We start from the raw sequence: 57671 nt of genomic DNA, 5'->3' as shown, positions 1-57671 counted from the left end.
GACTTCATCCAGAGGCTCGTTGACCAGGCACCCCCGCTCTCTGAGGAGCGTTACCAGCGCATCGCCGTGACTCTCCGAGGGGGCCGGCCGCGGGGGTAGCGCTACTTCTCACCCGTCCCGGGCTCAGAGTCCTACGAACTCAGTGCAGCCAGCACCCGGGGAACATCAAATCGGGTGAGGATACCCTGGAGCTGACCGGACTCCTTGCCGTTGGTGGTAACGAGCAGCGCTGCCGGAGCATCGCTTGCGCTCAGGCGGTTGCACGCCTTTCGGGCGAGTGTGTTCGGCGACGTCGTCTCTGCTCGGTCCTGCTGCTCGGCGTACGCCCGCACCTCGGCAACCGTGCCGCCCTCCTCGACGAGGAACCCATCCTCCTTGTACATCGCACCCAGCCAGCGCGCCAGCGCGTTGGTGGTGAGCAGCCACTCGACTCGGCCAGACTCGTTCACGACCGGTAGCTGCGAGAGTGACTCCTGGACAATGATCAGCGAGGCCTCCCGCAGTGTGGTTTCCTCCCGCACAGTGCGGAGCGCCTTCACCATGAACTGGCTGACCTTGGGTGGATTCTCGATGCGCAGCGCCAGCGCTTCCATCCGCTCGACAGCGTCGGCGCGAGGCGTGGCGATCGGCTTCCCATCCCTGCGGTCCCCGTGAGCGATCGCGTTGCGAAGTTCTACGTAGGCCTTGAGCTCGGCGATGTATGGCTTCACGAGAGGGTGGTCGCCGTCCCTTCGTAGAGCCTCACCGAGGCCCGTGTAGGACTTCTTCGTTCTGCGCTCCAGCGCGCGCTTGGCGTCCTCGCAGGCGTTGAGGAACCGGTCCGTCAACTCGTCGTCACTCATCATGCAACCGTATGGCTTTCGCCTCCACCACGCTGTGCGAAGAGACGTCGCGGGATCAACTCCCCACGCTGACGATCTGCTGGGCCGCGCTGCATCCGCCGTGTCAGACACCCGTTGCACGATTCCGATGTGACATGGATGGACGTGCCGCGTTGGGACCATGGCCACCAGCGCATCCTGAACGCTCACGCGGTCCCGGCTCGCAGGTGCTGGACGGAGGCACCCTGGCCACCGGGCCCGGTTCCGGTCGTAGCCCGGATCATCTGGGAGGTTGACGGGATCGAGCTCACGAAGACCTGTGCTCTCGCGTGGACCCGGCGCTTCGTGCTCGTGAGGATCGACTCGCAGCGATGGCCCTACAACGCCGCCTGGCTCGGGCCAGATGACGTCTCCCGAGGCGCACCTCCGGCCGTTCCTGCCGGCGCAGGTGGGGAGCTCTTCTGAGTGATTGACCAGCCAGCGCCCATCGACTCCTCCGGGGGAGTGGATATGAGAGGTAGACCACCGTGTCACTAGTCGGATTGGTTGGGACTGCTGCACGAGTCGTTGACATCTGATCTGGCGTGCCCGGTCTCAAGGCCTGTTGTACGGTCGCGACTATGACTTCGAATCCAGTCCGACGGGCTGCGACGGCCGTAGCAATCGCCATGCTCGTGGTGGCACCTCTGTCCGCGTGCTCCGAATCCGCGCCGCCAGTGATGCCAGACGTCGTCGGCCAGCCTCTGGACATCGGCGCTTCGGAGATCGAGGCGAGCGGCTTCACGGATGACGTCGAAGTCGAGGGAGGCGGAGTCTTCGGAGTCGTCGACGAATCCAACTGGACCATCTGCGAACAGACACCTTCGGCCGGCGATCCAATCGCGGGGACACCCGTCCTCACAGTCGACCGAGAGTGCACGTCCACCGGCTCTGACACGGCGGATGAGGCAGAAGACACAGCCAGCCCGGCAGCTACCGCTGAGGAGTCCGAGACCTCAGAGCCTCTCCCGGAGTACGCGGGACCAGATTACGAAATCGTGATCGTCGACGATAATGTCGGTCCAGCCGACTTGAGTCAGTTCTGGATTCTCGTCGAAGGCTTCGACGGCACAGACTCTGCCTCGCGAGACTCGATCAAGCAGGTCATCTCCGACGTTGCCACCAGCGCCGGCACCGCGGAGGTCTTGGTCGAGGTTGTCACGGATCGTCAGATCGCCGAGGCTGAAGCCATCTCGACATGGGAAGACTTCGTTGCCGAGCACGGAGAGGACTACGCCATCAACACGATCCCGCAACTCGAGGTCGAGGGCTGGGTGGCCTCATACAGCGGCGGGATCGACCACGATGCCGGAGAAGCGTCAGACGCTCCTGATGCGTACCAGATCGCGTGGTGGCCAGCCGGACAGGCGGAGATCGAGACGTGGAGGCCCGACGTCCCTGCCGGCAACTGACGCGTGCGTGGCCTGCCGCACTGTCGCCATGCCCCCGCCCCATCCTGCGCGAGCACACCCACGACGGGCGCGTCGTTGGTGACCCGCTCCCGCTTGCCCTCGTTCAGCGTCGCGGTCACGATCGCGGCGTGATCGGTCGTGCGCGGCCTGCCCGATCGCGGCTCATCAGCCAGCCCGGCCAGCCCTTTGGACTGATAGCGGCCCCGCCACAACAGCACCGTCGGGACCGATGGCCGAGGCGTCTAGTTCGCTGTTCATGGCCGAGTGCATCCGCAACCCGGTCATGCGCTCGACGGGCGGCTGGAAGTCCGTCGCGGACGTGGAGCTCGCCGTTATCGAGTGCGCTGACTGGTTCAACCACCGGCGCCTGCACGGCGAGATCGGGCTCGTCCCACCAGCCGAGCTCGAAGACACGTCCTGGCAGCACCACCATGCTCCAGACAACCCGGCCCAACTCACAGCCGGAGCCAGGTAGCCGAGCCTCCACCGAACCCGGGCGACTCAGATCCACGCTCAGGAGGCCGAGGCTGCTGCGATGCTGAGCAACAGCGAAGGCCTCGGCGAGGCCTTCGCTACCTACCAGGACGCCAAGAAGGCGCTGCAGTCCAGCCTGGACGCCGGCGCTGCGCTGATGGACAGCGACCTTCGCGAGTACCTCTCCTATGGCAGGTCGATAGTGGGTCGCTGTTGGAGACGCGTCCCGCGCTGTGCGCAATGCCAACAGCGGCGAGGACTTCCAGGCGCTGGACGTCGCCGTGCTCACTGAAGCAGCTGCTGCCATGGGCGAGGTCACCACTCCCGCCAAGGACAAGGTCAAGGCTCTGACCGAAGCCAGCGAGAAGGCCAAGCAGAAGGCAGAGGCGAAGATGGCCGCTGAAGCGGCGGCTGCCGCTCAGGCTGCGCGTGAAGCCACTGCTACTGAACAGGCTGCTGCACAGCGATCCTCGAGTTCTGGCTCTTCGAGCCCCGGTTCATCCCGCTCGAGCGCCTCTGGGCCCTCTGGTGGCTCCTCCTCTTCAGGTAGCTCCCGTTATGGAGGCTCATCGTCCCTCCGGTGGATCCAGTTCTAGTTCCGGCGGATCGTCCAGCTCCGGAGGCAGCGGCAGCCTCTGGGGCGCCGTACCGGCCCCGCCCGCCTCAGAGACCCCGGTCAGTTGCACCGTGCGCAACGGAGTCATGGTCTGCGAGCAGGGCCGACCTAACCAAGACCCCAGCACAACCTGCAAGAACAACCCGTCGCCCCTCGGCATCAGCCACAGGGGTGGCGGGCTTCTCTGTCTCGCCTGACCGCCCGAAGGTTTCCGACGGAACGTAGATTCACTGCGCCCCAGGCCCTAGCGGTTCTAGCGCTTTCCGCATTGCCCTAGCAAATGAGACTATCCGTCGCTTAGCTTGGTGAGCGCGCCGGGATCACAAGGATCCCGACATCAAGCACAGAAAGATAACTCGACCCGATGAAACCCGCAGACGTCCACAAGCTCCGCGAACTCACCCTCCGTCTCGATCTCGCCTACATCCACCACCACGAACGCACCAAGGATCAGGGCGAGGTGGACTACAAGTCCGCGGAAGCGTCAGTTCGCCTGGAGTTCGGCAACCTCGAGTACCGCAAGCGTCACCCCGCGAAGAACAAGCAAGGACCTGTCATCGAACAGGTCGTCATCTACTCTTCGATCTTCGCAGCAGAGCGCGTGCGCTACTTCGACTCCCTCGATGACGCACTGGAGACCCTTCAGCGTTGGCTCGACCACGAGCGGAGTGCCAGGGCATAGCCCCCTGCCACAAGACCTCTCACGCTATCGGCCCGGATGAGAGGGTCTCTCGCTACCCTGGTAGCACGCGGGGATCACCAGGACCGTGAGGAGAGACCCTCTCCGCCGAAGCGAGGCGGCCGCCAGCTCCAGATCAGTAGGTAGGCACAACACAGACGCAGTTATCCGCGCTTCGGATCCACACCGAACCCGAAGGCCCCGTTGTGCCGACCGAAACCGCAACTCCGACCAGCACCACCGCCCCGCCGAGCCGCGAGCCACTTGGTGAGATCCCCGATTTCATCCAGAAGCTCGTCGAGCAGGCGCCCCCGCTCTCACAGGAGCGCTACCAGCGCATCGCCGTGATCCTGCAAGGCGGCCGGCCGCGGGGGTAGGTGCTCGTCCACGACATACACCCACATGGCGGTCCAAGTGTTCCGCTAACGCCCACGCGTCCGTGAAACTCTCGTGCCGGCCTGTTCAAAGAGTGCGAACTTGTCAACGAGCCGAGGGTTCACGTGCTCTTTGACAATCCAGGCAGCGGCGGCTGTCGGCGTTACTGCCTCAAATATCCCCAAAGGGAGTTGCCTCCTAGTAGATCTAAGCACCGAGACGTCTCCATGACCCAGCGCTACGACAACCTCGACCCCGAGATCTCGGATCGCGACGCACGCGTCCCGCAACTCGCGCTTCCGCTTCGTGCCAACCAGCCTCTTGTAGCCGTCTATTGTGGGCTCGATTCCACCGCCTCGGTGCACGAGCAGCACATCGATCCCGTCAAGTTCGTCTGGCTCCTCAGCGATTTGCTCTAGAGCGCGGAGGAAGGTCTTCGTTGGATCTTCCAAGTCGGATTTATCAACCGGCTCGAGCGGATCTAGGCAGACCTGCGACCCGGCGCGATCCAGCACGGCACGTACATCGTCGCGGGTTACACCCGTTCTTGTGGTGAGCTCGCCAACGCGAAGAGGGTGCTCCTCGGTGTCGACCTCGCCCCAGTAGCCCGGATCAATTCCTGAGGCGGAGTCTGCGTGTCCATCCTTGAGATCCGGAGAAAACACGCTGAGCCTGCTGACAATATAGTTCAATTCGTGGCCGCCTCCCTCAGCCCACCGCTCAGTCGTCGGAGTCGTCCAGTACGCGTAGGTAGGGACACTCTTCTGCTGACCGTAGTCGAGACCGAGTCGATATCTTATCCGACGCAGTAGGACGTTGACCTCTCCGGGCCGTTCAGCAAGATACTCGACGTTTTTGCCGCCACGTTTTGTTACCTTCTCAATCACAGCCTCAGTGTAGTACTTATGGAGTCGGGAGCCTCCCCCTCCGGCCGAGTAATTAGACCCAGCCCCGATCCATGAGTGAGCATCGCCAAGCAGGGCAAGTTCGATTTGTACCGCGCCGCCCCATTGCCCCAAGGTTTGCGAGATTGCAGTTTTGACCGCGCCCTCCTCCGCACTAATTGCGTCATAGTCCCCGCTGGTGTATGCGAGTAGGTGGACTCGCACGCCCTGGGTGTAGGACTCTCGCTCACACTCAGGCGCCTTGTCGAGACCAACCACTTCGCAGCAGCGCAACGCACGTCCAGCCTGCCTCCTCGAGGCCTCTGTGCCAGCCGCTAGCGCTTCGGCGGCTTGAAACACGGCCCATCCAACTGACGTCTGCACCCCTGTCATTGGACAGATTCTGCCGCCAGGAGGCGTCGCCAGCGAGACGATCCGTCGGCGTGTCGGACCGGCGGTCGCGTGCCACCCACTACGCGGTCATAGACGCGACGTCCGCCACCGGCCTGCGAGGCTTAGTTGGCGTGCTAACGCAGCCCGCCAACTGTCATTTTGGTATCTAGACTGGTGTGGGGAGTGGATATGAAGGGCGGACAAGCGTGGCGCTAGTCGGATTGGTACGGGTCAGCACGAGCGCGCAGGAGGCACGCCGCCAGCACGATGCCCTTGACCCGATCTGCATCAGAGTCTTCGAGGAGAAGGTCAGCGGCGGCCTGACCGTGGACGCCCGGCCGGGCCTCCAGGAGGCTCTGGACTACATCCGCCCGGGCGACATGCTCACCGTGCAGGAGGTCGACCGCCTTGGGCGCAACCTCCTGGAGGGACTGATCGTCCTCAACGACCTGTTCGGCCGCGGTGTCTCGGTCAAGGTACTAGACGGTATCGCCGCTGGAGAGCACACCGAACGGTCCCTGATCCTGGACATCGCCCTCGCCCTTGCCGAGGATCGCCGCCGCGACATCTCTCGCAAGACGCGGGACGGGCTCGCCGCGGCCCGGGCGCGCGGGATCGTCGGTGGCCGGCCCAGTGTCGTGGACGCCGACAAGCGCCGGGTTCTCTTCGCCCGCCGCGACGAGGGTGAGTCGATCCGCAAGATCGCGGATGCGCTAGGCATCTCGGTTGGGACTGTGCACAAGGAGCTGCGGCAGCGGGAAGCCACGGTCGGTGCAGCCAACTAGATGTAGATTCGTTCCGAAGGCATTTCCGCACGCTCTCCGGAGGGATAGGGATCCGATGATGCTGAAGCATGAATGCCCGGAGTGCACGCGCATGGTTCCGGTATCTACATACGGCAATTGGTACAGCCACCAACGGGGGGACGCGCCCGAGCAGCTCTGCCCGAACTCGGCGCAGCACGCGGACGGCCGGCAGACGGACCCCGATCGCGTGCGGATCGCACGAGACGACCTTCTCGTTGAGGTCAGCCCGAGCCGGTGGGAAGGCCGCGGCGGTATCACGCACGCGATCCGAGGCGATGAGGAGTCAGTCTCAGTCAAGTCGATCTCAGGCGGACTGCCTGGCTCTCGCCGCTGATGTGCACCTGTTGGCGACCGGGCCAACGCGGGCTGTCGAGTTGGGCATCTCTGTTCGACGCGCGGGGCATCCGCACTGAGCGTCACGCCTCGAGTGCGCTATGGCGGATCAACGCAGAGGAGGGTGTAGCAGAGGTCTTGCCACCCGCGATCAACCCCGACACCCAAACCACCCTCGACGCATTGCACCGCGCCGCAAGGCACTAACCCTGATGACCCGACTCAGGTTGCACGATCTCGGGCTTGTTGAGTCGGGCGTGCAGAGTAGGTTGCACGATCGACCGGAGGCCAGCCGGTCAGTCGGCGCGGGAGGTTCTTGGTACGGCCAGGTCCAGGACTCGGTGCAGCCGTTCGTCGGCCGGGTCCTCCAGCGGGGGCAACAGTAACGTGGTCATCCCGACCTCGACGGCGGCGCCATCCCAAGCTCCTCGGTCCCCGACCATCAGCACCTCCGACGCGGGTAGGCCTAGTCCATCGAGGGCGGCTCGGAAGATCTCGGGTACCGGCTTGACGAACCCCAGCTCGAACGAGAGTGCCCAAGTCTGGATAAGGTCCGCCCAAGTCCGGCCGTCAGGCAGGACATGGCTCGCGAACACCGGCCTGAGGTCGACGTGGATGTCGCTCACCACCCCGACGCGCACGCCGGCGGTGTCGAGCGCCAGCAGCAGTCCCTCGACGTCCTGGGCAAACGCGTTGCGGGATGCATCCGACTCAACGGCATAGAGGGCTGCCGCCAGTCGGTCGTCCAGCCCTGCTGCCGCGAACCAGTCCATGTACGCCGCTCGGTGCTCGACGACGTCGGTGTCGATCTGCGAAGACGCGACGCGTGTGCTGTCCACGCTCTTCAACGCAGCCAGGATGTGCTCGACATCAGCATCGTTCACGTCCCGGTCCAACTGATCCAGCGCCGCCGCCACGAGCCAACGGAACGTCGGTGCGACGACCAGCGTCCCTCGCCAATCCAGCAGCACGCCCGAGAAGCCGGATTCGGTCGAAGACTTCGTGGACCCGGTCACAACACGACACTATCGCGGCTCAATGCAGACGAGGATGTGGCAGAGGCCTGAAGCCACTTGCCTCAAGGAGCGAGCGGGCGATGTAGTTGGTGAGGTTGGGGAAGCCCATGGCGAAACCGCGCCGGGCTGCTACACCCTCAACTGCGGTGAGCCGCTATCGCGCCCTCAGGCGCAACTCCCGAGCAACGCTACTCCGACTCACCCTCGCCAAACAGCACTTGCGAATGGAGCCGCTCAAGTTCGTCTTCGATCTCCCAGAACTCTCGCGCGAGCGCTTCTAGATCTGACTTCATAAAGGGCTTCATGTCCATCTCTGGAGCCTTCGTCCGGTACCTTCTCTTCAGAGAAACGAAGTCGGACGGTTTGCCATCACTGCGGCTGCTGACGAAGGATCCATTGACCCAAACACCGTGAACCACAAAGTGTCGAAGCTTCAAGGCGCTTGCGAAGCGGTCAGCGAGCTCGGCAGGGACTGAATCGCGGAGTGCAGTGACTAGCCGCGAACTGCTGTCGTCGTAACCGACCGCTCGCCTGTCCGGGTCGCCCGAGCGTGACTGAAGCAGCGTCCCGGCGGCGTCCTCCGCCCGGGCCGCCGCAATGACGACCTCTCCGATCAGTTGCGGGAGTTGCTCACTAACCCTATTCCGGGCGGCCTGGCGTTCGAAGGCTTCGGGGTCGTCGGAGAGAAGGTCTTGGAGTCCTTCCGCGAGAGCGCACGCCTCCGCCAGTCGGTCGGCCGTCACGCCGGGGTCTGGATCCTGTGAAGCGACAAGGCCCAAGATTTGGCGGAAGAGGTCTGGTTCGTTCGTCTCGTCCATGAGCATCATCATGCCGCCCCCAAGATCAGCGTCGGGGGCGGTTAGGGATACCCACGGCACGTGGCCCGGCTCCGACGAAATGGGTGGATCTCGGGCTGTGCACCCTCTGACTGGTCTGGACCGCCAGCTAGGCAACGCTTCAGGATGCCCCTGGCAGCTCGAGCGGTGTGCCACAAGGACTAGCCCACGGGGTTGCTCAGACTGGTCGGCACACCCGCGAAGGCCGCGCTAGCCCGTTCCTCAAGGAGGTGACGGCCCAAGCTCGGCACGAGCGGCTCGAGATGGTGAGCGATCGTCGGCACTGCCTCGCCCGCGGTCGAGCGGAGTGCCTAGAAGCACCCACCTCGTGGCACGCCATCTTGTCCGTGCATCGCCAGGTCCGGCGCATGTCACACCTCCACGCCTTCGTGTCCAGGGGTCTCGGGTCGACTCGAGTCTAGGTAGGGAAACGAACGCCGAGGCGCAGGCACGATCCACCTGTGGATAGCCGCTACCACTCTCGGAGAGACAGATGCGAGGCCGCACCATGACTGGCACACAGTGTCTCGTCTGCAGGGCGCTCGAGTGTCCCGCACCACAGCCGACGCCCGACAGCCGATCAACCACCGCACACCTGCCTGGTAGGACGTGGAACCAGGGAGGCGGTCCTCACACAGGGTTCGCCACTGTCCGCTGCTGCCACTCACTAGCGCCGCCGGCCCGACCGAGAGTGGGCATAGCTCTGGCCACCGTGGGGTGGGGGGTCGCGCGCGTTTGGCGAGGTGTACACGGTCACGTCAACGGGTGGAGTTGACCGTGTCTTTGGGCGGCTTAGTCGCCGCCGGGTGTTCTTCTGGAGAAATGAATGCCTGGGAGGCTGGCGGCCTTCGGCCTTGGCGTAGGACGTCAGAAGACGTTTCTTCTTCTTGCCACGGGTATGAGGGTATCACACACAACCAAATCGACCGTAGCGCTGCGTAGCGTCCAGCGGCGAAGTGCCGTCGTGGTCCGGCAATGGCTCTGGGGCGCTACGCGCCCGGGCGGCAGGGCCGCCCCGGGTGGTCCGGTGAGAGGCCCTGGAGCGCTGCGCGACCCGATAACCACGCGAGTTGGAATACAGCGACCTGGGGCGCTACGCGCCCGGGCGGCAGGGCCGCCCCGGGTGGTCCTGTGAGAAGACCTGGGGCGCGCAGCGCCCTACTCCAAGGCAAAGCACTCAATGCACACCTACAAGGAAGAGAGACACACCATGGCCAAGAACCCCAACCACGTCCGGATCGAAGAGCTCGAGAGTAGGGGCTGGACCCGCGAACTCGCTCGCTACTACCTGCCTCGTGCCGGGGGTGGTTGGTACGACTTGGCAGCCGCGCTGGAGGTGGAGAAGACGCCGCAGTGGCAAGAGGACAAGGCCTACACGGGTGCGGGCAACTCGTTCACGTTCATGAAGTCCGACCTGAAGGAGCGTGGCTGGTCGCCGGCGATGATCCGCGATCTCCTGGGTGACCCTGACCTGGTGGTGGACCACAACCAGGCAGGTACGCGGGTGGCACACCTCTTCCGGGCCGTCCGGGTGGAGGCGGCGGAGGCAACGCCCGAGTTCAAGGAGCGCATCGCCAAGGCCGGGGCCCGCGCCAAGCGTGGCAAGGCTGCCGCCGAGGACCGTTCGCAGGAGGTGCATGCAGCGGTACAAGAGCGAGCCGCTCGTCTTCGGGTGGACCCGCCGAGCGATTTGGCCACGCTCCGAGAGCTGGCACTCGCGCACCAGGAGGACCTCTACCTGGTCCGCGGCGAGTTCGGGCGCGACGTCGCTGGCGCTGACGCGGAGACGGTGGATCGCTGGTGCGGGAACTACCTACGCCACGTCTGCTCGAACTACGACGCTCTCCTTGCAGAGGTGAGCTCTGCGTTCCGAGGTGTGCCCGGCGTGAACGACGTCTACGCCAACGTGGTTCGCCCGAGGGTTGATGAGCTCGTCGAGAGCGCGATGCGGGAGTTGCGCGCGACCCACTCGCAGTAAGTCAGCAACCAGAGTGTGGCCGAAGGGTCGTCGACCCTTCGGCCACACCCGCGCCATTGAGTGGGTGATTGGCACGGGGCGCTGCGCGCCCGGGCGGCAAGGCCGCCCCGGGGAAGTCGGCGAGAAGGACTACCTCCGGCCGCTACGCGCCCGGACAAACCGGCGAGGTGTAATCCGGCGATATGGGCGCTGCGCGCCCACCGGCGGCGAAGCCGCCGCGGGTAAATCGGCGAGAAGGACTACCGGGCGCTACGCGCCCGGACAACTCGGCGAGCTGTGATACGGCGATATGGGCGCTTCGCGCCCGGGCGGCAAGGCCGCCCCGGGGCACGGGGTGAAGGGCACACGGGGCGCTGCGCGCCCCAATAACAAGGCGAGCTGTAATTCAGCGACCTGGGGCGCTGCGCGCCCCCGGCGGCAGGGCCGCCGCGGGAGAGCCGGCGAGAAGGGCCTTGCCCGGCGCTGCGCGCCCGGGCTGGTCCACCGGACTACCCGAAAGGCGCCCCATGCGCACGCCCGCACGCCATTCACATGCCTCCCGCTGGGGCATAGCGACGGCCTTCGCCCTCGCGCTCGCCATCGCCACACCCGCCACCGCTCAGGCAGCGCTGCTCGCCCCTGACGTCCCCATCCCGGCGTCCACTGTCCTGGTGGGCGGTGGTGAGCTCCCGTGGCAGGCCGCGACGGTGGAGGTCACCAGCGCTGAGGAGGTGCGCGCCGCCCGGGCCGCAGAGATCGAGGCCGCCCGTCAGGCGCAGGTGGCTTCACGCGCCGAGGCCCTGCGAGGCGAGGGGGCTCGGGTCTCCGAGGCCGGTACGACGGTTTCGCCCGTGGACCCGGGGTCGTACCGGATCAGCAGCACGTACGGCCCGCGTACGCCCCCCTGTTCGGGGTGCTCCTCCTTCCACAACGGCTTGGACTTCGCAGCCCCGCTGGGCACGCCGATCCGTGCCGTGCAGGCCGGCGTCGTCGAGCACGTCGGGTACGGCGACTGGGGCACCCACTCCGGCGGAATCGTCGTCCTCCGGCACGCCGATGGCACCGCCACCTCCTACAACCACATGTCCAGCGCGGGCATCTACGTGAGCTCCGGCCAGCAGGTCCAGGTCGGTGAGGTGATCGCCGGCGTCGGCAACGAGGGCTACTCCACCGGCCCTCACTTGCACTTCTCCGTGTACCTGCCCGACGGCTCCACGACAGAACCGCTCAGCTGGCTCGCCGCACGCGGCGTCACACCCTGACCAACAAGAACCCCACAACAACCAGATAGGACCCCCGATCATGAACCGTCGAACCTCTCGTCGCCTCGCCGTCGCAGGCGCCCTCGCCGCCGTGTTTGCCACCGGCACGATCGCTACCGAGGCGATCGAAGCCCATCACGCGCGCGCGGAGCAGCGCACCGTGGAGTACATCCAGCAGGCCCACGCCGACCAGGAACGCCGCGTGCGGGTCCACCGCGTGACCGCGGCCCGCTACACCGCGATGGCGGACGCACACCACGCGCGCGTAGATGGCGCGGCAACCTCGCGGTTGACCGCGCTCGGAGACGCACACAGTCGCCAAGCGGTCTGGGAGTCGCTGCAGGAGCTGCAGGGTGTCCTGGACGATGCCATCGCATTCGAGCCGACCGAGGACGTCTCGACAAAGGACCTCGACGCCGTCATCAGCCACGCCGCCGCGTTGATCGAGGGCGGCTCGGGTGAGACCACGGTCGAGGAGATCGAGCGGGTGGCTGACGCCGTTGCCGGCGCACATGACATGGTGCTGGCCGAGCAGGACCGCGCTCGCCAGGCGCGAGAGGCCCGCGAGGCCGAGGAGGCTCGGCAAGCCGAGGCAGCGCGTCAGGCTGAGGCGAAGGCTGAGGCAGCACGTCAGGCTGAGGCAGCACGCCAGGCTGAGGCAGCACGCCAGGCTGAGGCGAAGGCTGAGGAGGCCCGTCGGGCTCGGGAGACTGAGACCACCCCGTCGCAGCAGTCCACGCAGCAGCCCACCTCGTCGCAGTCCGCCAAGTCCAAGTCGGCACCTGAGCCTGAGCCCGAGCCTGCACTGCAGATCGATCACGTCGAGAGGATCGTCGCCTCTGGCTGGCAAGAGGAGCTGGATTGGTGCCTGGACGGCTCCGTGGACCAGACGGCGGGATACGGAAAGCCGGTCATCACCCGTCACTGGACCTGCGCAGAGGGCTGGCGGTTCCCGCGCACTCCCGGCGCCATTGTCCGCATTGAAGGCGGCCAATACGACGGCGTCTACAAGGTGCTCGGAGTAGTGGCCTGGATGAACTGGTACACCGACGGTATCAGCGTTCTGCCGGACGGTTATGACCTCATGTACCAGACCTGCATTAACGGTAACTCCCGCACGATGGGATTCACGGGTCTGGAGCGGATCTCATGACCCGGCAGATCCTGTCCACGGGCGAGCTGCGGTCCCTCCTGCGGCGTCGCGACGTGACGCTGGCGACGATCGCGCTCGCCTCCGGCGTGCCCCAGGAGCGGCTTCGCGCCTGCCTCGCCGGCCACGCGCTCTCTGGCCGGCAGGCTCGCGCGGTGCGCGGCACTCTGCGGGCCTGACGGGCCTGCCTCTACACGATCCAACCCCGAGCCCCGTGACCAGGGGCTGCCCCAAGCCGGGATGGGCTCCGGCACTCACACCCTCACAAGAAATAGGAACACAAAGATGACGACTGCCCCTCGCGTTTCCAAGCGCGCACTCATTCACGAATTGCGAGCGCGTACCGGGCTGAGCGCCAGAGAAAGCGCGCAAGCCTACGAAGCGTTCACGGCGATTATCGGAGACCACCTGCGATCGGGCACGGTCGTCTCGATGACCGGCTTTGGCGCGTTCCGTCTCAAGCCTCACCGCGGACACCCGGCCCAGTTCGGGGCAAGCGACGGACGGGTTCCGGACTACAACGTCGTCACATTCAAGGCCTCCGACACCTTCCGCCGGACGCTCCCCAGGTCCGGGTAGCGATCACAGCAACAACCCCGGCGCCTCAACGGCGCCGGGGTCGTTGTTTTCGATGACGGTCAGGTGTCGCGTTCAACGAACCTCGGGCAGGCGCCCCCGCCCACGATGGACGAGGCCACGGCGGCATCCACGTAGTCCCACGCATAGACCTCGCCGTCGGGCCCGCCGAGCGTCCATCCGGGTGACGCACCCGCCAGCACGGCACGCGCCTGTGTGACCCGCTCCAGATCACGCTCGATCTCTGCCAAGCAGTTCAGAAGCGCCACGTGGCCGCCGAGCGCTCGGTCCAGTTCCCAGTGGGCGATCTCGTGGATCACGACTGCCTCGGCCAGGTCTGGGTCGGTGGCTGGGTCGGTGGCAGTGGTCGTGAGCTCAATGACGGGCTCGTCGTGGAGCTGGCAGCCCCACACCTGCCCGGCGATCGCGGCGTTCGTCCCGCACGAGGTCTGCTCGTCGGGCGCTACCCACTCCACCGTGACCTCGCCGCCGGTGCGCACTCGCACAAGAGCCTCCAGCGCCGCAGCACGCTCGCCACCCGAGGCGACCTCCCCCGGAGCAGGGACAGTCCACCGCGGGGCGGGGTCGGACAGGCTGGACGCCGGTGCACAGCCGGCGGCGGCGATCGCGAGGACGACCGCCACCGCAGCCCGGATTCCGGCGATCACTGCGAGTCCTCACCGATGACGGCGTCACCAATGGTCAGCGTGCCATCGCGGCCGATCGACCCGGAGGGCGTCCACTCGATCATGACCTCTGCCTCGAAGGTGGTCTGCACCGGGTCATCGCCGTAACCCACACGATCTCCAGCGGCATCGGTCGTGCCGAACGAGGTGACGGTGGTGGTCATCGCGAGCGTCCACGGGGTCGTTGCCTCGAACGCGCCGTCAGCATCGACCTCGAGGTCGCCGCTGGTCAGCGCCGAGGAGAGGACCTCGACCGGCACCGTGGCCGTGCCGGCGTTCGCAGACTCCAGCCCCGCGCAGAAGGCCTCGTCGGCGAACGTACTGCTCGATCCGTTGCCGCGCGAGGAGCCCTTCGCGCCGTTGGACGAGGCAGCGGTCACCACGATCCCGCCGTTGTCCAGGGTGGTGTTCCCCAGCGTGAATACCTCATCCTCGAAGGCCGACGCTGCTGTGCCCCAGCCACCGGACGGCGCCAGGATCCCGCAGGACTCCTCGCGATCGGACGTGGTGAAGGTGACCATCTGGTCGTACTTCGCGCTGGCCAGTTCGTCGAGCTGGCGGTGCACCTCGGCGCGACCGGCCTCGGTGAGCTCGGCCTCGGCCAGTTCGATGGTGTGGGTGCCGCCGGGCTGCAGGACCGCCGTCGTGGGCTCCGGAGTCCCGGGGGCAGCCCAGAGGTCATCCTGACCGGCCGGGTCCACCTGCACGGAGTAGGTGCCGGGCAGCACGAGCAGCGGCTCGGCGCTCGAGAGCGTGGCTGGAGCATCGCCGATCGAGGCTGTGCGGACCACCGCCTCGGCCTCGGCATCAGCCTCCTCGTCCTCGCTGTCACCGCCCCACCACGAGGACTCCTCGGTCTCCTCCGGCTCCTCGACCGGGACCTCCAGGGCGATGGCAGCCGGCGCGATGGCCGGCACTGTGTGCTCGGCGCCGTAGGCCGCGGCCTGGTCCTCGGGCAGAGGCAGCTGACGGTAGGCGTGCTGCATCACGCCACTCTCGTCGCGGCCGTAGGCAACTCCGATAGCCACGGTCTGACTCTCGCCGTCGAGGGCGAAGGTCACCGGCACGAGTCCGGCCACGACCGTATCGACCTCCTCGAGGGCGGCATCCTCCTCAGACTCCAGACCCGACCAGGAGGAGTCCGACCAGTCCACGCCGGTCCAGTCGGTGCTCTCCGACTCGTCCTGCTCGTCCGCGTCGGAGTCAGAGTCCGTCTCCTGCGGCGCAGCGTCGGGGTCGGGAACCACGAGGCCCTCGTCGAGTTCCTCGAAGTCGCCGATCTCGACGATCTCGATGTGGGTAGCAGCAGCCGATGCCGCGATGCCGTCCGCGCCGAGGATCGGGCTGTACGGGTTGAGTTCGTGCGCGAGCTCGGCATCCCCGGCAGCCACGGCGTTGACGTAGGCGGTCACTGCGGCGACAGCCTCCTGTGAGGAGGACGTGGTGCAGGCGGTGAGCCCGGAGGCAGCCAGCGAAGCGACGGCGGGCAGGGCGAGGATGCGAATCTTGGCCGTGTTCACGAGACCTTCTTGGTGGTGGTGACGTCGGCGACGTCGTGGGTGGGGGTAGGTGTGGGCTTGGTGAGAGAGCGGCCGAGAGCGGCGAACACCGGGGCACCGGCGATCCAGGTGATGACGGCCACCACCACGGCGGCGATGGACACCGGCGTGGCGAACACGGCGGGGATCGCGAGCTGGATGAGGACCCGGCCGATGAGGGTGAGGGCAGTGCGCCCAACACCCACGACCGCGACCCGCACCATGGTCGGCACCCGGCGCCAGGCGGAGGCCGTGCTGGGCTGGTCGCCGGGACGGACTACCTGGCGCAGCGCGTCAGCCAGCTGCCCGGCGAATCGGGTGCCGGTGTACTCCTGGCGCGAGCGAGACCACGCGAGGTAGCCGTTGACCGGCAGCAGCACCACGCCCAGGGCGAGCGTCGAGCGCCACAGCGGGGCCATCGGCACCGAGGCGAACAGGAGCCCGGCCACGATGGCCGAGCCGATCGCCACGACGAACCCGACGGCAAGGGCGACAACGCCCCGCTTGAACCCGGCGCGGCCGAGGATGCTGCCGCCCGGGTAGGCAGCGAGGGTATCCACCAGCGGCTGGAAGCGCTGGCTGGCTGCGGTGGGTGGGCCGATCCGCTGGCCACGCAGTCCGGCGGCGATGAGCTGGCCGGCGGTCACCGCCAGCAGGGTTGAGACGAAGGTCAACGCATCGCTGGCTCGCAGCCACAGGCCCGTGAGGACCACAGTGGCGGCCACCAGCACGGCCAGCAGCACGCGCGCGACCATGGTGGAGAGGTCGAGGTTAAGAGGCTTCATAGGTCGAACTCCTGAACGATGTCGGTGTCAGAGGTGAACGGGTCGTCGTCGCCGAACGGGTCCGCGCTGGCGTCCACGAACGCCGCGGGTGGGTCGTCGTCGGGGTCGGGCTCCGCTGTGGCCATCGCCACGGCGAGTGCGACGGGAGCGGCAGCGGCAGTCGGCGCAACTGCATCAGTGACTGGCGCGCCGGGATCCAGGCGCACCTTCTGGCGGTCTGGGGTCTGCCGGAAGGTGCCGTCGCGCTTGGTCTCAGGTCGCCGCACCGCACCGGCCGGGACACCGCGCCACCCGGCCGCCCAGATGTAGTAGCCAAGCATCAGCAGGCCGATGGAGACCTGGTCGGCCGCGTACACCACCGCGATCCGACCGAAGTCGGGGTCGATGATCATGTAGCGCGGCCACACGTCGAACGCGATGAGCGCTTCGCGGTCCAGCAGCATCACCGCGGCGGTCAGACCAGCAGCGCCGAGCACGATCCACGGCCAAGCCCACAGCCGACCGACGCGCGGAGCCATGGCCCACAGCGCGCGATACAGCAGCGCAGCAGTGGCGAGCGCGCCGCCCAGCAGCAGCCCCACGAGCGCGTAGCCGGCGGGCACGAGCACCGCACGTGCCAGGCGATCGCCAGGGCCTTCATCGCTGGTCATCAGCCGTCGGTGAAGGGTCGGCGTGGCGTCGTCGTGCAGCGAGGACTCGCCCACGCCTGCGCCACCTCGGGCGAGCCGTCGTGCTCGCCGCGAGAGCAGCTCGGCCCGGCGCCGGCGCGTGGTGCCCGGCCTGGAGTGCGCGAGCAGCCAAGCCGCCCGCTCACCCTCCCAGCGCCCGCGGGGCATCACTCGCCTCCCGAGGCCGCGGTAGCGATGCAGGCATCGAGTTGCTCGGTGGTCACCGAGCCGCCGTGCTGCCCGATACAGGCGTGGGCGAGCTCGGTGAAGTCGGAGCCCGCCTCACTGGCCCCCCAGCCACCACCGATCACCACGCCGATGAAGACGAGCACGCCGACCACCACGATCACGCTCGCGCTGTAGAAAATCACGCGTCCCATCAAGAACCTCCTTCACGAGTAGATGCCGTGTTGCGATACCGATACGATACCATCGGAGGGCATCGCATACACCACATCTGGAGGAGATCGTGAGCAGAGCACTACCAGCACGGCAGGTCGTACCCCTGACGGAGGGCGAGCGGACTGCGCTGCAATTGCTGGCCTCGGAGGCCGGCATGTCGACCGGCATCACCGCACGGGCGCTGCTGACCTACGGTCTGAACCACAGCAGCCGCGTCGCAGTTCGGCAGCAAATGGAAATGGAACGAGTTGCTACCACTACCCGCATTCGCGAGGGTGCCCGCATTGCGGCGCGTAGTCGGTGGGGCACCGTGGACGAGGGTGAGGCGTGATGAGGCTGAGGAATACACCGCGCCCGGCGCCGAGGCAGGCACTGACCTCTCCGTACGTCGGGATCCTGCTCGAGGACCAGGACCCGAACGACTTCGGCATCAACTCCGGAAGGCGCGCTGGTGAGCTCGCACTCGGCGGACCTCACACCCTGCTGGTGGGCGGTACCGGCCAGGGCAAAGGCCGGCGCGTACTGATGCAGAACATCTTGATGTGGGGCGGCAACCCGGTCGTGGCGATGTCCACTTCGGGCGACCTGGCTGAAGGGACCATCCGTAAGCGAGCAGCCCGCGGGCCCGTCTACCTGCTGGACCTCTCCGGTGAGGTGCGCGAGGAGGAGCTTCAGGGAATCGGGGTCACTCGCGTCATCTCCGACCCATGCGCCCTCGTGACCAACGACGACGAGGCCAAGATGATGGCCGACCTCCTCCTGGCAACCGGCGATGGCGGTGGGGACGGCGACTCGATCTGGAAGCAACTCGCATCACGGCCGCTCGCGGCGTTGCTGCGCGCCGGCGGCGTTCTACCCCACGCTGAGACCGGTGAGGACGTGTGGGGTGGCGGCATTAACTGGGTGCTGCGCGCGCTGGACCGCGTGACCGCGATGGAGGGCGAGGAGGACGACCTCAGCGCCCCGAGCTGGGACTCCGCCTACCTGCGAGCGTACGGACTGCTGGACTGCCGGCATGCAGGTTCGCTGCGTGCAGCACAGGGGATGGACCCGCGGCAGCGGGACTCGGTCGCCATCAACATCAGGTCCGCACTCGACCCCTGGACGCTCTCCACGGTGGCCGGCGACGGATTTGTCGCACCGTTTCTTCCAGCCATGCTCGAGCAGCCGGGAGCAACGCTCTACGTCGTCTCGCCGATGGACGGGTCAGCGGCCGGAGCAGCGACCGCGGTCATCGAGCAAGCGATTCAGCACTGGCGGCAACGCATCGGGCAGCTGCCCACGTTGGGCCTGTTCCTGGACGAGGTAGCTAACTGCGCGCCGCTGCCGAAGCTCGCCTCCCACATCGCCGTGCTCAGGAAGTACAGGGTGAGGCTGGTGGCCGCCGTGCAGACGGTGATCCAGCTCAAACGAGTGTGGGGCGAGGTCGGCATGGAGGAGATGACACGCACGTTCCCCTCGGTTCTACTCCTGCCTGCCACTCCCGACCGAGAGGCCCTCGACCTCGCAGCGTGGGCCGCCGGTGAGAGCGAGCGGAGCACCTCCAGCATCGATGCACAGGGCCGAGTAAGCCGCTCCAGCGAGAAGAACGAACGCTTCGGCTCGGCCGAGCTCTTGCCCACCAGGAAGGGCACGGCGCGGCTGCTGATCTCCGGCGGACCGGGCGTGATGGTCTCCCTGCCCGACATCGCCGAGACCGACCTGCAGGACTGACCGCAACCCCCACAAGGAAAGAGGAAGAACATGGCACTGAACCGTAAGAAGAGCGCCGAGCTCGAGGCCCTGCTCGCACAGCAGGCAGAGATGGCTCGGCAGATCCGCGAAGCCGAGCGAGCCCAGGCGGCCAAGGAGGCGGAGGCCGCCCGCCTGGCCAGCAAGACCGGAACCGCATTCGTGGGACTCGCCCTGGACGTGGCCGAGGCGCTGGGCATCCAGGAGGAGTACCCCCGCAAGCGGCGGAGCCGGGACGGATCGCTCACGGAGGTCTCCGCTGACCCCGGCCAGGAGCTGCGACTCGAGCGGCTGCGCGAGGTCCTCGAGCAGATCATTGAGGCTGCAGACCCCGACCTGCTGGCGCGGCTCAGGGCTGCGGACGAGGAGGGTCGAGCCGCCCGACGCCAGGAGCGGGAGGCGGCCAGGGTCGCTGCGACCGGTGCGGAGGACGAGGACGAGGACGAGGAGGTGACAGACACCGAGGGGGGCGACGACCAGGACGCCCAGGACGAGCGCGACCACGGCGACCGTGAACCCGTCGGGGCTGGGATGCCCTGGACGTAGTCACCCACCCCGCCACCACCCGAGGCCCCGGTCACCACAGTGTGGCCGGGGCCGACTCATGCCCGGCGGCTATCAGGAATGAGCAGTGACGTGGTATCAACCCAAGAACCAAATGTGACGACGCGGAGGGAGGCTGTCAAGGTGGTCGTAGCGACGAGGTCGGCATGGATCTAGCGGCGAGGGCGGCATGGGCGTGGACACCGACGACGAGGGGCGGAACAGCGGCGGAGTCTAGGCTGTAGAAGAAGGAGAACGCACGTAATCTACGGCCCTAGCGGGCCGTAGAACCCAACCTGGCGACCTGTATACACCTCCGCCTCTCACCTGTAGACGAGGCGCACCCCACCCCCTAGGTAAGCCTCCAGCCGCTGCCGAACTGATACCATTGGGGTATGTCGAAAGGTGGATTTGTCGCATTCAGAGGCAGTGCTGCCGTCGCCGAGCGGTACCTCGCTGGGCGCCCTGGTCAGGACGCATCCGCGCCAGCCGCCTACCTCGCAGCAGACAGGCCTTTCCAGCACGGCGTCGTCACCGACCACGGCGTACAGACAAGTCACATCGATCGCGAGCAGTTCCGCTCCTGGGCCGAGCACATAGACCCCGAGACCGGCGAGACCCGCGGCAGCTTCCGGCAGAGGGTCACCCGCAGCGTCGGTAAGGACGGCAAGCTCGTCGAGAAGGTCGGCGGAACGCCGCTCTACCAGGAGACGTTGATCTCGGCGAGCAAGTCCCTGTCGCTGGCGGCAGCAGCCGATGACCGGATTGCTGAGGCGCTCGAGGGCGCGATGGCACGCGCGGCGGTGCGGATGGCCGAGGCCTACCGTGAGCATGCCGTCACCAGAGTCGGGCCGCGCGGCAAGCAGGAGCAGGTCAAGTTCGACCAGATCGAGTTCACCTCCGTCCAGCACCACACCTCTCGGACAGGAGACCCGCACGCCCACCGTCACGTGCAGTTTCTGACCACCGGCCTGGTGACCCTGCCCGATGGCACCCAGGCATGGCGAGCACCGGACGGAAGCGTGCTCTACCGGCTGGCGGAGCGCCTGCACGCCGCGGCGGATCTCGCGATCGCTACCGACGTAGAGCTGCGCGAGGCGATCGCCGAGGCCGGGTACACCTGGGTGCCGGGCGAGGGTGGCGGAGGAGTCAAGGAGTTCGAGACGCTCTCCGATGAGTTCTCGCAGCGGCGTGACCAGGTGGCAGCCCGCAGGGAGTCGCTGGAGGCTCAGTGGCGAGCCGAGCACCCCGGCCGGGAACCGAGCGCGCGGCAGGTGCAGCAGTGGGATCACGTCGGCTGGCAGGCCACGCGCCCGGACAAGCATGAACTCGCCGCCGAGGCACAGTTCGACCAGGACGCGCGGCTCGCCGCCGTCGTGCCGACGAACACAAGCAGGGCGGTCCACAGCGTCGGCCACGACGACGTGGATGCCCGGCAGATCGCCGAGGACGCACTCACCAGCCTCGCGCAGCAGCACTCAGCATGGTCCCGGGCGGACCTCATGGCCGCGTTGGACCGCCAACTGGCACTGAGGCCGGTGATGGGTGACGCCTCCGCACTGCAGGCAGCAGCGCTGCAGGCGGCGGAGGTCGAGCTGGTGAGCTTCTACGACGACGGCGTGACCCTCGAGGGCGCCCGCCACTACACCTCCCGCGCCGTGCTGGCGACCGACGCGGCGATCACGCGCAGCCTGCGGCGCCGCGCACAGGCAGGTGGCGTCGATGGCGAGGTCGAGGTCGACCGAGGCGGCTTCAGCCTGTCTGACGGACAGGCAGCAGCCGCCCGCGCTGTCGCAGGCACACATCAGCTCGTGGTCATTGAGGGCGCGGCGGGTACCGGTAAGACCACGATGCTGTCGGCCGCCAACGAGGCCATCCAGGCCGAGGGCAGGCGCCTTGTTGCAGTGTCGCCGACCAAGCGCGGCGCCCTGGAGATGGCGTCCGAGATCGGCGCCGAGGGCTCCTCCGTGCACGGACTCCTGGTGCGTGCCGGCGCGAGGTTCGACGACCAGGGCCGCTGGAGCCTGCCTGACCTGTGGCGCCACCAGCCCGACCACCTGCGCATGGACGCGCGGACCACGCTGGTCGTGGACGAGGTCGGCATGCTCGACATGAACACGGCCCAGGCACTGCACCAGTACTGCGACGACACCGGTGTGCAGCTCGTGCTGATGGGCGATCGTCGCCAGCTCGCCGCTGTGGGCCGCGGCGGATACCTGGCCAAGGCCGTGCACCGGGCCACCACAGCCCACGACCTTCGAGACGTGCGCCGGTTTCGCACCGCGGATGGTGCGAGCGACGAAGAGTACGCCTCCGCATCCCTCGCGCTGCGCGAGCGGGAGGACGCAGAGGGCTTCTTCGAGCTGCTCACTGAGCGCGGCCAGGTGCGGGTCGGAGAGCCCGACGAGGTGATCGACCGGGTGGCCGAGACGGTGGCGCTGGAGCTGCAGGCAGACCAGTCCTCGATCGCCATCACGGCGACGAACGCCACCGCAGCCCGCATCAACCGGGCGGTGTACGACAGCCTTGCCGCCGACGGCGTCCTGGACACCAGGGTCACAGCGACCGGCCGCGATGGAGATCCGATCGCCGTTGGAGCGCGTGTGGCGACCCGCCAGAACGATGCCGACCTGCAGGTCGCGAACCGGCAGGTCTGGACTGTTAAGCGCGTGAACCGCGATGGCCGAGTGATCGTGGCGGACGCCGAGACCGGACACCACGCCACACTCGAGGCCGACTACGTCCGCGAGCACCTGCAGCTCGCCTACGCTGTCACGGCCCATGGAGCGCAAGGCATGACCGTGGACACCGCGCACACGCTGGTCTCGGACCAGATGAACGCCGCAGGCACCTACGTGGGACTCACCCGCGGACGAAGTGCAAACGTGCTCCACGCCGTCGGCCTGGACGAGGACGACGCCCGTGCACAGTTCGTGGCGGCGATGGGACGCGAGGGATCCGACCACGGCCTGGACGCCGCGCGTGCCGATGCGTGCGATCGCCTCCAGAGCCTGGCGCCGACACCCGTCGAGCAGCACCGCCGCCCGGTGATCGAGGAGGCTCCGCCGGTGAGCGAGCCGGCCACCCCCGCACCGTTCCGATCCCGGCTGCGTGACCTGGAGGCCAGCACGCCAGCAGCGCAGCAGCGTCTTGCCGGGCTCGCGGCGGTCGAGGAGAGGTGGCACGGAGCCATGCCCCAGACGCCTGAGCAGCGCCGCCAGTTCGAGCAGCAGTTCGCCGCGGTGGGGGTTGACCGGCGGCTGCTGGATGCACCGGGCGTGGCCGATGCCATGAGCCAGGACGTGCGCAGCCGACTTGAGGCGCGCGCCGCCCAGACCGAGGCCGGCACCGCGACGCAGGAGCGAGGTCGGGCGCTGGTGGCGCGGCTCGAAGAACTGCGCGAGCGGCAGCGCACTACCGACCGTTACGGAGCCCTGGGCACCAAGGGTCAGATCGCCGAGGTGCAGGCCCGTCTGAGCGTGGAGAAGGAGCACCTCGAGGCGCTCAAGGCCGACCGCGCTTCCGGAGAGTACGTCGACAGGGAGCCTGAGCGGCAGCGGAGGCTCGCAGAGTCGCTGCCCACAACCCAGCGCACGAGCGACGAGCGGCAGCGTCGCCTCACCCAGGCCGTCCAGATGATGCGCGAGAGCCCGGCGCAGGAGACCTCGGAGGCCAGCCAGGAGGTGCACCAGATGGAGATGTAGTCAGCAGATCAACCACGACAGGCCGATTCAGGACCGACCGCACGACCAACAGGAGCTCTTCATGACAGACCAGCCAACAGCCAAGACCATCGACCAGGAGCGGACCCACCGTATCCGCCACTTGCTCGCCACCGACGGGCCCGACGCGGTTGCCCACCGGTACGGGCAGCATGAGCTCGCGAGCGCGGAGTACCGGGCCGCAGCGCGCGCCCTGCGGCTGCAGCGGGCGCGAGCGGAGCGCATGCGCGCCGAGCAGCAGGAGGCCGCCGAGGCGGAGCAGCGGGAGGGCGCCACCCAGGAGGCACAGGAAACGGAGCAACAGGAGGCGGAGCAGCAGCAGCAGGACGAGGCCCAGCAGGCGGAGGAGCAGCAGCAGCAGGACGAGGCCCAGGAGGCCGAGCTGCAGGAGGAAGACGCCCAGGAAGCGGAGGCCCACGAGGCTGAGGAGGTCGAGACCACCGCCGCCGTCCAGGAAGCTACCGCCACCGACGAAGCTGAGGACGCTGAGACCGCGGTGGCGCACGAGGCCGCCCTGAACCCAGCCACCCAGGAACCAGCTTCGGAGCCCACCGCGCAGGCGACCCGCCTGGCTGCGGCCCGTGGTCACCTCGAGCGGGACCGGCAGCAGCGCGAGGCCGCCGAGTCGAGCGAGCAGGCCGGCATGGAAGTGTGACCTGCTAGGTCAATTCCACGAGGGGCACGGGCAGCAATGCCCGTGCCCCTTTCGTTCTTGGTAGCGTCCACCACGTGGCGGACATCCCCGAGGGCCTCGTACCGATTGAATGCAAGGTGCTCGATGCGGCGTACCGGACATCAGGACTGACGGTCCAGGCCATCGCCGAGGCGTCAGGGCTGCCGGCACCCACCGTGCGAACAGCGCTAGCGGGGTACCGCTACCGCAACGGAGAGCCACGCCGCGTCGTGCCCCCGGACCCGACGGTCGCGCGGCTGGCCAGCGTCCTGGGCGTGAGCGCAGAGACCCTCACCGGCCTCGGCCGGGAACAGGCAGCCGCGCTCATGGACGAAGAGCACCACCGAGCGGCCACGCCAAGGGCCGCCGAGGCACAGGCAGCCATAGAGGGCCGCCGGCGACTCGCTGAGCAGGTGCTCGCCGTGTTCTCCACAGACGAGCTGAGGGCCGAGGTGCAGCGGCGGGAGCGGGAGCAGCGCGGCTAGCCGCCCTCACGTGGACCGGACAAACCCCGGCTACCCAGATCAGCGCGCTGCGCGCGCAAGACAGTTCTCAGTGCCGGAGTTCATGAGCAAGGCGCTGCACGAGGGGTGCACGGAGAGCAGCCGGAGAGCGGGAGAGCAGCCGGAGAGCACGATTGCAGCCACTGCTCTCCGCCTAAAACCCCCGCTGACCTGCATGAATACCCACTACGGAGAGCAGGAGAGCAGGAATGGGAGGTCCCTACGCGAGAAGAACGCACACCCGCCGCGTGCGCTGCGTGCGCATGTGCACGTGTGCGACCGCACCCGCGATCTTGCTCTCCTGCTCTCCGTAACCCTGGAGAACACGAGCTGACCTGCGATAACACACGGAGAGCAAGCGGAGAGCAAGGGCCGCCAGCGGAGAGCAAGAGCTCCTGGCGGAGAGCAAGGATCAGGCAAACACCCGCCTACGCAGATCAGCGCGCTGCGCGCGCAAGATAGTCAATAGGGCCGGGGTTCACGGGCAAGGGGCTGTCTGCGGGGTGCACGGAGAGCAGCCGGAGTGGTTCTCAACCAACCTCGCCGCACACTCTTCGTGCGCACTGGGGCCCGGATGTGTGTAATGTCGACCCGGATCTGTGCAGTTCAGGACCAAGAGTGTGCGGCAGAATCGTTGCACTTCCAACGATCTTGGCTTCCGTTGCACAGATCGCACACTTTCTCCCAACTTCTCTATGGTACGTACACACACGCATGCGTACACGTGTTCGATCAGCATCTACCACATTAGACTTATAGAGAAGTGTGTAAAGTGTGCAGTAGGAGAGATTCTTGTTGAGATACCAACGATCAGCCTGCACGCTTTTCCGCTGAACTGCACACTCTTGGCCCCGAACTGCACACTCTTCACCCCGGACTGCACACGCTTTGCCCTGACCAGGCTCTCACCCCCGGTGAACTCCGCCCGACACAGTGGACAATGGGACGTTCCGCCGGTAGAATTGTGGCCACAGGACGACAGAAGTCGGCCTGTGGGTGTGATCCCCTCCTGACAAGGTTGCCGACCGGCAGCTGGCCGCAGACGCAGGGTGCCGCGATCGTAGCCGGGCAGTGAACAGTCACTGCCTCCCTGAAGGCGAACTTGACTCCACGGCCTCCTTCTTCGATTGGCTGATGATCATGTCCGCTGTCCCTCACGAGACCGCTCTCCTGAGTGAGCCTCCCACCCCAGCACTCCCCGTCCTGCTGACCTACACCCAGGTCGCCGATTACCTCGGCGTCCACACCCGCACCGTGACCCGCCTTGTCGCATCTGGCGAGCTGACTGCTGTCTGCCTGAGTGGCGGCACACGGCGCATCACGGAGTCGGCCGTGGTCGAGATGCTCGAGCGCGCGGAGGTCGCCCGATGAGCGCCTCGGTCCTCGACATCGACAAGGCCCGCGCCGCTGGCAAGGGTTCGTCCAACACCGGCACCGAAGCCGTCATCTACGACGACGTCATCGCCGAGATCACCGAGTACTACCTCGACGAGATCGACCCCAAGCGCACGGGCACCCCGCCCCCCGAGCCCGGCCACATCAAGCAGGTGCTCATCACCCGCGTGAACCGCCGGTTCGCCACGCTCAACGCGGCAGCCAAGGGCAACAACAAGCTCACCAACCTCAAGGTGCTAACCAACGCCCAGATCGCAGCCATCCTCATCCGGCTCCACCACGGCTGTCTCATCACCGCCGGCGGACTGGGCACCTCGCGCACCTACGACCTGGTGGCTGTCTATGAGGACCAGGGCCCCAGCGCCGGCATCTACCTGACCGGCGAGACGGCAGTGGGCGCGATCGCTCGTCGCTACAACCGCGAGATGAGCATCACCGCCAGCAAAGAGGTGGCCCACGTGATGCGTGAGACCGCACCTCAGGTCGAGCGCACCACCCGCCGTGAACTCTCGCCCTTCGCCAACGGCGTCTGGGACTACGAGCAGCACACCCTGCTGGACTTCTCCCCGGAGTTCATCTTCACCTCCAAGCTCGCCACGGCCATCAACCCTGATGCCGAGATGCCGATCTACTACCGGGCCCAGGATCCCAGCGACCCTGAGACCGACATCGAGATCAGCAAGGACGAGATCGCCGCCTATGAGGCCAAGGGCTGGGAGGTGACCAGCTGGGACGTCGTGCGATGGGTGCAGAGCCTCTCGGACGACCCTGAGGTGGTTGCCCTGCTCTGGCAGGTCATCGGCGCCGTCATGCGTCCCTACGTGCGCTGGAACAAGACAGCCTGGCTGTACTCCCAGCGCGGCAACAACGGTAAGGGCACCTTCGCCGAGCTGATGCGCAACATCGTCGGTGAGGGATCCAGCGCCTCGATCCCGCTGTCGAACTTCGGCAAGGACTTTATGCTGGAGCCGCTCACCCAGGCGATGGCCATCATCGTGGACGAGAACGACGTCGGCACGTTCCTGGACAAGGTCGCCAACCTCAAGGCGATCGTGACCAACGACGTCATCTCCATCAACCGCAAGGGCCTGGTGCCGATCAACTACCGGTTCTGGGGATTCATGGTGCAGTGCCTGAACGAGTTCCCCCAGGTGCGCGATCGCTCGGAGAGCTTCTACCGCCGGCAGCTGTTCGTGCCCTTCGAGAAGCACTTCGCCAAGGGAGGGTTCCGCTACATCAAGGACACCTACCTGCAGCGCAAGGAAGTCCAGGAGTTCGTCGTCAAGCACGTCATGTGCGACATCGACCCCTACTGGCAGCTCGATGAGCCCGAGGCGACCCAGCGCGTGCTAGATGATTACAAGGAGCACAACGACCCGGTGCGCTCGTTCTGGAGCGAGTTCAAGGAACAATACGTCTGGGATCTCCTGCCGAACGAGTTCGTGTACGACCACTTCAAGGCGTGGTTCGCCAAGACCAACCCCTCGGGCAAGGTCATGGGTCGCAACACGTTTCTGATGGCACTGCGTCCTGTCGTTAGCCTGGCTGGAGGCTGGGAGCAGACGGGGAAGGGCGCCGTTTCGGTGGGCACGAAGATGGACGCCCTTGAACTGCTCATCCACACCTACGACCTGACGGACTGGAAGAACCCAGGCTACGGCGGCAATGACCTGCGCCTGATGTGCCGACCTGTGCTCAAGGATCGGTATCGCGGCTTCGTCAGGACGTCCTCTCGCGCCGCCACGGCTGGAGCCACCGCGTGACCCACATCGACCCGACCGACGAGGCGCGCCTGACCATCTTCTACGAGGCCGCCTACGCCTATCTCCGGCGCCACCCGGAGTTCGACGGCCGCGCTCGCCCAGGACACCCGGCCATCACCCGCGCCGGGGTCGACCCACGCGAGGCACGTCCCTGGCCGGGCGTGGCCGATGTCCGCCGCATGACCTGTGAGCAGTGGGTGGCTGCGCGCCTGGAAGCAGTCAGGGCCGGCTCCGAGGAGCCGGCCCTGCGATTGGGCTAGTGATGCTGTGGCGGGACGCCGAGGTGCGTCTACCTCCACCAGACCTTGGTGTCCTGCCACCGCTCGAACCCAGCGGCCTCGTAGGCGGCGATGACCTTCTCCCGGGACTCGTCATACCCAGGCTCCTCGCTCACCAGCACGGTCCCGTCCTCCTGCAGTGGCTCGGGGATCACCACCACCAGAGCGAGGGCCTCAGGGCACTGGAGGACCTCCAGCGCGTCCTCGATTACCCGGCCCGTCAGGCCGTTGCCGCGGTACTGAGGCTTCACGACCAGATGCTCCAGCATGAAGAGGACCTCGACCTCGCGATCCAACTCGTCGAGGATGGCTATCGCTGCCTCGGCGAGTGCTGCAGAGTCACCGTCGAGAGAGTCTCCGGCGTTCCAGAGGTTCGGGTCGTATGGACGCCTGGAAACCAGTCCAGCGAACCCGCCGAGTTCGATCGTCTCCGGACCTGACCCGTAGTCGACGATCCGGCCCCGCAGCCCACGGGTCACGTCGTACTCGTCCCCCCACCGCCGCAACTCGAGTTCGACATCGACATCATCGGTGGCTACCTCTACGCGCTCCATGACAGCACCATCGCACCGGCCCCTGACATCCTCACCGGAGCCACTCGATGGTCACGGTGTCGGCGCACGCCTCCAGGCTCGTCACCCGCCGGCCCTTGCCCACGGGGTGGATCAGAACTTCCATGGTCTGCTCGATGAACGAGCGGCGCCGCGCTAGCGTGGCCTCATCCCACCACTGCTGAGCGTCCTGCACCCCGGAGAACTCCGCCAGCGGCTCGGCCATCAGCGCCCGCGCGATCGACGTCTCCACCTCGGCGATGTCGCGGTCGAGGCCAACCAGGGCTTCCTCCGCATCGGCGCTGCTCATGTGGCCAGCAGCGATGAGCCCGGCGATAGCACTGCGCCGACCACGGAGCTCTTCGCGGTGGGCGCTCAGCGCACCGACGTCGACCTCGTCCGCTGCGGGTTGCACCAGCGGCCGCGTGTCTGCCTGCGCGATCCGAGCCGTAGCCACGACAGCGACGAACTTGTCGATGATGTCGCCGTTCCGCATGAAGTGGCCGTTGACGCACCTGTAGGCGTGGTAGCGCTGACTGGTAGCAGCCCCCGAGCCGTCGCGGCGTGGTGTGGGGTGTGTCTCGCCGCGAGCTGACCGCACCGGCTCACGACACACCGCGCACAGGGCCAGGCCAGACAACAACCACGCGCGAGCTGTCCCTGCGTGGTTCGGCTTCACTCCCAACAGCCGGCCACGGGCGGCCTCGAGTTGGGATCGCTCGATGATCGGCGGCCACGCCCCGGGGCGACACTCGGCGAGGTCAATGGCTGCCAGGGAATGCTTGCCCGACTCCTGGGAGGACTGCAGCAGCGCTGCGTAGACCGGGTTCAGCAGCACCCGGCGCACCGTTGGTGCCGCCCACCGGGCACCTGCTCGCGTGCGCCGTCCCGCACTGTTGAGGTCGCGAGCAATCTGCGCGAGGGGGGCACCTCCAAGGTACTCAGAGTAGATCCTCTTCACGTCTGCAGCCTCGTCGGCCACCACGGCATAACGGGCTCCGGAGGCGTCTCGCTCGCCCGCGGGCACCCACCTATACCCGTGCGGCGTCAGGCCCGCCGTGGGATGCCCCTGCAGGCGCCGCTCAGCCGCGTATCTGGCCGCGCGCTGCCTCTTGGTCTCGATCTCCTTCTCGGCAACCAGCACGAGGATCTTCAGCGAGAAGTCATCGTTCGCGGTATCGATGCCTTCGCGGACGGTGACCACGCGGATGTTGCGGCGGGGTGGCCTGACCTCCAGGACGTCAGTGAGCGAACGCGTGAGCCTGGACGTCTCTGTGACCAGCAGCGTGTCGAAGTCACCGGCGTCGAAGTCGCCCAGCATCTTGGCCCACGCAGTGCTCTCACCACGCGCCTTGGTGGCCGAGACGTCGTTGTCCACGTAGGTCCGCAGCAGCGTCCAACCACGGCGAGCAACCTCGGCCTGGAGGTCGTCGAGCTGCTGCTGGATACCCTGGTCCTCTGTGACGGACTGCCGCAGATACGCGACGGCGCGAGGGACCACGCGGGTAGAAGGAGTGGGCACACGGTGAGTCTAGGGAACTGGCGGCGGTCGCTGTGGCTTGACCCGGTGCGCGATGTCAGACACCGACGCTAGGTTCAGGGATCATGGGCCAAGAAGGGAAGGTGCTCCACCATGACCCAACTGCACAAGGACGTTGAGGCGCTGACGGCCGCGATCCTCAGCAGCGTTCCCTACGGGAGCACGATCCGGGTGACCTTCATTCCCGCCGCTCCCCGGGTGCAGCAGCGAGTCTCGAGCGCTCAATCGAGCCAGCTCTTGATCGAACAAGCGCGCGCGATCCGGTCGGCTGAGGGAATCCCGTTCTGGCACGCTCTCTTCATCGCTGGCGAACTGGATTCCGAAGGGGTCCCGCCGGCAATTATCCGTTCAGCCCTATTTCACCAGGACCCAACCCAAAACAAGACGCTTCAATTCGTCGTGAACAAACGCACGCCAATCGAGTTGGCTGACCTTGCGTTCCGGGCCGAGGTGCACGGACGTGACACAATCGCGCTCCAGTCAAGGGTAACCACGGCGAGTGGCAGAGAGCGCTATCTGCCAATGCTCGACTTCACTTCGAAGGCTACTCGACCGGGATCTGAGGCCACAGTGCGGGTCGCTGCCGAGGCGCTCGATACAGCTGGCATCCTATGCTCTTCCGCCCGCTCGTTCCATTTCTATGGACGCGATCTTGTGACGCGCGAGGAGCAACTAGATTTTTGGGCTCGCGCTCTGCTCCTAACGCCGATCGTCGACGAGCGGTGGATAGCGCACCAAATAAGGAGTCAGGTGGGCGCACTTCGCTTCTCGGCCAACGAGCGCGGCTTTGTTCCTAGAGTAGTCCGGGAAATAGTCCGAGGCCAGGACAGGGAGGAGCGACCGTGACTGTGACAGCAAAAGAGCTTGTCGGGAAGTTCGCAGAAGCCGTTGCGGTTGGGGATGCCGCTGTGTTCATAGGCGCAGGCACGTCTGTCGGCGCTGGACTTCCCGACTGGAACACCCTGATCGACGAAGCGCGGAAGACCGCGAGAGTGCCCTGTGAACTCACAGATGCGCCACTCGCTGCACAGTACATCGCAAACGCCGACGGCGAGGGAGCGCTACACGCTTCGATAAAACGAATGATCGATATTCCAGCTGCACCGACGGAGGTGCACAGGGCACTATCGCATCTGCCGATCCGCGACTACTGGACGACGAACTATGACCTGTTGATAGAGGAAGCTCTCGAAGCGCGCCAGGTGGACTTCCAGTGGGTGGTCGGGGAGCAAGACTATGCTACTCGCCCGGCCGCCGGAACTCGGGCAAAGCGTGTCACAAAGATGCACGGGTCGCTCACCAGAGGTGAAACGGGCTTCCGCAATTGGAAGGCTGCCCCAATAATCACGCGGTCCGATTTTGAGCGATTCGAAGAATTGCATCCGATAACCTGGATGCGACTCCGCGCGTCCTGGCTGACCAACAGTTTCTTGTTTCTCGGGTTGAGTTTTGATGATCCAAATCTCAACCTTCTCCTGCGGCTGTCAAGATCGCTTCCGGAACACATTGACGCACCGCCGCACTACGTGGTCTTCACAGCAAAATCTGACCCTGTCGAGCACCGCTTGCAGCAGCTTCGGATTGATGATCTCGAGCACTCTGGGGTGAATGTGCACATGATGGACTCCTATTCAGACCTCCCCATTCTTCTGAGTCGACTCGAAGTGAGGTGCCGACCGGAGCTCCTGTTCGTCTCGGGAAGTTTCGATATGGATGACAAATCCGAAGCGGGGCGACTCACTAAGCAGGTAGCCCAGAGTCTTGCGGTAGCTCTCTCCGGCATGGACCAAGTGATCCGACCAAACCTCGTGTCGTTTGGCGGCCCCGCGGGTCAGGTAGTGAGCCGCCATTTCCGAGACGCCCTTTCCCCGAGCGAGTATCGACCGGAATTGGTGCGATTCTACTACCGGAAAGCAGTGAGCGGCGACGAGTCGATTCCGGTCGACCATCGCGTGGGCACGGCGATCTTCACCGAGCGAAGTCTAGATGAAATGCGCGACTTCGTATTTCCTCAGATTCGCGCACTGGTCGTTATTGGCGGCGGCGCGCGAACCGAGGAGGAGGTCGCGAGAGCGCAGGATCACGGCGTACTTGTGGTCCCCATTGGGGTAACAGGCGGGGCGGCAAGACGGATCTGGGATAGACTATCGCCAGGATCCATCGGATTGAATACGGGAGACGAGCTGGCTTGGTGGGGGCAACTGGGATCCGGGTCGGCAACTCTCGCTGCCCATGCCGCTTCGAAATTGATCAAGCGTCTAATGTTCGAGTGACGTCGCGAAGTTCGGCCGACCATTCGAAGTCCATGGCTTTCTGTCGAGCAAACACTGCGTTGCTCTGTTCGCTGTACCCTGGATTGTACCGGCGACCGATGACAAAGAGTGCTGAAATCTGCGTATCAACGCAACGGAGGGCGTGTGCTGCGCTCTGCGCCCGCGCTCCAGAAGTGTAGACGTCCTCGAGTAGTACGATTCGTCTTCCGTGGAGCTCTCTCGATACCTCAAACGCTTGGGCGTTCGGCTTGTTGTGGCCGAGGCTCGCCGTTGTCCGCATGAGTCCACTCTTCACCGTAAGCGGCGGCCTGATACGTTCAGAGGCGAGAACTGCGAGCGGGTGAGGTGGAGGTCGTCTCGTTGAAGGAACAATGACCAAGCCATCTGCTCCGAGTCTCGATATCCACGCTTCATTCTCGGCGAAGAAGCGCTCGAGAATGGTTCCGATGGCTTCCCTAGCGAGCGGGTCGGCGGGCGCCTCGCCGTCATCCTTATAAAATGTAAGCCAGTCGCGCAGGGGGCTTGGCTTTGCGTACAAGGAGATCGGAATGATAGGTTCGACTGTACCACCGAGCGCCCCTGCGTTCTCCTCGCAGTTAACGCAACGAGCTTGCTTGCCAGCGAGCGCACCTTGGCACCAAGGGCAGACGCCCGCAAGATTTCCCGGCGGTAGCACTAGTTCTGCATCCTCGTCTCCCACGTTGAATGAGATCGGAGCCGCTGCAGGATCGTGACGCGGCTTGAGGCCTCCCCAAGTTCGCGGAACTCCCGCGACTCCCCCCATGGCGTGTGCATTCACAGGTTCAGTGTCCTACATCAGGCCGTTCGCACGGGCCACGTCCGCTTGTGCAGGCGAGCTGAGGGTCTTCAGGTGGTCGGGCACTCAGGCCATACCGACCGAGGTGCGGACTCGACCTTCAGGCGCGGGTAGCTGCCTTGGGCGGCTTGAGGCAAGCCGCTGTGCTCGCGATGGCGGGCTAGAGCTGGGCCGTGACCAATGCGCGAGGGACGGCTCGCGCCATGCCTGCGTTCTGGGCGGCGGCGCGCCGTGCAGGCCCAGTGAAGTTTGGTCGCAGCCGCCGCGGGTAGCCTCGCAGACGTGTTCGCCCACCTCCCGCGCAGCATCACCCAGCGCTTCCTTGGTGCGATCGCAGTGGAGCAGAGTGGCTGGGTAGGTCCGCGTGCGAACTCGCTTGCTGCACGAGAAGACACGGTCTGGCCCCACACGCCACTCTCGGACGTCGTCCGAACCTCCGTCTTGACCGCACACGAGAGTGCGAACCACGCGCTGGCGTTGCTCGAGGCCGATGTCCCGCCCGCGCAAGTTGCCTTCTACACGATGGCGCGCTGCACGCTTGTCGGAGCTTCCCAGGCGCTGTGGTTGGTGAACGCAGGGGAGCCGCAGTTACGCCAAGCGCGGACCCTCACGGTGCTGCGCCACGACCATTCGCAGCGGATGAAGTTCCACAAGTCCCAAGCACGTAGCACTGATCCCGACCGTGCGGCCCACGCCGCCCACATCATAGAGTTCTGGGGTGCGCGGATTCGTGAGATTGATCGGGCATTAGTAGGCTTGCCGCCGGTGCCACGCCAGCCCACCACAACGGAGATGATCTCCTGGGCTGCCGAGAATGAGTTCACGGCTGAGTCGGACGCGGTGTCCACCTTTCTTGCCACCTGGCAGATTTCTAGTGGCTACGCACACGCTTTGCCCTGGCCCAACTTCGTGCTGCCAGGCGCCACCCTGATTCACCCAGACGGAAAAGGCCCAACGCCGTTCCGTATCGGTTTCCACCACGAGCGTGCCTGGGAAGAGTTGGCGACCTGCGTTTCTGTCTTGGGTCTCTCCAACCGTGCCGCTCTCACACATGCCGGGTACTGCGTCGAGTAGCGAGTCGCAACGGGCAGCGCTCCTCGTCAATCTTGTTGCCCCGTGCGGCAGACGAGTACGCCTCATTCCGATCACGGCTGCCGCCGTGGCGTTCGCGGGGTTGTTGCTGGTGATCATGCGCAGCGATGAGGTGCGGGGGATGCTCATGGGCATCATCCGCGAGGCGTTGTCCCGATGAGCGCCCGGGCCGGTGCCCGCGCGGCCGGGCGGTGCGCCGGCCCGGGTCACCAGACGGAGCGCGGGGGCGTGACGGCGGAGCTCGCCGTCGCCCTGCCGGCGGTGGTGCTCCTGCTGATGACGATCCTGGGGGCAGCGGTGGTGGGTCGAGTGCAGGTGGAGTGCGCCGATGCGGCGCGTGTGGCGGCGCGCCAGGCCTCCCTGGGGGCGTCCGCGGGTGAGGTGCGGCAGGTGGCGCTGAGCGCGCTCGCCCGGGAGGGCACCGTGTCGATCGACGCGGGGGGTGAGTGGGTCCGCGTGCGGGTGTCGAGTCCGGTCGACCTCGTCCTCGGCGACCTGGTGGTGTCAGGCGAGGCCGCAGCGGTTCCTGAACCCCAGGGGCCGGCGCCGGTGGTGGTGCCGTGAGCGCCGCTGCTGCCGTCGACGGCGCGGACCACTCGGAGCGGGGCTCCGGCACGGTGCTCGTGGTGGGGTTGCTCGGGGTCGCGGCGGCGTTGCTGATCCCGTTGGTGCTGCTCGCGTCGATCGCGGGCGCGCGTGCCACCGCGCAGGGTGCCGCGGATCTCGCGGCGATCGCCGGTGCCACGGCCTGGCACGACCACGGCGGTGGTGCGCCCTGTGCAGTGGCGGGACGGGTGCTGGTCGAGCACGGGGCGTACCTGGTCTCGTGCGAGGTCAGTGGCGAGGACGTGGTGGTCACCGCGGCGGTGCCGACCCGGGTGGGGGATGCGCGGGCCACCGCTCGCGCCGGCCCCGCCTGACAACCCGACCGTGGGGAGGGCGACGCCGCGGTCGCCACCGTCAGGTGTGGCACCGGGGGTGCGACTGTGTCACGGGGGCGTGACCTCGCGCAGGAAACGCAGCACCGCGAGGGCGCCCGCCTTGTCCAGCGGGGAGTTCCCGTTGCCGCACTTGGGGGAGTACACGCAGCGCGGGCAGCCGTGAGCGCACCTGCAAGAGGCGATCGCGCCGAACGTGGCCTCGATCCACCGGGCCGCGGCGTCGAACCCCCGCTCGGCGAACCCCGCCCCTCCGGGGTACCCGTCGTGCACGATCACCGTGGGCATCCCGGTATCGGGGTGCAGCGCCGTGGACAGGCCCCCGATGTCCCACCGGTCACAGGTGGCCAGCAGCGGAAGCACCCCGATCGCGGCATGCTCCGCGGCGTGCAGGGCGCCGGGCAGGTCCCCGGGTGCCAGGCCGGTCTCCTCCCGCAGCACATCCTCCGGCGCCGACCACCAGACCCCGCGTGTGGGCAGCGTGCGCACCGGCATCTCCAGGGGGTGCGAACCGAGGATCTCCATCGAGGGCGGGCGGCGCACATCGAAGCCCGTGACCTGGCTGGTGACCTCCACGGGTCCGGTCGCCCAGGTCACCGGCCCCCACTGCGCGCGGTGGGTCACCCCGAGCAGGCTCGCGTGGTGGTCCACTGTGGCCATCGTGCGGTGCTCCACGGCATCGCGGTGCACCAGGGCGGCGTGCTCGTCCAGCTGGTCCACCACGAACGTGGCGCCCTGGTGCACGTACACGGCGCCCGGGTGCACCACCGCATCGGCCCGGCCGCCGTCCACCGTACCGAGCACCGTGCCGGTCTCGCCCTCCACGATCTGCACCCCGGCGTTCGTGGACCCCCGCAGCGACGTCAGCCGGCTGGGGCGCTCGGGGCGCGCGTGGTTCCAGAACCACCCGGCGGGCCTGCGCCGCAGCAGGCCACGCGCCGTCAGCGCCTCCAGCAGCGTGGTGTCCGGCAGGTCGAACAGCGGCAGGTCCGCCTCGGTGAGCGGGACCTCCGCGGCGGCCGCGCACAGGTGCGGACCCAGCACGTAGGTGTTCGTGGGGTCGAAGGTGGTGGCCTCCACCGCCTCCTCCAGGATGGCCTCGGGGTGGTGCACGAGGTAGGTGTCGAGCGGGTTGGCGCTCGCGATCAGCACGGCCACGCCGTCGGCCCCCGCCCGCCCGGCCCGCCCGGCCTGCTGCCAGAACGAGACGCGGGTGCCGGGCCACCCGCTGATCAGCACGGCGTCCAGCCCCGACACGTCCACCCCCAGTTCCAGGGCGTTCGTGGTGGCCAGGCCCAGCAGGTCCCCGCGGCGCAGTCCCCGCTCCAGCGCCCGCCGCTCCTCGGGCAGGTATCCGCCGCGATAGGCGGCGACGGCGCCGGTCACCCCCGGCACCCCGGCCAGGCCCGGGGCGGTGGGCACCTGGGCGCCGCGCTCGCGCAGGCTCTCGGCGGTCAGCGCGGCCACCGTCTCCACACCCACCCGGGAGCGGACGAAGGCCAGGGTGCGTCGACCGGCCGCCACGAGGTCGGTCAGCAACTCCGCGGACTCCGTGGTGGCGCTGCGGCGAGGCAGATCGTCGGGTACCCCCGTCAGCGTCGCCCAGGGGTCGTCAGCGCCGTCGTGCCGCAGATCCTCCAGGGCGCCCGGGTCCGCCACCCCCTCCAGCGGGGCCGGTTCCCACAGCGCGATGCGCCGTCGACCCTGGGGCGCGGTGTCCCGGGTGACGGCGGCGACATCGCCCACCGGAACCGCGATCAGTCGAGCCAACGTCGCGGCCGGTTCCCCGGTCGTCGCGGAGGCCGCGATCACCACCGGTGCCGCTCCCAGGTGGCGCGCCACGCGCAGCAGGCGTCGCAGCACCAGGGCCACGTGCGCACCCAGCACCCCGCGGTAGGCGTGGCACTCGTCGATCACGATGTAGCGCAGGCCGCGCAGCATCCGGTCCCAGCGCTCGTGCCCCGGCAGCAGGGAGAAGTGCAGGAAGTCCGGGTTCGTCAGCACCACATCGGCGTGCGCGCGCACCCAGTCCCGCTCCTCGGGGGCGGTGTCGCCGTCGCAGGTCGCGGCGCGGATGTCCGAGCGCAGCCCACCCGCACCGAGCAGCTCGTGCAGGGCGGAGAGCTGGTCCGCGGCCAGGGCCTTGGTCGGGGAGAGGTACAGCACGGTGGGGCGGCGCCGCATTCGCGCCACGCTGCCGCCGCGCTCCGTGCCTGCCAGGATCGCCGAGAGCGCCGGCAACCACGCTGCGAGCGACTTCCCCGACCCCGTGCCGGTCGCGAGCGCGGTGTGGCGCCCGGCATGCACGTGCTCGGCGGCCTCCACCTGGTGCACCCAGGGTTCGCTGACACCGCGGGAACGATAGCCGGCGACCAGTTCGGGCGCGGCCCATGCCGGCCAGGGCGCGCGCTGCCCCTCCCGTGCCGGTAGTTCCGCCAGGTGCCGCAGGCTCTCGCGGTGCCCCGGGGTGCCCAGGAGCACCTCGAGGGCGTCGCCGGGCTGCGTGGGGTCCTGGGTCACCGCAGGATTCTCCCACCGGCCGTGGCTCGAGCGCAGCGAGCGGTCCGGCATCCGGTGCGCGTGTGAACGCCCCCGATCGGCGCAGTAGGTTGGGGCCATGCTCGACGCCGCCTCCGTGCTCGGTGACCGTCTCACCGCCGCCATCCACGCCGCCTTCGACCTCGAGGGGGTCGACCCGGTGCTGCGCCCCTCCCAGTTCGCCGACACCCAGGCGAACGCCGCCCTCGCGCTGGCCAAGCGCGTGGGCAGCAATCCCCGGGCGGTGGCCGCCGCGATCCTGGAGAAGCTGGACATCGCGGACGTCGGCGAGGTGGAGGTCTCCGGACCCGGCTTCCTCAACATCACCGTGAGCCCGCAGTGGATCGCCGGTCAGATCGCCACCCTCGTCGCCGATGAGCGGCTCGGCGTGCCGCGGCAGGAGCCGCGCACGATCCCCATCGACTACTCCGCGCCGAACGTGGCCAAGGAGATGCATGTGGGGCACCTGCGCACCACGATCGTGGGCGACAGCCTCGCGCGCACCCTGGAGGCCCTCGGGCACCGCGTGATCCGGCAGAACCACATCGGGGACTGGGGCACCCCGTTCGGGATGCTCATCGAGCACTACCTCGAGGTCGGGGCCGACTCCGCGGAGGCCGACCTGCTGCGCACCGACCCGAACGCGTTCTACCAGGCCGCCCGGGTGAAGTTCGACAACACCGAGGACGGCGGAGCCTGGGCCCGCAAGGCCCGTGAGCGGGTGGTGCTGCTGCAGGCCAAGGACCCCGAGACGATCGAGATCTGGAAGGGCATGATCGCCCACTCGGTGGAGTACTTCCATGCGATCTACTCCGCGTTGGACGTCACCCTCACCGATGAGGACCTGGCGGGGGAGTCCTTCTACGACCCGATGCTCGCCGACGTGTGCCAGGAACTCATCGACAAGGGCCTGGCCGTGGAGTCCGACGGTGCGCTGTGCGTGTTCCCGGAGGGCTTCACCGGACGGGACGGCAATCCCGTGCCGCTGATCGTGCGCAAGTCCGACGGCGGCTTCGGCTACGCCACCACCGACATGGCGGCCATCCGTTACCGCGCGCAGACCCTGGGTGCCGACGAGATCCTCTATGTGGTGGGCGCCTCCCAGGCGCTGCACTTCCGGATGCTGTTCGCCACGGCGGAGAAGGCGGGGTGGCTGAGTCGGCCGGACGGCTCCACCGTGACCCCGGTGCACGTGCAGATCGGGTCGGTGCTGGGGGAGGACGGCAAGATCCTGCGCACCCGCTCCGGCGCGCCGGTGAGGCTGTCCGCGCTGGTGCAGGAGGCGATCACCGCGGCCGGCGCCGCCGTCGCCGAGACCCGACCGGACCTGCCCGAGGCCGAGCGTGCCGTGATCGCGCAGGAGGTCGGGGTGGGGGCGGTGAAGTACGCCGACCTCTCCGTGGCGCACGACACCGACTACGTCTTCGACATGGAGCGGATGCTCGCCTTCACCGGCAACACCGGGCCGTACCTGCAGTACGCGACGGCGCGGATCCGCTCGATCTTCCGCCGCGCCGAGGTGGACCCGGAGCAGGCGAGCGCCCCGGTGAGCATCACCGAGCCCGCGGAGCGGGCGCTGGCGATGGCGCTGCTGGGGTACGGCGCCACGGTGGCGTTGGTCGGTGACCAGCAGGTGCCCCACCGCCTGGCTGCGTATCTGTTCGAGCTCGCGCAGGCCTTCACGAGCTTCTACGACGCCTGCCCGGTGCTGACCGCCCCGGACGAGGTGACGCGGGAGTCCCGGCTCACGCTGACCGCCGCCACGCTGCGGGTGCTGACGGCGGGTCTGGACCTGTTGGGCATTCGGGCCCCGGAGCAGATGTAGCGCCCCCGGCGCGCCTCAGGGAATCGTCACCGGCGCGGGGGAACTGACCGCGGCGACCACGGGGGCGCCGTCCCGCACCACCTCCACGACGACGACCGTCGCGTACTCCCCGGGGGCGAGGGCACGCGTCGCCTGCGCCGACGGCTCACCGCTCGCGGGCGGCGTGCTCGGAGCCGAGTCCCGTTCGCTGCCCGCGCCCTCGCCGCTGCCCTCCCCAGTGCCACCACCTGCGCCGTCGTCCCCGGCCGGTGCGTCCGCGCCCACCCGCTCGGGCTGCGCCGTCGCCCCCGGGCACGGCTGTGCCAGGTCGAGGGAGGCCGGGAGCACCAGGGAGTCACCCGGCGCCACAGGGACCGCCGTGGTGGGCGTGGCCGAGGCGCCGACCGCCACGATGGCCCCGTCGTGCACCAGAACCGTGCGCGCGGCGTAGCGCTCGTCCGCGAGCACGGTGTCGTAGCCCGAGGTCAGCGTGGCCTCCACCCACAGGGTCGCGTGCGCCGAGGTGAGCGAGGTGACCGCCAGTTCCACCCGGTTGCCGGGCGCCGGCGGCGAGAAGGGACTCCCGCACACCGGATCCCAGGCGTCCACCCGCAGCAACGCCCGTACCGCGCTGGTGGGAGTGGGGGTGGGTGCGGGTGTCGTGCCCGCGGTAGCGCTCGGTGTCGCCGTCGGCGCCGTGGTGATGCCCGGGTCGGGACCCGCGCTCGGCAGCGGCGTGGGATCGGCGCTCGGGTCCGGTGACCGTGAGCCGGTCGGTCGTGGTTCCTCGCCCTCGGAACGCGCAGTCGGCTGGGATGAGGACGACTCCTGCCCGGGTGCCCCGGTCGAGGACGGGGCGATGGTCTCGGCACCACCCGTGCCGGTCTCGGTGGTGCCCGTGTCGCCGGAGTAGGCGGGGTAGCCGGGCTCGGAGTGCGCCGCGGGGTCGCCAGCGAGTTCGCTGTAGGAGGAGCACCCGGTCAGCAGGGCCAGGACCAGGGGAGTGGCGAGCGCGCCCGCGAGCGCGCGCGCAGGACTGCGCTGCGCGCGGCTGCACTCGTGCCCAGCGGTCATCGGTGGCTCCCATCGCGAGTGTCCAACGGCCGGAGCCGAGCGTCCCTGCACCGCCCGGCCGCACACGATCGAGTCCCCCTTGCTGCACCATGGCAACGCACCGGCGGCGAAAACGCAAGGAGGCGGGGGAAAGTCCCGGATGTGGACACGCGTGGCGCACGGGCACCCCCTAGAGTGTTCGGACCGGGCAACGCCGCCCGGTGCCGGAGGAGTCCGGCGATGTGTCGAGGAGGACACTCATGCCAGAACTCGGGAGCGCGTCTCTCACCATCGTCGCCGTGATCGCGGCGCTCGCCCTCATCGCCCTGGTCATCGCCGGAGTGCTGCGCCGCCAGGTCCTCGCCGCGCCCGAGGGTTCCCCCCGGATGCAGGAGATCGCCGGCGCCGTGCAGGAGGGCGCCTCCGCCTACCTGTCCCGGCAGCTGCGCACGCTTGCGCTGTTCGCCGCGATCGTCTTCGCGCTGCTGTTCCTGCTCCCCGGCGACGGCGGCATCCGGGTCGGTCGATCCGTGGCCTTCCTGCTCGGGGCGGCGTTCAGCGCGGCGATCGGCTACCTCGGCATGTGGCTGGCGGTGCGGGCGAACGTGCGGGTCGCAGCGGCGGCCGACCAGCCCCGGGGCACGCAGGTGGGAGCACGCATCGCCTTCCGCACCGGGGGCGTGGTCGGGATGAGCGTGGTGGGTCTCGGACTCCTGGGCGCCTGCGGGGTGGTGCTCGTGTTCGGGATCGAGGCGCCCGCCGTGCTCGAGGGCTTCGGATTCGGCGCGGCGCTGCTGGCGATGTTCATGCGCGTGGGCGGCGGCATCTTCACCAAGGCGGCCGACGTCGGCGCCGACCTGGTGGGCAAGGTGGAGCAGGGTATTCCCGAGGACGACCCGCGCAACGCCGCCACGATCGCCGACAACGTGGGTGACAACGTGGGCGACTGCGCAGGGATGGCCGCGGACCTCTTCGAGTCCTATGCGGTGACCCTGGTCGCCGCCCTCATTCTCGGGCGGGCGGCGCTCGGCGAGGAGGGCATGGTCTTCCCGCTGATCGTCACGGCCGTGGGTGCGATCGTTGCGGTCCTGGGGGTGTGGCTCACCCGGATGCGCGCCGGGGAGAACGGGCTGCGTGCCATCTACCGCGGGTTCGGGCTCTCCGCGGCGGCCGGCGTGGTGCTCGCCGGGATCGCCGCCTTCGCCTACCTGCCGGCCTCCTTCGCCGACCTGCAGGGCACCGCCGACATCGGGGACGTCTCCGGCGACCCACGCGTGATCGTGGCGCTCGCGGTGCTCATCGGTGTGGTGCTGGCCGCAGTGATCCTGGCGATCACCGGCTACTACACGGGCACGACGACGCGGCCCACCCGCCATGTCGCGGCCACCACCCGCACGGGTGCGGCCACGGTGGTCCTCTCGGGTGTGGGTGTCGGCTTCGAGTCCGCGGTGTACACCGCGGGGGTGATCGCGGCCGCGATCTGTGGCGTGTTCCTGCTCGCCGGGGGTTCGGTGTGGCTGTCCCTGTTCCTCATCGCCGTTGCCGGCTGCGGCCTGCTGACCACCGTGGGTGTGATCGTCGCGATGGACACCTTCGGGCCGGTCAGCGACAACGCCCAGGGCATCGCGGAGATGTCGGGGGAGGTCAGCGAGCAGGGCGCCGCGGGCCTGACGGAACTCGACGCGGTGGGGAACACCACCAAGGCGATCACCAAGGGCATCGCGATCGCCACCGCCGTGCTGGCCGCGACGGCGCTGTTCGGCTCCTACGCGGACGCCGTCTCCCATGCTTTGGCCGACATCTCCGGCGGTGTGGCCGACGCCGGTGACGGCCTGGTCGCCGCGATGATGAACTACTCGATCATCTCCCCGATCACCCTGGTCGGGGTGATCCTGGGTGCCGCCACCGTGTTCCTGTTCTCCGGGTTGGCGGTGGACGCCGTGACGCGCGCCGCCGGAGCGATCGTGCTGGAGGTGCGGCGCCAGTTCCGCGAGATGCCCGGGATCATGACCGGCAAGCAGCGCCCGGAGTACGGCCGCGTGGTGGACATCTGCACCCGGGACTCGCTTCGGGAACTGGCCACGCCGGGCCTGCTGGCGGCGTTCGCGCCGATCGCGGTGGGTTTCGGCCTCGGGGTGGGGCCGCTCGCGGGGTTCCTCGCCGGCGCGATCGGCGCCGGTGTGCTCATGGCTGTCTTCCTGGCCAACTCCGGCGGTGCGTGGGACAACGCCAAGAAGATCGTGGAGGACGGCGAGTTCGGGGGGAAGGGTTCCCCCGAGCACGCGGCGGCCGTCATCGGCGATACGGTCGGCGATCCCTTCAAGGACACCGCGGGTCCGGCGATCAACCCGCTGATCAAGGTGATGAACCTGGTGGCCGTGCTCATCGCACCCGCCGTCGTGGCCATGAGCGCACCCGCCGACGCCAACCACATGCTGCGCATCGCGGTGGCGGTGGCTGCGGCGCTCGTCGCCGGTGGCGCGGTGCTCGCGTCCCGGCTCCGGGCGACCCGCGTGGACCGGGAGGCGGCCGCCAGTGCGGAACGCGACGCGCTCGGTGCCTCCGTCAGGTGAGGAGGCCGGGGCGGGCGAGGGACGGCATCGACCCGGATCGCGGCCGAGCGTGTGGTCGGCCGCGATCCGCGCGCGCCGGGCCCCCTCTCTCCCCGGCGACCTACTCGTCTTCCTCGTGCACGCCGTCGAGCACCTCCCGCACGCGGCCGGCACCGACCGCCAGCGGCGGCCCGGCTACGGAGAAGGTGATGACGTCGTGCTGAGCGAGGAGACGAAGTCTGTGGCCCTCGCGGCGTGCATCCATCCGGAAGAGCGGGCTCGTGCTGCGCACACCGCCCGTCCACCCGGCCCTCGCGAGGCGGGCGCCGATGCGGCCGGCGACGCTCGCGGTCGGTGCCGCTCCGGCCACCTGGATGTCGAACGTCGGGACCACGCAATCGAGGCGCTCCTCGCAGGCTCGCCACCGAGTGGCGCCCCAGACGCCGCGGATCCCGACGAGCAGGCCCGCGTGACGGGCGAACCGCTCGAGCCGGGACTTCTCGGCGTCGAGTTCGAGCCGCAGCTCAGCCGGGTCCAGGTTCGTGTCGATCGGCGAGGCCTCGGGCTCGCTCTCCGGCGCCAGGGCGGGCAGCAGTCGCAGCCGGGGACGGGAGTTCCCGATCCGGGTCGGGGCAGTCCGGGCCGGGACGGGCTGCGGAGCAATGGACCCTGGGACGTACGCGGTGACTGACATGTCTGCGACGCTAGGCGCGGTTCGCGATGGCGTCGATGGGGAGAACTCCCCATGCCCCGCCTCGCCCCACGGCGGCCGGGCTCCGATCCTCCACGTCGCGCCGACCAGCTGTGAAACGTTCTTGACACGCGCCTGACCTGCACATGGCACGAGAGGGTGGCAGCATCACATGGTGACCTCGCACGAATCCGCCGCGCAGAGTGGCCCCTCCCCGCGCTCCCGCCTGACTCTCGCCGGGGGCATCGTGGGCGCCCTGGTGATCGTCGAGGGGACCTCCGGTGTGATCCAGGGGTACTACACACCCCTCCTGACGGACATCGCCCGCAACCTCGGCATCCACGACGCCGATGTGAACTGGTTCGAGGCCGCCCAGTTGCTGCTCTCCGCGATCGTCGTGCCCGTGCTCGCCCGACTGGGCGACATGGTCGGTCACCGCAAGGTGCTCATCGGTTCCCTCATCGTGACGATGCTGGCGAGTTGGGCGATCGCGTTCGCCCCGAGCTTCCCGCTGTTCTTGCTCGCCTGGGCGATGCAGGGCTTCTACGTGGTGTGGCTCCCGATGAACGTCTCGATCATCTACTCCCGGGCGCGCGGGAGGCCCGACTCCACCGCCATCACGCGCCGCGCCACCGGTCTGATCGTGGTGGCGCTCGAGGCCGGCGCCATCGTCGGGGCGCTGCTGGCCGGTCAGCTCGGAACCCTGCTGCCGCTGTGGGCCACCCTGTGCGTGCCGGCGCTGATGGTGACCATCGCGCTCGTGGTGGTCTGGCGTGCCGTGCCCGACCCGGGGGCGCGCGCGGGCGGGTCGATCGACACCCCCGGCACCGTGGTGCTCACCCTGGCACTGCTCGCGATCACGGGTGGCCTCTCCCTGGTGCGGCTGACCGGCGTCACCGCCTGGGTGTTCGGGATGATCCTCATCGGGGTCCTCCTGCTCGCGCTCTTCGTCCGGGTGGAACTGCGGTCCCCCGACCCCCTGGTGGACATGCGCCTGGTGGCGCGGCCCACGATGTGGCCGGTCATCCTCACCTCGGCGCTGTTCGGGATCAGCGTGCTCGGCGCCCAGGTGCCGCTGTCCACCTTCGTGCGCACCGATCCCGCCGAGGTCGGATACGGGCTCGGGATGGATTCTGCGAGCGCCTCCTACGTGGTCGGCGCGTACGTGTTCTCCCTGCTGGTCGGTGCGGGTCTGTTCGCCAGGGTGTCCCTGCTCTTCTCGCCGCGCCGCACGCTGATCGGCGCCGCGTTCGTGGTCGCGGCCGGCTACCTGGCCCTGGTCCCGTTGCACGACACCCTGGTGCAGGTCCTGGTGTGCATGGTGGTGGCCGGGCTCGGCTCGGGGGCGCTGGTCGCGGCCCTGCCGGCCGCCGCGGCCGCGGGTGCTCCACCGCACCAGACCGGCGTGGCCACCGGACTGACGAACACCACCAAGACCATCGGAGGCTCCTTCGCCTCCTCCGCGTTCGCGATCGCCTTGGCCACGGGGGCCGTGGCCATGACCACGGGCGGTGAGTCCACGGCCGGGTCGCTCTCGGGCTACATCACCGTCTGGCTGATCTGCGGTGGCGCCGCGATCGTGGCCGCCGTCTGCCTGATGACCGTGCCCGGTGCAGCCTTCACCCACGACGAGCCGGAGGCCCCCGGCCACAACGTCACGGGGGCGCCCGGCGCGGACCCGGCCGCGCCGTCGAGCATCCCCACGGACCCACCCTCCCAGACGACAGGAGAACCGGCATGACCGCCCCCGCTGCCTCGAATCGCACCGATGGCATCCCCTCCGACGGGGATGTCGCCGAGCACCTGGCACGGTTGATCCGGATCGCGACCATCACGCCTCCCGATTCCGGGCCGCTGAGCCCGCAGGTCGCCGCGTCCTTCGCGGACCTGCACGCGGCGCTGCGTGAGTTGTACCCCCGGGTGTTCGCCGCGGCCGCGAGCGTGCGGATCGCGGGGCGGGCGGGCCTGCTCCTGCACCTGCCCGGGGAATCGAGCGAGGCCCCGCTGGTGCTCATGGCGCACCAGGACGTGGTGCCCACGCCCGAGGACTGGCAGGCCGAGGGCTGGCAGCACCCACCGTTCGACGGCGTGATCCGCGACGGCTGGGTCTTCGGCCGCGGTGCACTGGACGACAAGGGCGAGCTCGTGGTCATCCTCGAGGCCGTGGAGTCGCTGCTGGGGCAGGGGTGGCAGCCCGAGCACGACCTGTACCTCTCCTTCGGGGCCGATGAGGAGTCCTATGGTTCCGCGGCGGTGGAGGCCGCGGCGATGCTGCAGGCCGACGGCGTGCGGCCCTGGATGGTGCTGGACGAGGGTGGCGCGGTGGCCACGGGCGCCTTCCCCGGCCTGGCGGGGGAGATGGCCGTGGTCGGCACCTCGGAGAAGGGGGTGCTGACCCTGACCCTGACGGCCGAGTCCGGCGGAGGTCACGCCTCCACGCCGCCGCGCCACACCGCCTCGGGGCTGCTGGCCGAGGCGCTGGTGACGCTCGAGCGGCACCCGCACCCCGCCGCGGTGAACGACGTGTCGGTGGAGATGTTCGAGACCGTGGCGCCGCACCTGCGCGGACCGCTGCGGTTCGTGCTCTCCCGCGCCGGCCGGGCGCGCCGGCTACTGGCCCGGGTGCTCCCCCTGGCCGGGGTGGAGATGAACGCCATGGTCCGCACCACCTCGGCCATCACCCGGCTGCAGGGCAGCCCCGGTGACAATGTCCTGGCCAACCGGGCCCTCGCCGTCGTGAACCTGCGCGTGGCGGTCGGCAGCACCTGCGAGGAGGTGGTGGCCCGGGTGCGGCGCATCGTGGGCAAGCGCATCGAGGTGCGTGTGAAGGAGTCCAGCGAGCCCTCGCCGGTCTCCCCCTCGGGCGCCGACCCGCGGTGGCGCGCCATCGTCGCGGCGATCGGGGAGTCCTACCCCGAGGCCGTCGCGGTGCCCTACGTGATGCTCGCCGCCAGCGACGCGCGGCACATGACGGGGCTGACCGATGCGGTGTACCGGTTCGCACCGCTGCGGATGTCGGCCTCCCAGCGCCACAGCGTGCACGGCAACGACGAGCGCGTGGAGGTGGAGAGCCTCGGGCGAGGCGTGCGGTTCTACCGCGCGCTGCTCACCGCTCCGCGCCCCTGACGCCCCACACCCCGCCCCGCCCCACACCCCGCCACGCCCCACACCCCGCGAGGTGGTTCTGCAGGTACCGCGAGGTGGTTCTGCAGGTACCGCGAGGTGGTTCTGCAGGTCCGCTAGCGCCCTGCCCGGGCCGCGGCAGCGCGGCGCGCCAGCGGCCAGAACGTCGCCAGGCCCAGGAGCGCCACCGCCACGATCCCCAGGATCCCGGCCTTCTGTGCGCCGCCGATCCCGATCGCGACCGTGAAGGCGAACGGTGCGAGGAAGGAGACCGCGCGCCCGGCGGTGGCGTACAGCCCGAAGTTCTCGTTCTCGCTGCCGTGCGGGGTCAGGCGCGCCAGCAGGGAACGGGAGGCGGACTGCACCGGCCCCACGCACGCCGAGATGATGATGGCCGCAGCCCAGAAGACGGCGGAGGAGGTGGTCGCGAACACCGCGATCGCGGCCACGATCATCACCGCCAGGCCCCAGATGATCAGGCGGTGCGGGCCGAGGCGGTCATCCAACCGCCCCAGGAGCCAGGTGGACGCGCCGGCCACGAGGTTCGCGGCGATGCCGAGGTAGATCACTTCCTGGGTGGAGAACCCGAACGAACCCGCCGCGATGATCCCGGCGAAGGCGAAGACGGCGCCGAGCGCGTCGCGGTAGATGGCCGAGGCGACGAAGAAGTGCAGCAGGCTGCGCTGGGTGCGCCACAGGCTCGCGATCCGACGGCCGATGTCACGGTACGCGCCGACCACGGTGAACTTCTCGGTACCCGGGGCGGGCGGGGTGTCGGGGCCGACGATGAGCAACGGGAGGCAGAAGATCGCCGTCCAGGCCGCGCAGAACAGGGCGACGGCGCGCAGGTTCAGCGCGTCGGTCTCCGGCACCACCGGGTCCAGCACGAACAGGAACAGGCAGGCGACCAGCGCGACCAGTCCGCCGAGGTAGCCCAGGCCCCAGCCCATGCCGGAGATCCGTCCGAAGGTCGCCGGGGTGGCGATCTGCAGCAGCATCCCGTTGTAGAAGACCCCCGCGATCTCGGAGAACACCGAGGCCAGCGCCATCATCGTGACGGCGAACAGCAGCCAGCTCTCCTCGGGTTCGGCGAGGAAGAGCAGGGCCATCGAGGCGGCCAGCAGCATCGTGAACACGGCCAGGAGTCGACGGCGATGCCCGACTCGGTCAGCCGCCACACCCATGAGGGGGCACAGCAAGGCGATCGCGATGCCGGCGATCGTCTGGGCGGAGGAGAAGGCTGCCGAGCCGGAGTCGACGTCGGCGGCGATGCCGTCGGTGATGTAGACCGAGAAGACGAAGGTCAGCATCACCGTGTTGAAGGTCTGCTGTCCCCAGTCCCACAGGCCCCATGCCCGGACCACGCGGCGGGGCGCAGGTTCGTGGGCGAGCCCCGGCGCCTCGGGCTCGGCGGGCGATGGTGCGTCGTCGTGGTCCACCCCGTGACAGTAGAGCCAGACGGGCTCCGCGGCTAGACCTCCCGGATGAACGGGAGAGGTACTCAGCGCGGCGGAGTGGTCACGCGCTGGTTGACACGCTTGATGATGCGACTCATGGACACCTCGGTGATACCGAGGTGGCTCGCTATCTCCCGTTGGGACAGACGACGCACCAGGTCGGGTCGGTCCGTCACCAGGTTGCGGTAGCGCTCCTCGGGTCGCGTGGCGACGTGTCGTTGCAGGTCGCTGTACACCTGGAGATAGGTGATCGACAGCAGTCCGCGCGCCACCTGGGCCCAGGGCAGGCTCCCCGATGCGAGCTCCTCCAGGACGCAGGTATCGATGCGCACCAGCAGGCTCGGCTCCACTGCCACGGTGTCGGACGGCCTCGGGCGCAACTCGTCCAGCACAAGGGTGGGCAATGTCTCCGTGAGCTCGGTGGCGGCGGCCACGCTCTCGAGCATCGCGACGGCGCAGGAGTGACCGGTGATGAACTCACCCTCGCCGTAGAACCGCAGTGTGGGCCTGCCGCCCGCGCGCTCGAGGCGGGTCTTCGCCAGGCCCGAGTGCACGAAGTACGCGGGTGGGCGCGTCAGGTTCCGGTCGTCCACCACGTCACCGCGTTCGAGGTGCACGATCTCGAGCGTGCGCTCCAGCCGGTGGAAGTCCACGAGTGGGTCGTCCCCCAGTCGTTGCAGGATGAGCCTGAGGCGTTCGGTGGCGCGGTCCCTGCTCTCCCCGCTGGTCCGCGCGCGTTCGCTCATCACTGCCTGTCACCCCCTGACACCGGACTGTACGATCCGCGAGTCGTCTTCCAGACTATCGGGGATCGCATGACAGGGAAACAATTGGGTGCAATCGACGCGGATCAGAGCGATTCGGAAGCGTTGCGACGTGCGCTTCGAGGTGATCTCGAAGCCAGTGGGTACACGCTCGACGGCGTGGCCGCAGCGCTCGGTCCGGTGGCGGCGGAGTCGCTCGAGCGTGAGGAGTTGCTACCCGCGCGGCTTGCTCTCGGGTGCGGCGCCGACATCCGGGGTGCTGACGCCCAGGACCGTCAGTCGCACGAGGTCGGGGCCAGCCCCCTGGGCGTGATGCTTCGCCTGTTCCGGCTCGGTGAACCGGTGACGCGCGCCCAGGTGGAGGCTGCCTTCCCACGGGCGGGTGTCTCGACGCTCGCGTCGCTCGGCTGGGTCACCGCCCAGGGCACCGGGGACGACGACGAGGTGCGTGGCGCCGTCGGGCTGCTCGCCTATTCCTCACAGGAGGCCGACGGGGACCGGGACTGGTGGATCGCCTCCGACCTGGGGGTCGGGGCGCGGGGGAGGGCGCTGCCCGAGGACTACGTGCTCGGCGTCTCCCGGGCCTCCCGCACCCTCGCCCAGGTGACAGTGCGGCGCCCCGATGTCAGCGTGCTCGACCTCGGGACCGGGTGCGGCATCCAGGCCCTGCACGCCGCCCAGCATGCCCGACGCGTGGTCGCGACCGACGTCTCGCCGCGAGCCCTCGAGTTCGCCAGGATGAATGCGATGCTCGCCGGGGTCGAGGTGGACCTGCGACGCGGCTCGATGTTCGACCCGGTCTCGGAGCGGTTCGACCTCGTGGTCTCCAACCCGCCGTTCGTGATCACACCCCGTTCTGGCGCGGTCTCGGAGTACACCTACCGCGACGGTGGTCGGCGTGGCGACGATCTCGTGCACGCGCTGGTCGCCGGTGTCGGGGAGCACCTCGAACCCGGCGGGGTGGCGCAGCTGCTCGGGAACTGGGAACACGTGCGGGGCCAGGAGTGGGACGAGCGCCTGCACGGCTGGCTGGAGGAGTCGGGCCTGGACGGCTGGGTGGTGCAGCGCGAGGTGCTCGACCCGGCCGAGTACGCCGAGATGTGGCTGCGCGACGGGGGGACCGGCCGGGGTGGGGGCGAGGCGGAGGTCCGTGCCCGGGACGATGCCTATGAGGCGTGGCTGCGCGACTTCGCCGAGCGCGGCGTGGAGGCCGTGGGCTTCGGGTTCATCACCCTGCGGCGGCCGGCCGGGCACTCGCGCGAGCGGTGGCGCCGGGTCGAGGAGGCGACCGGGGCGGTGCGGCAGCCGCTCGGCCCGGTGATCGGTGAGGTACTCGCCGCCGTGGACCACCTCGCGGACCTGGATGCGAGGGATGTCTCGGTGCTGGAGGAGCGCTGGAGGGTGGCGCCCGACGTCACCGACGAGCGCTACTTCACCCCGGGCGAACCGCAGCCGCGGGTGATCCTGCTGCGCGCCGGCGGCGGTTTCGGGCGGACCGTGCGGTGTGACACGGCCCTGTCGGCGTTCGTCGGGGCGTGCGACGGCGAACTCACCGGTGGGCAGATCGTCGGCGCGCTCGGGGCGCTCCTGGAGGTCGCCGCCGACGACCTGGCCGCCGAACTGGTCCCGCAGGTGCGGGGCCTGATCACCGACGGCCTGCTGCTCCCCGCCTGACCCCCCGCGAGGTGGTTCTGCAGGCACCGCGAGGTGGTTCTGCAGGCACCGCGAGGTGGTTCTGCAGGTCACCACTCGCGAGGGCGGACGGCGCAGCCCAGCTTCTCGCCCAGCTCACGTTCGAACGAGTCGTCCTCCCCGAAGATGCGCTCCCTCGTCGCGACGACGAACGCCACGCTGTGCCGACGGGAGATGGCCGCTCGGCGTTCGTCATCGAACGCCACGTCGTGGCGATCGGTGTGGTTCTCGCGGCCGTCGTACTCGGCGGCGACCCGCTGCGATCGGAAGTACGAATCCAGGCGGCGCTCCACGCCGTCGACCACCATGGGGACCTGGAGCTCCGGGTTCGGGAGGCCGGCGTCGAGGATGCGGCACCGCATCCAGGACTCACCGTGACTCTCGGCGAGCGGATTCAGGCGCGGGGCGAGTTCCATCGCCTGCTTGGTGCCGGGGAGCCGACGTAGTTGCGACACGCTCACCGCGACGTCCTCGGGGGTGACGACGCCGGAGCGCACCATGGCGTCGCCGGCGGCGAGCGCGTACGGACGCCACTGCAGACGAAGGAGGTCCACGCAGGTCCGCAGGGGTGAGGTCACCGGAATGCCGCCGATGAGGACGACGTCGGGGTCGGGCACTGTGGTCTGCCGCACGATCGCCCGGGTGGCGGCAGGTCGACCCTTCCCGTGGCGCACGAGGCAATGCGGACGTATCTCGCGGAACTCGCCCGGCGGAAAGGTGTCCACCCCGTAGATCCACGCAGCCGAGTGGTCAGAGACGATCGCGTCGGGTGGGAGCACGAGCGCCAGTGCCCTGGCGCGCAGTTCGCGCGAGTCGGGGACACCGCCGTCGACCAGGACCCCGCGTACCACGCGGCGCAAGGATCCGGTGCGCACCAGACGCTCGCAGCGGTATCGGGTGAGGCCGAGACCGGCCGCGTCTCCGGATCGGAAGGGCTCGCCGTCGTTGATGAGGTCCATGCACGGATCGTGGCGGAACCTGGCCCGAACGCGGCTGGCCCTTCCGCAAGGTGTGGAAAACCCGGATGGCGAGACCCCAGTGGACAGCGCGCGACGACCTGCAGAACCACCTCGCGGTGCCTGCGGAACTGCCTCGCGGTGCCTGCAGAACCACCTCGCGAAAGGTCAGGCGAAGGCCTCCGGGGGAGGGCAGGAGCACACCAGGTTCCGGTCGCCGAACGCCTGGTCCACGCGGCGCACCGGCGTCCAGTACTTCCCGCGCACCAGCGAGGGCACCGGGTACACGGCCGTCTCCCGCGAGTACGGGTGCGACCAGTCCGAGGCCACCGCGGCCGCCGCCGTGTGCGGGGCGTTCACCAGCGGGTTGTCGTCCTTCGGCCACGCACCGGCGCCCACCTTCTCGGCCTCCGCGTGGATCGCGAGCATCGCCTCCACGAACCGGTCCAGCTCGCCCAGGTCCTCCGACTCGGTCGGCTCCACCATGAGGGTGCCCGCCACCGGGAAGCTCATGGTGGGGGAGTGGAAGCCGTAGTCGATCAGGCGCTTGGCCACGTCGTCCACCGTCACGCCCCAGGAGGTCTTCAGCGGCCGCAGGTCCAGGATGCACTCGTGCGCCACCAGGTCGCCGTCGCCGGTGTAGAGCACCGGGAAGGCCGAGCGCAGCCGCGCGGCCACGTAGTTCGCCGCGAGCACCGCGGCGCCGGTGGCCTCCCGCAGCCCCTGCGCGCCCATCATCCGCACGTACGCCCAGGTGATCGGCAGGATCGAGGGGGAACCGAACGGCGCCGCCGAGATCGGGTTCGCCAACGGGTCCGCGCCCTCGGAGACCTGCTCGCGCACCCCGCCACCGCCCGGCAGGTACGGCGCGAGGTGCGACTTCGCCGCCACCGGCCCCACACCCGGTCCGCCGCCACCGTGCGGGATGCAGAACGTCTTGTGCAGGTTCAGGTGCGAGACGTCGCCGCCCACGTCCCCGAACCGCCCGTACCCCACGAGCGCGTTCAGGTTCGCGCCGTCGATGTACACCTGCCCGCCCGCGGCGTGCACCGCGTCGGTGATGGTGCGCACCTCGTGCTCGTACACGCCGTGCGTGGAGGGGTAGGTGATCATCAGCGCCGCCAGGGCCTCACCGTGCTCGGCGATCTTGGCGTGCAGGTCCGCCACGTCCACGTTGCCGGCCTCGTCGCAGCGCACCACGACCACGCGCATGCCAGCCAGCACCGCCGAGGCGGCGTTCGTGCCGTGCGCGGAGGAGGGGATGAGGCACACCTCGCGCTGCTCATCGCCCCGGGACCGGTGGTAGCCGCGGATCGCGAGCAGCCCGGCGAGCTCGCCCTGGGAGCCGGCGTTGGGCTGCAGGGAGACGGCGTCGTACCCGGTGATCTCCGCCAGCCAGCCCTCCAGGTCGGCGATGAGCGTGCGGTACCCCGCCGAATCCGCCTCCGGGGCGAAGGGGTGCAGCCCGGCGAACTCGGGCCAGGAGACGGCCGCCATCTCGGTGGCGGCGTTGAGCTTCATGGTGCACGAGCCGAGCGGGATCATCCCGCGGTCCAGCCCGTAGTCCGCATCCGCGAGCCGCTTGAGGTAGCGCATCATCGCGGTCTCGGAGTGATAGCGATGGAAGGTGGAGTGCGTCAGGTACTCCGAGGTTCGCGCCAGCGTTTCCGGGAGGTGCCCGACGGCGTCGCTCACCTCCCGCGAGTCCGTCACCGTGCCCGCCACGGCCGTGGCGATCCGCGCGAGGTCCGCGGGCGTGGTCGTCTCGTCCACCGCGACCTGCAGCGTCTCGGCGTCGACCAGGTGCGCGGTGTAGCCCGCGGCCCGCAACCGGTCCCACGCCGCCTGGGCGTCCAGGCCCGTCACGCGCACCGTGTCGAAGAAGGACTCGTGCTCCAGGGTGAGCCCCGCCCCGGTGAGGGCGGTGGCCAGGGAGGCTGCGGCGTCGTGCACCCGCCGGGCGATCCGCTTCAGGCCGTCCGGCCCGTGGTAGACGGCATACATCGAGGCCATGACGGCCAGCAGCACCTGCGCGGTGCAGATGTTGGAGGTCGCCTTCTCGCGGCGGATGTGCTGCTCGCGGGTCTGCAGCGCGAGGCGGTAGGCGGGGGCGCCGTCGGCGTCCTTGGAGACCCCGACCAGCCGGCCGGGCAACTGCCGCTCCAGCCCCTTGCGCACCGCCATGTACCCGGCGTGCGGGCCGCCGAAGCCCATCGGCACGCCGAAGCGCTGACTGGTGCCGACGGCGACGTCCGCCCCGAGCTCGCCCGGCGCCTTGAGGAGGGTGAGGGCCAGCAGATCGGCCCCGACGACGGCGATGCCGCCCGCCGCGGTCACGGCGGCCAGGATCCCGCTCGGGTCCCAGACGCGGCCCGAGGCCCCCGGGTACTGCACGAACGCGCCGAAGTAGCCCTCGCCGTCGTCCGTCACCGGCAGCGTGGAACCTGCGGCGGCGAGATCCGCGAACGCCAACCGGATGCCGGTGGCCTCGGCGCGGTGCTCCAGCAGCCGGCGGGTCTGCGGCAGCACGTCCTCATCCACGAGGAAGGTGCGGGACTTCGCCTTGGAGGCGCGGCGGGCCAGCAGCATTCCCTCGACCACGGCCGTCGCCTCGTCCAGCATCGAGGAGTTCGCGATCGCCAGGCCCGTGAGGTCCTCGACCATCGTCTGGAAGTTGATCAGCGCCTCCAAGCGGCCCTGGCTGATCTCCGGCTGGTACGGCGTGTAGGCGGTGTACCAGGAGGGGTTCTCGAACACGTTGCGCTGGATCACGCTGGGGGTGTGCGTGCCGTAGTACCCCAGGCCGATCAGCGAGGTGGTGAGCGTGTTCGCGTCGGCCAGGGTGCGCAGCTCGGCGAGGGTCTCGGCCTCGGTGGCAGCCTCGGGCAGGGCGCCGCTGCCGTCGGTGCTGGGGGAGAAGGAGGAGGCGACGGCCGGGGGGATCGCGGCGTCCATGAGGGAGTCCAGCGTGGGGTGGCCCACCGCCTGGAGCATCGTGGCCTGGTCGGCCGGGGTGGTGCCGATGTGACGGCGGGCGAACGAGGTGCTCACGTGCTCAGGACTCCTTGCTGCGGCGGTAGAACGGCAGGGCGACGACGGTGGCGGGCAGCGCGGTGCCGCGCACGTCGATGGCGAGTTCGGTGCCCTCGGCGGCCAGGTCCGGGCGGACGTAGGCCATCGCGATCGGGTGCCCGAGAGTGGGGGAGAGGACGCCCGAGGTGACCTCGCCGACCACGAGGGATGCGCCGTCGGAGGTGTGCTCGGTGGGGTGGAGCACCGGGTAGCCGGCGCGGCCGGCCCGGCGGCCGGTCATCGCCAGGCCCACGAGCACGGGGGCGTCGGCGGCGGGGCCGGCCAGGGTGGCCTCGCGGCCCACGAACTCCTCCTTGGCGGTCACCACCACACGGCCCAGGCCAGCCTGGGCGGGCAGGGTCTCGGTGGTCAGCTCGTGCCCGTACAGCGGCATCCCGGCCTCCAGGCGCAGGGTGTCGCGTGCGGCGAGGCCGGCGCGGACCAGCCCGAGCGGCTCGCCGACCTCGAGCAGGGCCTCCCACAGGGCGACGGCGTGGGCCGGGTCGATGGAGAGCTCGAAGCCGTCCTCCCCGGTGTAGCCGGTGCGGGAGAGGGTGAGCGGCTCGCCGTCGAAGGTGCCGGGGGCGGTGCGGTAGTAGCGCACCGTGGCCAGCGTGACGGGGTTGCCCTCCTTGTCGAGGGCCTGCTCGGAGAGCGTCAGACGCTCGCCGAGGGCCTCGAGGATCGCCTGCGCGGCCGGGCCCTGCACGGCGATGAGGGCGCGGTGGGTGTCGGTCACGGTCACGTGGAAGTGCTCGACGCGCTGCGCCAGGCCGGTCAGGACGGCGTCGCGGTTCGCGGCGTTGGCGACCACGAGGTAGTGCTGCGGTGCGGTGTGGTCAGCGCTCTGGTGCTCGGCTGCCTCGGCCGGCGTGGCGGCGTGGGTGACGATGAGGTCGTCCACGATCCCGCCCTGCTCGGTCAGCATCATCGTGTACTTCGACTGCAGCGGCGCCAGGGCACTCATTCGGCCCGCCAGCGCGTGGTCGAGGAAGGCGGCGGCGTCCGCGCCGGTCACGGAGATCTGCGCCATGTGGGAGATGTCGAAGAGGCCCGCGGCGGTGCGGGAGGCGGTGTGCTCGGCCACGTCGGAGGTGTACTTCACCGGCATGGACCAGCCGGCGAAGGGGACCATCGTGGCGCCGGCCGCGACGTGCGCGGCGTGCAGGGCGGTGTGCTGGAGGTCGTCGGTGGACATGCGGAGTCCTCTCGTGGGGCCGAGCGGGCGGGCCGGTTGGCGCCGTCCGTAGGGTCGGACTCCCCCTCTGTCATGGGTGCCTGAGAGATTCGCCGCCCTGCGCGTGGCGGGGCGGGTTACACCGTGGGCGAGCCGACACGGAATCGACTGCTTTCCAGAGTGGCCTCGACGCGCGGTACGGGGGACCTGAGAGGTTGGCGGGGCGCTTGCTCCTTCGGTGCCGGGACGGACCCGGGCTCTCCCGCGCGGCGATGTGGCCGGTGATGCACGGTATGCGGTTGTGGGTGACGCTCGGGTGTGAGTCTAGCCCGGTGGGGTCCGCTCCGGCCGGGACCGGGCCGTGCTGGGCGGTGTCGGCCTCGTCCAGGACGGAGAATTCGCGTACTGCCCGGTAGCCGCCCGGCATCGCCGCTGGTCACGGGGTCGAGGGTTCGTGCGATGGCGTCGGAGCCGACGGATTCTCCGTCCTCAGCGAGGTCCGTCGGACTCGGTGAGGCCGAGGGCCGCGAGGATTCGGGGGAACTCGACCGCGACCACCCGCCACAGCAGGTTCTCGTCGGTGCCGTCGTAGTCGTGCGCCACGAAGTTGCGCACCGCGCGGATGCCGAGCCAGTCCACGTCGGGATGGGCGTCGCGCACGTGCTGCGGGAGGCGATCGGCGGCCGCCGACAGGTCGACGGCGAGAGAGCGGGCGATGCGCCGCTGATCGTCGTCATCCGGATCATGGAAGCGCTCGGTCCCGCGGGCGGTCACCCGGGCCGCCGATCGGCCGAACCGCGCGATGTCCGCCAACAGGGCGGGCACGCGGTCGTCGTGGTCGTCGCGCGTCCTCACAGGGGTACGGCCTCGGCGCGGATGCGGTCCTGGAACGGCGCCGAGCCGCGGTCGGAGACCACGTCCACGGGGACGCCCAGGAGTGCTGCGGCCTCGTCCTGGAATCCGGCGAGGTCGAACAGGGACGCTTCGGCGGACGGGGTGACCAGGAGGTCGACGTCGGAGTCCGCGTGGCCCTGGCCGCGGGCGAGGGAGCCGAAGACGCGAAGGTTCGTGAGGTGGCGCGCCTCCGCGAGGCGCTCGAGCTCGTGACGATACCGGCGCACGGAGTCGAGTGCTGGCGCGCGGAGTGCTCGATCGAGGCGCGCCGAGGTGGCCGGGTCGGGGCGGCGGCGCCCGGTCTCGTACGCCGCGATGTTCGGCTGCGGTACGTCGGCAAGCCTCGCGAGCGCGCGCTGTGTTAGGCCGCG

51 protein-coding genes and 2 riboswitches (1 of these 53 running past the window's edge) are annotated in these 57671 nt (G+C 68.8%); of the genes, 29 read left to right on the top strand and 22 right to left on the bottom strand.

Going from position 1 to position 57671, the window contains the following annotated elements; genetic code table 11:
• Positions 1-131: 131 nt before the first annotated feature.
• Complete coding sequence (locus tag ATL40_RS11545; RefSeq protein WP_169925960.1) at positions 132-842, bottom strand: CBS domain-containing protein; 711 nt, start codon at positions 840-842, stop codon at positions 132-134.
• A 647-nt stretch (positions 843-1489) separates the two neighbouring features.
• On the opposite strand from ATL40_RS11545, the gene ATL40_RS14815 reads away from it, so the two are divergent.
• From ATL40_RS14815 to ATL40_RS11530, 3 genes are all read left to right on the top strand, one after another.
• Positions 1490-2272: a PASTA domain-containing protein gene (locus ATL40_RS14815; RefSeq protein ID WP_169925959.1), complete on the top strand. Its 783-nt coding sequence runs from the start codon at positions 1490-1492 to the stop codon at positions 2270-2272.
• Positions 2273-2501: 229 nt separating this feature from the next.
• Positions 2502-2747: a transposase gene (locus ATL40_RS11535; RefSeq protein ID WP_098469662.1), complete on the top strand. Its 246-nt coding sequence runs from the start codon at positions 2502-2504 to the stop codon at positions 2745-2747.
• A gap of 979 nt (positions 2748-3726) precedes the next feature.
• Complete coding sequence (locus ATL40_RS11530; RefSeq protein WP_098469661.1) at positions 3727-4044, top strand: hypothetical protein; 318 nt, start codon at positions 3727-3729, stop codon at positions 4042-4044.
• A gap of 419 nt (positions 4045-4463) precedes the next feature.
• On the opposite strand, the gene ATL40_RS14805 is transcribed toward ATL40_RS11530, so the two are convergent.
• A complete protein-coding gene (locus ATL40_RS14805; protein WP_143556959.1) occupies positions 4464-5303 on the bottom strand; it encodes a hypothetical protein in 840 nt (279 codons plus the stop codon).
• Between the two features lie 596 nt (positions 5304-5899).
• Here ATL40_RS14805 and ATL40_RS11520 point away from each other — a divergent pair.
• Positions 5900-6478: a recombinase family protein gene (locus ATL40_RS11520; protein WP_098469659.1), complete on the top strand. Its 579-nt coding sequence runs from the start codon at positions 5900-5902 to the stop codon at positions 6476-6478.
• 650 nt (positions 6479-7128) lie between these two features.
• Here ATL40_RS11520 and ATL40_RS11515 read toward each other — a convergent pair.
• Both ATL40_RS11515 and ATL40_RS11510 read right to left on the bottom strand, forming a co-directional pair.
• On the bottom strand, positions 7129-7848 hold the full coding sequence (locus tag ATL40_RS11515; protein ID WP_211283113.1) for an HAD family hydrolase: 720 nt from the start codon (positions 7846-7848) through the stop codon (positions 7129-7131).
• 188 nt (positions 7849-8036) lie between these two features.
• Positions 8037-8666, bottom strand: a complete 630-nt coding sequence (locus tag ATL40_RS11510; RefSeq protein ID WP_143556958.1) for a hypothetical protein — start codon at positions 8664-8666, stop codon at positions 8037-8039.
• A gap of 1228 nt (positions 8667-9894) precedes the next feature.
• Here ATL40_RS11510 and ATL40_RS15240 point away from each other — a divergent pair.
• From ATL40_RS15240 to ATL40_RS11485, 5 genes are all read left to right on the top strand, one after another.
• Positions 9895-10662, top strand: coding sequence for a hypothetical protein (locus ATL40_RS15240; RefSeq protein ID WP_098469657.1), 768 nt, complete (start codon positions 9895-9897; stop codon positions 10660-10662).
• A gap of 506 nt (positions 10663-11168) precedes the next feature.
• Complete coding sequence (locus tag ATL40_RS11500) at positions 11169-11903, top strand: M23 family metallopeptidase (protein ID WP_098469656.1); 735 nt, start codon at positions 11169-11171, stop codon at positions 11901-11903.
• Positions 11904-11994: 91 nt separating this feature from the next.
• Positions 11995-13056: a hypothetical protein gene (locus tag ATL40_RS15060; protein ID WP_169925831.1), complete on the top strand. Its 1062-nt coding sequence runs from the start codon at positions 11995-11997 to the stop codon at positions 13054-13056.
• Positions 13053-13232 (top strand): hypothetical protein, encoded by a 180-nt coding sequence (locus tag ATL40_RS11490; RefSeq protein ID WP_098469654.1) that lies wholly within the window; start codon positions 13053-13055, stop codon positions 13230-13232. Before ATL40_RS15060 ends, ATL40_RS11490 begins: the two co-directional genes overlap by 4 nt.
• A gap of 106 nt (positions 13233-13338) precedes the next feature.
• Positions 13339-13632 (top strand): HU family DNA-binding protein, encoded by a 294-nt coding sequence (locus tag ATL40_RS11485; protein WP_169925957.1) that lies wholly within the window; start codon positions 13339-13341, stop codon positions 13630-13632.
• A 59-nt stretch (positions 13633-13691) separates the two neighbouring features.
• Here ATL40_RS11485 and ATL40_RS11480 read toward each other — a convergent pair whose 3' ends face one another.
• The 5 genes from ATL40_RS11480 to ATL40_RS11460 are packed head-to-tail and all read right to left on the bottom strand — an operon-like array spanning position 13692 to position 17686.
• Positions 13692-14297, bottom strand: coding sequence for a hypothetical protein (locus tag ATL40_RS11480; protein WP_098469652.1), 606 nt, complete (start codon positions 14295-14297; stop codon positions 13692-13694).
• A complete protein-coding gene (locus ATL40_RS15055; RefSeq protein WP_098469651.1) occupies positions 14294-15835 on the bottom strand; it encodes a hypothetical protein in 1542 nt (513 codons plus the stop codon). The genes ATL40_RS11480 and ATL40_RS15055 overlap by 4 nt, the downstream gene beginning before the upstream one ends.
• Positions 15832-16638 carry a hypothetical protein gene (locus ATL40_RS11470; RefSeq protein WP_098469650.1) on the bottom strand — a complete coding sequence of 269 codons (807 nt, stop codon included), beginning with the start codon at positions 16636-16638 and terminating at the stop codon, positions 15832-15834. Before ATL40_RS11470 ends, ATL40_RS15055 begins: the two co-directional genes overlap by 4 nt.
• Entirely contained in the window at positions 16635-17474 is an 840-nt protein-coding gene (locus tag ATL40_RS11465; RefSeq protein ID WP_143556957.1) for a hypothetical protein, read from the bottom strand. Before ATL40_RS11465 ends, ATL40_RS11470 begins: the two co-directional genes overlap by 4 nt.
• Complete coding sequence (locus ATL40_RS11460; RefSeq protein ID WP_098469648.1) at positions 17474-17686, bottom strand: hypothetical protein; 213 nt, start codon at positions 17684-17686, stop codon at positions 17474-17476. Before ATL40_RS11460 ends, ATL40_RS11465 begins: the two co-directional genes overlap by 1 nt.
• Positions 17687-17862: 176 nt before the next feature.
• Here ATL40_RS11460 and ATL40_RS15050 point away from each other — a divergent pair, with 176 nt between their 5' ends.
• The 9 genes from ATL40_RS15050 to ATL40_RS11415 all read left to right on the top strand — a co-directional run bounded on the left by ATL40_RS15050 (position 17863) and on the right by ATL40_RS11415 (position 28298).
• On the top strand, positions 17863-18039 hold the full coding sequence (locus tag ATL40_RS15050; RefSeq protein ID WP_169925956.1) for a hypothetical protein: 177 nt from the start codon (positions 17863-17865) through the stop codon (positions 18037-18039).
• Positions 18039-19421 carry a type IV secretory system conjugative DNA transfer family protein gene (locus ATL40_RS11450; RefSeq protein ID WP_098469646.1) on the top strand — a complete coding sequence of 461 codons (1383 nt, stop codon included), beginning with the start codon at positions 18039-18041 and terminating at the stop codon, positions 19419-19421. Before ATL40_RS15050 ends, ATL40_RS11450 begins: the two co-directional genes overlap by 1 nt.
• A gap of 30 nt (positions 19422-19451) precedes the next feature.
• Positions 19452-19985, top strand: coding sequence for a hypothetical protein (locus ATL40_RS11445; protein ID WP_098469645.1), 534 nt, complete (start codon positions 19452-19454; stop codon positions 19983-19985).
• 392 nt (positions 19986-20377) lie between these two features.
• Positions 20378-23686, top strand: coding sequence for an AAA family ATPase (locus ATL40_RS11440; RefSeq protein ID WP_098469644.1), 3309 nt, complete (start codon positions 20378-20380; stop codon positions 23684-23686).
• Between the two features lie 61 nt (positions 23687-23747).
• Positions 23748-24359, top strand: coding sequence for a hypothetical protein (locus tag ATL40_RS15235; RefSeq protein ID WP_098469643.1), 612 nt, complete (start codon positions 23748-23750; stop codon positions 24357-24359).
• A gap of 74 nt (positions 24360-24433) precedes the next feature.
• Complete coding sequence (locus ATL40_RS14785) at positions 24434-24862, top strand: hypothetical protein (RefSeq protein WP_143556956.1); 429 nt, start codon at positions 24434-24436, stop codon at positions 24860-24862.
• Between the two features lie 1158 nt (positions 24863-26020).
• Positions 26021-26251, top strand: coding sequence for a helix-turn-helix domain-containing protein (locus tag ATL40_RS11425; RefSeq protein ID WP_169925955.1), 231 nt, complete (start codon positions 26021-26023; stop codon positions 26249-26251).
• Positions 26248-28038 carry a DNA primase family protein gene (locus ATL40_RS11420; protein ID WP_098469640.1) on the top strand — a complete coding sequence of 597 codons (1791 nt, stop codon included), beginning with the start codon at positions 26248-26250 and terminating at the stop codon, positions 28036-28038. Before ATL40_RS11425 ends, ATL40_RS11420 begins: the two co-directional genes overlap by 4 nt.
• A complete protein-coding gene (locus tag ATL40_RS11415; RefSeq protein ID WP_098469639.1) occupies positions 28035-28298 on the top strand; it encodes a hypothetical protein in 264 nt (87 codons plus the stop codon). Before ATL40_RS11420 ends, ATL40_RS11415 begins: the two co-directional genes overlap by 4 nt.
• Before the next feature lie 29 nt (positions 28299-28327).
• On the opposite strand, the gene ATL40_RS11410 is transcribed toward ATL40_RS11415, so the two are convergent.
• Both ATL40_RS11410 and ATL40_RS11405 read right to left on the bottom strand, forming a co-directional pair.
• Entirely contained in the window at positions 28328-28870 is a 543-nt protein-coding gene (locus ATL40_RS11410) for a hypothetical protein (RefSeq protein ID WP_098469638.1), read from the bottom strand.
• Between the two features lie 31 nt (positions 28871-28901).
• Positions 28902-30389, bottom strand: coding sequence for a recombinase family protein (locus ATL40_RS11405; RefSeq protein ID WP_169925954.1), 1488 nt, complete (start codon positions 30387-30389; stop codon positions 28902-28904).
• A gap of 111 nt (positions 30390-30500) precedes the next feature.
• Between ATL40_RS11405 and ATL40_RS11400 the strand changes: the two genes are divergently transcribed.
• Positions 30501-31253: a primase 1D-like protein gene (locus tag ATL40_RS11400; RefSeq protein ID WP_098469636.1), complete on the top strand. Its 753-nt coding sequence runs from the start codon at positions 30501-30503 to the stop codon at positions 31251-31253.
• Positions 31250-32680 (top strand): SIR2 family protein, encoded by a 1431-nt coding sequence (locus tag ATL40_RS11395; RefSeq protein ID WP_143556955.1) that lies wholly within the window; start codon positions 31250-31252, stop codon positions 32678-32680. The genes ATL40_RS11400 and ATL40_RS11395 overlap by 4 nt, the downstream gene beginning before the upstream one ends.
• Here the strand turns inward: ATL40_RS11395 and ATL40_RS14780 are convergent.
• Complete coding sequence (locus tag ATL40_RS14780) at positions 32658-33380, bottom strand: hypothetical protein (RefSeq protein ID WP_143556954.1); 723 nt, start codon at positions 33378-33380, stop codon at positions 32658-32660. The two genes, ATL40_RS11395 and ATL40_RS14780, sit on opposite strands and share 23 nt — an antisense overlap.
• A gap of 399 nt (positions 33381-33779) precedes the next feature.
• Between ATL40_RS14780 and ATL40_RS11390 the strand changes: the two genes are divergently transcribed.
• The 4 genes from ATL40_RS11390 (at position 33780) to ATL40_RS11375 (ending at position 35509) form a co-directional block, all read left to right on the top strand.
• On the top strand, positions 33780-34571 hold the full coding sequence (locus tag ATL40_RS11390) for a hypothetical protein (protein ID WP_098469634.1): 792 nt from the start codon (positions 33780-33782) through the stop codon (positions 34569-34571).
• Positions 34572-34656: 85 nt separating this feature from the next.
• Positions 34657-34749 carry a DUF4244 domain-containing protein gene (locus tag ATL40_RS15475; RefSeq protein WP_245867039.1) on the top strand — a complete coding sequence of 31 codons (93 nt, stop codon included), beginning with the start codon at positions 34657-34659 and terminating at the stop codon, positions 34747-34749.
• Entirely contained in the window at positions 34746-35153 is a 408-nt protein-coding gene (locus tag ATL40_RS11380) for a TadE family type IV pilus minor pilin (protein ID WP_211283112.1), read from the top strand. Before ATL40_RS15475 ends, ATL40_RS11380 begins: the two co-directional genes overlap by 4 nt.
• The gene (locus ATL40_RS11375; RefSeq protein WP_098469632.1) at positions 35150-35509 is read left to right on the top strand and encodes an Rv3654c family TadE-like protein; all 360 of its coding nucleotides are present in this window, start codon (positions 35150-35152) and stop codon (positions 35507-35509) included. Before ATL40_RS11380 ends, ATL40_RS11375 begins: the two co-directional genes overlap by 4 nt.
• A gap of 69 nt (positions 35510-35578) precedes the next feature.
• Here ATL40_RS11375 and ATL40_RS11370 read toward each other — a convergent pair whose 3' ends face one another.
• A complete protein-coding gene (locus ATL40_RS11370) occupies positions 35579-38098 on the bottom strand; it encodes a DEAD/DEAH box helicase (RefSeq protein WP_098469631.1) in 2520 nt (839 codons plus the stop codon).
• 46 nt (positions 38099-38144) lie between these two features.
• Between ATL40_RS11370 and argS the strand changes: the two genes are divergently transcribed.
• Positions 38145-39890, top strand: coding sequence for an arginine--tRNA ligase (argS, locus tag ATL40_RS11365; RefSeq protein WP_098469630.1), 1746 nt, complete (start codon positions 38145-38147; stop codon positions 39888-39890).
• Between the two features lie 15 nt (positions 39891-39905).
• Here argS and ATL40_RS11360 read toward each other — a convergent pair whose 3' ends face one another.
• Positions 39906-40943: a hypothetical protein gene (locus ATL40_RS11360; protein WP_098469629.1), complete on the bottom strand. Its 1038-nt coding sequence runs from the start codon at positions 40941-40943 to the stop codon at positions 39906-39908.
• A gap of 239 nt (positions 40944-41182) precedes the next feature.
• Between ATL40_RS11360 and ATL40_RS11355 the strand changes: the two genes are divergently transcribed.
• Positions 41183-43495 carry a sodium-translocating pyrophosphatase gene (locus ATL40_RS11355; protein ID WP_098469628.1) on the top strand — a complete coding sequence of 771 codons (2313 nt, stop codon included), beginning with the start codon at positions 41183-41185 and terminating at the stop codon, positions 43493-43495.
• A 100-nt stretch (positions 43496-43595) separates the two neighbouring features.
• On the opposite strand, the gene ATL40_RS11350 is transcribed toward ATL40_RS11355, so the two are convergent.
• Positions 43596-44168, bottom strand: coding sequence for a hypothetical protein (locus ATL40_RS11350; RefSeq protein WP_098469627.1), 573 nt, complete (start codon positions 44166-44168; stop codon positions 43596-43598).
• Positions 44169-44337: 169 nt separating this feature from the next.
• Between ATL40_RS11350 and ATL40_RS11345 the strand changes: the two genes are divergently transcribed.
• On the top strand, positions 44338-45906 hold the full coding sequence (locus ATL40_RS11345; RefSeq protein ID WP_211283111.1) for an MFS transporter: 1569 nt from the start codon (positions 44338-44340) through the stop codon (positions 45904-45906).
• Positions 45903-47291 carry a M20/M25/M40 family metallo-hydrolase gene (locus tag ATL40_RS11340; protein ID WP_098469626.1) on the top strand — a complete coding sequence of 463 codons (1389 nt, stop codon included), beginning with the start codon at positions 45903-45905 and terminating at the stop codon, positions 47289-47291. The genes ATL40_RS11345 and ATL40_RS11340 overlap by 4 nt, the downstream gene beginning before the upstream one ends.
• Positions 47292-47404: 113 nt before the next feature.
• On the opposite strand, the gene ATL40_RS11335 is transcribed toward ATL40_RS11340, so the two are convergent.
• Both ATL40_RS11335 and ATL40_RS11330 read right to left on the bottom strand, forming a co-directional pair.
• Positions 47405-48727: an MFS transporter gene (locus tag ATL40_RS11335; RefSeq protein ID WP_098469625.1), complete on the bottom strand. Its 1323-nt coding sequence runs from the start codon at positions 48725-48727 to the stop codon at positions 47405-47407.
• 62 nt (positions 48728-48789) lie between these two features.
• Positions 48790-49491 carry a Crp/Fnr family transcriptional regulator gene (locus tag ATL40_RS11330; RefSeq protein ID WP_098469624.1) on the bottom strand — a complete coding sequence of 234 codons (702 nt, stop codon included), beginning with the start codon at positions 49489-49491 and terminating at the stop codon, positions 48790-48792.
• 69 nt (positions 49492-49560) lie between these two features.
• On the opposite strand from ATL40_RS11330, the gene ATL40_RS11325 reads away from it, so the two are divergent.
• Positions 49561-51183, top strand: a complete 1623-nt coding sequence (locus tag ATL40_RS11325) for a DUF7059 domain-containing protein (RefSeq protein ID WP_098469623.1) — start codon at positions 49561-49563, stop codon at positions 51181-51183.
• A 68-nt stretch (positions 51184-51251) separates the two neighbouring features.
• On the opposite strand, the gene ATL40_RS11320 is transcribed toward ATL40_RS11325, so the two are convergent.
• The 5 genes from ATL40_RS11320 to ATL40_RS11300 all read right to left on the bottom strand — a co-directional run.
• A complete protein-coding gene (locus ATL40_RS11320) occupies positions 51252-52160 on the bottom strand; it encodes a type IV toxin-antitoxin system AbiEi family antitoxin domain-containing protein (protein ID WP_098469622.1) in 909 nt (302 codons plus the stop codon).
• A 165-nt stretch (positions 52161-52325) separates the two neighbouring features.
• Entirely contained in the window at positions 52326-55208 is a 2883-nt protein-coding gene (gene gcvP, locus ATL40_RS11315) for an aminomethyl-transferring glycine dehydrogenase (RefSeq protein WP_098469621.1), read from the bottom strand.
• A gap of 4 nt (positions 55209-55212) precedes the next feature.
• Positions 55213-56427 carry a glycine cleavage system aminomethyltransferase GcvT gene (gene gcvT, locus ATL40_RS11310; RefSeq protein WP_098469620.1) on the bottom strand — a complete coding sequence of 405 codons (1215 nt, stop codon included), beginning with the start codon at positions 56425-56427 and terminating at the stop codon, positions 55213-55215.
• A gap of 60 nt (positions 56428-56487) precedes the next feature.
• Positions 56488-56590, bottom strand: a riboswitch (glycine riboswitch).
• A riboswitch (glycine riboswitch) is annotated at positions 56591-56681 on the bottom strand.
• Positions 56682-56895: 214 nt separating this feature from the next.
• Entirely contained in the window at positions 56896-57261 is a 366-nt protein-coding gene (locus ATL40_RS11305; RefSeq protein ID WP_245867038.1) for a HepT-like ribonuclease domain-containing protein, read from the bottom strand.
• On the bottom strand, positions 57258-57671 hold the 3' portion of the coding sequence (locus ATL40_RS11300; RefSeq protein ID WP_245867035.1) for a helix-turn-helix domain-containing protein. It continues 36 nt past the right edge of the window; the window shows 414 of its 450 coding nt (coding positions 37-450); its start codon lies beyond the right edge, outside the window — the gene reads right to left on this strand; its stop codon occupies positions 57258-57260. The genes ATL40_RS11305 and ATL40_RS11300 overlap by 4 nt, the downstream gene beginning before the upstream one ends.

This window comes from Serinibacter salmoneus, assembly GCF_002563925.1.
Classification (GTDB): Bacteria; Actinomycetota; Actinomycetes; order Actinomycetales; family Beutenbergiaceae; genus Serinibacter; species Serinibacter salmoneus.
Note: the sequence above shows the minus strand (reverse complement) of the source record. Positions and strands in the feature narration are given on the sequence as shown.

Excerpts from the sequence above, each read along its gene's own strand:
- ATL40_RS15050 (WP_169925956.1), top strand. The coding sequence starts at position 17,863 with ATGTCGACCGGCATCACCGCACGGGCGCTGCTGACCTACGGTCTGAAC.
- ATL40_RS15235 (WP_098469643.1), top strand. The coding sequence starts at position 23,748 with ATGACAGACCAGCCAACAGCCAAGACCATCGACCAGGAGCGGACCCAC.
- ATL40_RS11420 (WP_098469640.1), top strand. The coding sequence starts at position 26,248 with ATGAGCGCCTCGGTCCTCGACATCGACAAGGCCCGCGCCGCTGGCAAG.
- ATL40_RS11370 (WP_098469631.1), bottom strand. The coding sequence starts at position 38,098 with ATGCCGGACCGCTCGCTGCGCTCGAGCCACGGCCGGTGGGAGAATCCT.
- ATL40_RS11500 (WP_098469656.1), top strand. The coding sequence starts at position 11,169 with ATGCGCACGCCCGCACGCCATTCACATGCCTCCCGCTGGGGCATAGCG.
- ATL40_RS11465 (WP_143556957.1), bottom strand. The coding sequence starts at position 17,474 with ATGCCCCGCGGGCGCTGGGAGGGTGAGCGGGCGGCTTGGCTGCTCGCG.
- ATL40_RS11320 (WP_098469622.1), bottom strand. The coding sequence starts at position 52,160 with ATGGACCTCATCAACGACGGCGAGCCCTTCCGATCCGGAGACGCGGCC.
- ATL40_RS11410 (WP_098469638.1), bottom strand. The coding sequence starts at position 28,870 with ATGGAGCGCGTAGAGGTAGCCACCGATGATGTCGATGTCGAACTCGAG.
- ATL40_RS11325 (WP_098469623.1), top strand. The coding sequence starts at position 49,561 with ATGACAGGGAAACAATTGGGTGCAATCGACGCGGATCAGAGCGATTCG.
- argS (WP_098469630.1), top strand. The coding sequence starts at position 38,145 with ATGCTCGACGCCGCCTCCGTGCTCGGTGACCGTCTCACCGCCGCCATC.
- ATL40_RS11360 (WP_098469629.1), bottom strand. The coding sequence starts at position 40,943 with ATGACCGCTGGGCACGAGTGCAGCCGCGCGCAGCGCAGTCCTGCGCGC.
- ATL40_RS11490 (WP_098469654.1), top strand. The coding sequence starts at position 13,053 with ATGACCCGGCAGATCCTGTCCACGGGCGAGCTGCGGTCCCTCCTGCGG.
- ATL40_RS11545 (WP_169925960.1), bottom strand. The coding sequence starts at position 842 with ATGAGTGACGACGAGTTGACGGACCGGTTCCTCAACGCCTGCGAGGAC.
- ATL40_RS11340 (WP_098469626.1), top strand. The coding sequence starts at position 45,903 with ATGACCGCCCCCGCTGCCTCGAATCGCACCGATGGCATCCCCTCCGAC.
- ATL40_RS11460 (WP_098469648.1), bottom strand. The coding sequence starts at position 17,686 with ATGGGACGCGTGATTTTCTACAGCGCGAGCGTGATCGTGGTGGTCGGC.
- ATL40_RS15240 (WP_098469657.1), top strand. The coding sequence starts at position 9,895 with ATGGCCAAGAACCCCAACCACGTCCGGATCGAAGAGCTCGAGAGTAGG.
- ATL40_RS11400 (WP_098469636.1), top strand. The coding sequence starts at position 30,501 with ATGACCCAACTGCACAAGGACGTTGAGGCGCTGACGGCCGCGATCCTC.
- gcvT (WP_098469620.1), bottom strand. The coding sequence starts at position 56,427 with ATGTCCACCGACGACCTCCAGCACACCGCCCTGCACGCCGCGCACGTC.
- ATL40_RS11380 (WP_211283112.1), top strand. The coding sequence starts at position 34,746 with ATGAGCGCCCGGGCCGGTGCCCGCGCGGCCGGGCGGTGCGCCGGCCCG.
- ATL40_RS11485 (WP_169925957.1), top strand. The coding sequence starts at position 13,339 with ATGACGACTGCCCCTCGCGTTTCCAAGCGCGCACTCATTCACGAATTG.
- ATL40_RS11535 (WP_098469662.1), top strand. The coding sequence starts at position 2,502 with ATGGCCGAGGCGTCTAGTTCGCTGTTCATGGCCGAGTGCATCCGCAAC.
- ATL40_RS11450 (WP_098469646.1), top strand. The coding sequence starts at position 18,039 with ATGAGGCTGAGGAATACACCGCGCCCGGCGCCGAGGCAGGCACTGACC.
- ATL40_RS11530 (WP_098469661.1), top strand. The coding sequence starts at position 3,727 with ATGAAACCCGCAGACGTCCACAAGCTCCGCGAACTCACCCTCCGTCTC.
- ATL40_RS11510 (WP_143556958.1), bottom strand. The coding sequence starts at position 8,666 with ATGGACGAGACGAACGAACCAGACCTCTTCCGCCAAATCTTGGGCCTT.
- ATL40_RS11440 (WP_098469644.1), top strand. The coding sequence starts at position 20,378 with ATGTCGAAAGGTGGATTTGTCGCATTCAGAGGCAGTGCTGCCGTCGCC.
- ATL40_RS11470 (WP_098469650.1), bottom strand. The coding sequence starts at position 16,638 with ATGAAGCCTCTTAACCTCGACCTCTCCACCATGGTCGCGCGCGTGCTG.
- ATL40_RS11350 (WP_098469627.1), bottom strand. The coding sequence starts at position 44,168 with ATGTCAGTCACCGCGTACGTCCCAGGGTCCATTGCTCCGCAGCCCGTC.
- ATL40_RS11425 (WP_169925955.1), top strand. The coding sequence starts at position 26,021 with ATGTCCGCTGTCCCTCACGAGACCGCTCTCCTGAGTGAGCCTCCCACC.
- ATL40_RS11355 (WP_098469628.1), top strand. The coding sequence starts at position 41,183 with ATGCCAGAACTCGGGAGCGCGTCTCTCACCATCGTCGCCGTGATCGCG.
- ATL40_RS11345 (WP_211283111.1), top strand. The coding sequence starts at position 44,338 with ATGGTGACCTCGCACGAATCCGCCGCGCAGAGTGGCCCCTCCCCGCGC.
- ATL40_RS11445 (WP_098469645.1), top strand. The coding sequence starts at position 19,452 with ATGGCACTGAACCGTAAGAAGAGCGCCGAGCTCGAGGCCCTGCTCGCA.
- ATL40_RS14815 (WP_169925959.1), top strand. The coding sequence starts at position 1,490 with ATGCTCGTGGTGGCACCTCTGTCCGCGTGCTCCGAATCCGCGCCGCCA.
- ATL40_RS11330 (WP_098469624.1), bottom strand. The coding sequence starts at position 49,491 with ATGAGCGAACGCGCGCGGACCAGCGGGGAGAGCAGGGACCGCGCCACC.